At 62.4% G+C, this 55,851-nt stretch carries 52 protein-coding genes, 4 tRNA genes, 2 rRNA genes and 1 pseudogene (1 of these 59 running past the window's edge); 34 read left to right on the top strand and 25 right to left on the bottom strand.

The annotated features are described in order from the left end of the window. The 6 genes from SA496_RS21700 to SA496_RS21675 form a co-directional block, all read left to right on the top strand. A tRNA-Ala gene (locus SA496_RS21700) sits at positions 1-26 on the top strand (it extends 50 nt beyond the left edge of the window). Positions 27-254: 228 nt separating this feature from the next. Continuing rightward, positions 255-3,145 (top strand): 23S ribosomal RNA (locus SA496_RS21695). 136 nt (positions 3,146-3,281) lie between these two features. After that, positions 3,282-3,397 (top strand): 5S ribosomal RNA (rrf, locus tag SA496_RS21690). Between the two features lie 168 nt (positions 3,398-3,565). Further along, a complete protein-coding gene (locus SA496_RS21685; RefSeq protein ID WP_330114449.1) occupies positions 3,566-4,228 on the top strand; it encodes a paraquat-inducible protein A in 663 nt (220 codons plus the stop codon). Further along, positions 4,215-4,838, top strand: coding sequence for a paraquat-inducible protein A (locus tag SA496_RS21680; RefSeq protein ID WP_330114448.1), 624 nt, complete (start codon positions 4,215-4,217; stop codon positions 4,836-4,838). The genes SA496_RS21685 and SA496_RS21680 overlap by 14 nt, the downstream gene beginning before the upstream one ends. After that, positions 4,831-7,122, top strand: coding sequence for a PqiB family protein (locus SA496_RS21675; protein WP_330114447.1), 2,292 nt, complete (start codon positions 4,831-4,833; stop codon positions 7,120-7,122). The genes SA496_RS21680 and SA496_RS21675 overlap by 8 nt, the downstream gene beginning before the upstream one ends. Positions 7,123-7,180: 58 nt before the next feature. Here the strand turns inward: SA496_RS21675 and mksF are convergent, their stop codons facing one another. From mksF to mksB, 3 genes are read right to left on the bottom strand one after another with little or no spacing between them, the layout of a single operon-like run. Beyond that, positions 7,181-10,015, bottom strand: coding sequence for an Mks condensin complex protein MksF (gene mksF / locus SA496_RS21670; protein ID WP_120654563.1), 2,835 nt, complete (start codon positions 10,013-10,015; stop codon positions 7,181-7,183). Continuing rightward, positions 10,012-10,722 carry an Mks condensin complex protein MksE gene (gene mksE, locus SA496_RS21665; RefSeq protein WP_330114446.1) on the bottom strand — a complete coding sequence of 237 codons (711 nt, stop codon included), beginning with the start codon at positions 10,720-10,722 and terminating at the stop codon, positions 10,012-10,014. Before mksE ends, mksF begins: the two co-directional genes overlap by 4 nt. Next, positions 10,722-11,981: an Mks condensin complex protein MksB gene (gene mksB / locus SA496_RS21660; protein WP_120654565.1), complete on the bottom strand. Its 1,260-nt coding sequence runs from the start codon at positions 11,979-11,981 to the stop codon at positions 10,722-10,724. Before mksB ends, mksE begins: the two co-directional genes overlap by 1 nt. Positions 11,982-12,217: 236 nt before the next feature. Between mksB and SA496_RS21655 the strand changes: the two genes are divergently transcribed. The 11 genes from SA496_RS21655 to SA496_RS21605 all read left to right on the top strand — a co-directional run bounded on the left by SA496_RS21655 (position 12,218) and on the right by SA496_RS21605 (position 23,718). Next, positions 12,218-12,826 (top strand): hypothetical protein, encoded by a 609-nt coding sequence (locus SA496_RS21655; protein ID WP_120654566.1) that lies wholly within the window; start codon positions 12,218-12,220, stop codon positions 12,824-12,826. A gap of 174 nt (positions 12,827-13,000) precedes the next feature. Beyond that, the gene (locus tag SA496_RS21650) at positions 13,001-14,047 is read left to right on the top strand and encodes a DUF6160 family protein (RefSeq protein ID WP_280359880.1); all 1,047 of its coding nucleotides are present in this window, start codon (positions 13,001-13,003) and stop codon (positions 14,045-14,047) included. Between the two features lie 2 nt (positions 14,048-14,049). Continuing rightward, a complete protein-coding gene (locus tag SA496_RS21645; protein WP_120654567.1) occupies positions 14,050-15,078 on the top strand; it encodes a hypothetical protein in 1,029 nt (342 codons plus the stop codon). Continuing rightward, positions 15,068-15,676: a DUF6160 family protein gene (locus tag SA496_RS21640; protein WP_120654568.1), complete on the top strand. Its 609-nt coding sequence runs from the start codon at positions 15,068-15,070 to the stop codon at positions 15,674-15,676. Before SA496_RS21645 ends, SA496_RS21640 begins: the two co-directional genes overlap by 11 nt. 10 nt (positions 15,677-15,686) lie before the next feature. Next, positions 15,687-18,011, top strand: a complete 2,325-nt coding sequence (locus SA496_RS21635; RefSeq protein ID WP_330114445.1) for a DUF6160 family protein — start codon at positions 15,687-15,689, stop codon at positions 18,009-18,011. A 273-nt stretch (positions 18,012-18,284) separates the two neighbouring features. Further along, the gene (locus tag SA496_RS21630) at positions 18,285-19,835 is read left to right on the top strand and encodes a 2-isopropylmalate synthase (RefSeq protein WP_120654570.1); all 1,551 of its coding nucleotides are present in this window, start codon (positions 18,285-18,287) and stop codon (positions 19,833-19,835) included. After that, positions 19,832-20,635, top strand: a complete 804-nt coding sequence (locus SA496_RS21625) for an energy transducer TonB (protein ID WP_330114444.1) — start codon at positions 19,832-19,834, stop codon at positions 20,633-20,635. The genes SA496_RS21630 and SA496_RS21625 overlap by 4 nt, the downstream gene beginning before the upstream one ends. Beyond that, entirely contained in the window at positions 20,632-21,084 is a 453-nt protein-coding gene (rimI, locus tag SA496_RS21620; protein ID WP_120654572.1) for a ribosomal protein S18-alanine N-acetyltransferase, read from the top strand. Before SA496_RS21625 ends, rimI begins: the two co-directional genes overlap by 4 nt. Before the next feature lie 71 nt (positions 21,085-21,155). Then, entirely contained in the window at positions 21,156-21,800 is a 645-nt protein-coding gene (gene can, locus SA496_RS21615; RefSeq protein ID WP_120654573.1) for a carbonate dehydratase, read from the top strand. A gap of 3 nt (positions 21,801-21,803) precedes the next feature. Continuing rightward, complete coding sequence (locus SA496_RS21610) at positions 21,804-22,715, top strand: DMT family transporter (RefSeq protein WP_120654574.1); 912 nt, start codon at positions 21,804-21,806, stop codon at positions 22,713-22,715. A gap of 4 nt (positions 22,716-22,719) precedes the next feature. Then, positions 22,720-23,718: an isocitrate/isopropylmalate dehydrogenase family protein gene (locus tag SA496_RS21605; protein ID WP_330114443.1), complete on the top strand. Its 999-nt coding sequence runs from the start codon at positions 22,720-22,722 to the stop codon at positions 23,716-23,718. 117 nt (positions 23,719-23,835) lie between these two features. Here the strand turns inward: SA496_RS21605 and SA496_RS21600 are convergent, their stop codons facing one another. Together SA496_RS21600 and SA496_RS21595 are read right to left on the bottom strand one after the other, a co-directional pair. After that, entirely contained in the window at positions 23,836-24,063 is a 228-nt protein-coding gene (locus tag SA496_RS21600; RefSeq protein WP_120654576.1) for a hypothetical protein, read from the bottom strand. Between the two features lie 130 nt (positions 24,064-24,193). Beyond that, positions 24,194-24,397 (bottom strand): hypothetical protein, encoded by a 204-nt coding sequence (locus SA496_RS21595; RefSeq protein ID WP_120654577.1) that lies wholly within the window; start codon positions 24,395-24,397, stop codon positions 24,194-24,196. A gap of 216 nt (positions 24,398-24,613) precedes the next feature. Here SA496_RS21595 and SA496_RS21590 point away from each other — a divergent pair. From SA496_RS21590 to SA496_RS21580, 3 genes and pseudogenes are all read left to right on the top strand, one after another. Further along, a pseudogene (locus SA496_RS21590) lies at positions 24,614-24,883 on the top strand (tyrosine-type recombinase/integrase); the annotation flags it as partial. A 35-nt stretch (positions 24,884-24,918) separates the two neighbouring features. After that, entirely contained in the window at positions 24,919-25,164 is a 246-nt protein-coding gene (locus SA496_RS21585; protein WP_028629912.1) for a FitA-like ribbon-helix-helix domain-containing protein, read from the top strand. Beyond that, entirely contained in the window at positions 25,161-25,583 is a 423-nt protein-coding gene (locus SA496_RS21580) for a type II toxin-antitoxin system VapC family toxin (RefSeq protein WP_330114442.1), read from the top strand. Before SA496_RS21585 ends, SA496_RS21580 begins: the two co-directional genes overlap by 4 nt. A 77-nt stretch (positions 25,584-25,660) precedes the next feature. Here the strand turns inward: SA496_RS21580 and SA496_RS21575 are convergent. The 10 genes from SA496_RS21575 to SA496_RS21530 all read right to left on the bottom strand — a co-directional run bounded on the left by SA496_RS21575 (position 25,661) and on the right by SA496_RS21530 (position 32,886). After that, positions 25,661-25,737: transfer RNA gene (locus tag SA496_RS21575), tRNA-Met, on the bottom strand. 213 nt (positions 25,738-25,950) lie between these two features. Then, complete coding sequence (gene ychF, locus SA496_RS21570; RefSeq protein WP_120654603.1) at positions 25,951-27,051, bottom strand: redox-regulated ATPase YchF; 1,101 nt, start codon at positions 27,049-27,051, stop codon at positions 25,951-25,953. A gap of 26 nt (positions 27,052-27,077) precedes the next feature. After that, positions 27,078-27,662: an aminoacyl-tRNA hydrolase gene (pth, locus tag SA496_RS21565; RefSeq protein WP_330114441.1), complete on the bottom strand. Its 585-nt coding sequence runs from the start codon at positions 27,660-27,662 to the stop codon at positions 27,078-27,080. A 38-nt stretch (positions 27,663-27,700) separates the two neighbouring features. Further along, the gene (locus SA496_RS21560) at positions 27,701-28,303 is read right to left on the bottom strand and encodes a 50S ribosomal protein L25/general stress protein Ctc (protein ID WP_120654604.1); all 603 of its coding nucleotides are present in this window, start codon (positions 28,301-28,303) and stop codon (positions 27,701-27,703) included. A gap of 108 nt (positions 28,304-28,411) precedes the next feature. Continuing rightward, positions 28,412-29,353, bottom strand: a complete 942-nt coding sequence (locus SA496_RS21555) for a ribose-phosphate pyrophosphokinase (protein WP_028629917.1) — start codon at positions 29,351-29,353, stop codon at positions 28,412-28,414. Positions 29,354-29,439: 86 nt separating this feature from the next. Next, positions 29,440-29,514, bottom strand: a tRNA-Gln gene (locus tag SA496_RS21550). 60 nt (positions 29,515-29,574) lie between these two features. Further along, a tRNA-Gln gene (locus tag SA496_RS21545) sits at positions 29,575-29,649 on the bottom strand. 32 nt (positions 29,650-29,681) lie between these two features. Beyond that, positions 29,682-30,533 (bottom strand): 4-(cytidine 5'-diphospho)-2-C-methyl-D-erythritol kinase, encoded by an 852-nt coding sequence (gene ispE / locus SA496_RS21540; protein WP_120654605.1) that lies wholly within the window; start codon positions 30,531-30,533, stop codon positions 29,682-29,684. 1 nt (position 30,534) lies between these two features. Next, positions 30,535-31,152, bottom strand: a complete 618-nt coding sequence (lolB, locus tag SA496_RS21535) for a lipoprotein insertase outer membrane protein LolB (RefSeq protein ID WP_120654606.1) — start codon at positions 31,150-31,152, stop codon at positions 30,535-30,537. Between the two features lie 3 nt (positions 31,153-31,155). After that, positions 31,156-32,886 carry a tetratricopeptide repeat protein gene (locus SA496_RS21530; protein WP_330114440.1) on the bottom strand — a complete coding sequence of 577 codons (1,731 nt, stop codon included), beginning with the start codon at positions 32,884-32,886 and terminating at the stop codon, positions 31,156-31,158. Between the two features lie 186 nt (positions 32,887-33,072). Between SA496_RS21530 and hemA the strand changes: the two genes are divergently transcribed. The 6 genes from hemA to SA496_RS21500 all read left to right on the top strand — a co-directional run bounded on the left by hemA (position 33,073) and on the right by SA496_RS21500 (position 38,410). Continuing rightward, complete coding sequence (gene hemA, locus SA496_RS21525) at positions 33,073-34,347, top strand: glutamyl-tRNA reductase (RefSeq protein WP_120654608.1); 1,275 nt, start codon at positions 33,073-33,075, stop codon at positions 34,345-34,347. Further along, positions 34,344-35,426, top strand: a complete 1,083-nt coding sequence (prfA, locus tag SA496_RS21520; protein ID WP_120654609.1) for a peptide chain release factor 1 — start codon at positions 34,344-34,346, stop codon at positions 35,424-35,426. Before hemA ends, prfA begins: the two co-directional genes overlap by 4 nt. A 1-nt stretch (position 35,427) precedes the next feature. After that, on the top strand, positions 35,428-36,258 hold the full coding sequence (gene prmC, locus SA496_RS21515) for a peptide chain release factor N(5)-glutamine methyltransferase (protein ID WP_280358261.1): 831 nt from the start codon (positions 35,428-35,430) through the stop codon (positions 36,256-36,258). After that, positions 36,252-37,007, top strand: a complete 756-nt coding sequence (locus tag SA496_RS21510) for a molybdopterin-synthase adenylyltransferase MoeB (RefSeq protein WP_120655353.1) — start codon at positions 36,252-36,254, stop codon at positions 37,005-37,007. The genes prmC and SA496_RS21510 overlap by 7 nt, the downstream gene beginning before the upstream one ends. Then, positions 37,000-37,791, top strand: a complete 792-nt coding sequence (gene murI, locus SA496_RS21505; RefSeq protein WP_330114439.1) for a glutamate racemase — start codon at positions 37,000-37,002, stop codon at positions 37,789-37,791. Before SA496_RS21510 ends, murI begins: the two co-directional genes overlap by 8 nt. A 103-nt stretch (positions 37,792-37,894) precedes the next feature. Further along, positions 37,895-38,410 (top strand): acyloxyacyl hydrolase, encoded by a 516-nt coding sequence (locus tag SA496_RS21500; RefSeq protein WP_120654612.1) that lies wholly within the window; start codon positions 37,895-37,897, stop codon positions 38,408-38,410. A 60-nt stretch (positions 38,411-38,470) separates the two neighbouring features. Here the strand turns inward: SA496_RS21500 and phrB are convergent, their stop codons facing one another. The 5 genes from phrB to SA496_RS21475 form a co-directional block, all read right to left on the bottom strand. Next, a complete protein-coding gene (gene phrB / locus SA496_RS21495; protein ID WP_330114438.1) occupies positions 38,471-39,901 on the bottom strand; it encodes a deoxyribodipyrimidine photo-lyase in 1,431 nt (476 codons plus the stop codon). Between the two features lie 11 nt (positions 39,902-39,912). Beyond that, on the bottom strand, positions 39,913-40,842 hold the full coding sequence (locus tag SA496_RS21490; RefSeq protein WP_153918502.1) for a MerR family transcriptional regulator: 930 nt from the start codon (positions 40,840-40,842) through the stop codon (positions 39,913-39,915). A 2-nt stretch (positions 40,843-40,844) separates the two neighbouring features. Then, positions 40,845-41,813, bottom strand: coding sequence for a YbgA family protein (locus SA496_RS21485; RefSeq protein WP_174235591.1), 969 nt, complete (start codon positions 41,811-41,813; stop codon positions 40,845-40,847). Between the two features lie 115 nt (positions 41,814-41,928). Then, the gene (locus SA496_RS21480; RefSeq protein ID WP_120654615.1) at positions 41,929-42,150 is read right to left on the bottom strand and encodes a TIGR02450 family Trp-rich protein; all 222 of its coding nucleotides are present in this window, start codon (positions 42,148-42,150) and stop codon (positions 41,929-41,931) included. Further along, the gene (locus tag SA496_RS21475; RefSeq protein WP_120654616.1) at positions 42,147-43,130 is read right to left on the bottom strand and encodes an NAD(P)/FAD-dependent oxidoreductase; all 984 of its coding nucleotides are present in this window, start codon (positions 43,128-43,130) and stop codon (positions 42,147-42,149) included. The genes SA496_RS21480 and SA496_RS21475 overlap by 4 nt, the downstream gene beginning before the upstream one ends. Positions 43,131-43,327: 197 nt before the next feature. On the opposite strand from SA496_RS21475, the gene SA496_RS21470 reads away from it, so the two are divergent. The 3 genes from SA496_RS21470 to SA496_RS21460 all read left to right on the top strand — a co-directional run bounded on the left by SA496_RS21470 (position 43,328) and on the right by SA496_RS21460 (position 46,817). After that, entirely contained in the window at positions 43,328-44,236 is a 909-nt protein-coding gene (locus tag SA496_RS21470; RefSeq protein ID WP_330114437.1) for a TIGR01777 family oxidoreductase, read from the top strand. Continuing rightward, positions 44,236-45,264 carry a ferrochelatase gene (hemH, locus tag SA496_RS21465; protein WP_120654618.1) on the top strand — a complete coding sequence of 343 codons (1,029 nt, stop codon included), beginning with the start codon at positions 44,236-44,238 and terminating at the stop codon, positions 45,262-45,264. Before SA496_RS21470 ends, hemH begins: the two co-directional genes overlap by 1 nt. A gap of 185 nt (positions 45,265-45,449) precedes the next feature. After that, complete coding sequence (locus tag SA496_RS21460; RefSeq protein ID WP_330114436.1) at positions 45,450-46,817, top strand: spinster family MFS transporter; 1,368 nt, start codon at positions 45,450-45,452, stop codon at positions 46,815-46,817. Between the two features lie 54 nt (positions 46,818-46,871). Here the strand turns inward: SA496_RS21460 and SA496_RS21455 are convergent, their stop codons facing one another. Both SA496_RS21455 and upp read right to left on the bottom strand, forming a co-directional pair. Further along, positions 46,872-48,149, bottom strand: a complete 1,278-nt coding sequence (locus SA496_RS21455) for a uracil-xanthine permease family protein (RefSeq protein ID WP_120654620.1) — start codon at positions 48,147-48,149, stop codon at positions 46,872-46,874. Positions 48,150-48,152: 3 nt separating this feature from the next. Continuing rightward, a complete protein-coding gene (upp, locus tag SA496_RS21450) occupies positions 48,153-48,791 on the bottom strand; it encodes a uracil phosphoribosyltransferase (RefSeq protein WP_120654621.1) in 639 nt (212 codons plus the stop codon). Between the two features lie 278 nt (positions 48,792-49,069). Here upp and SA496_RS21445 point away from each other — a divergent pair, with 278 nt between their 5' ends. Continuing rightward, a complete protein-coding gene (locus tag SA496_RS21445; protein WP_120654622.1) occupies positions 49,070-49,627 on the top strand; it encodes a hypoxanthine-guanine phosphoribosyltransferase in 558 nt (185 codons plus the stop codon). Positions 49,628-49,630: 3 nt separating this feature from the next. After that, the gene (locus tag SA496_RS21440) at positions 49,631-50,104 is read left to right on the top strand and encodes a WbuC family cupin fold metalloprotein (RefSeq protein ID WP_330114435.1); all 474 of its coding nucleotides are present in this window, start codon (positions 49,631-49,633) and stop codon (positions 50,102-50,104) included. Here the strand turns inward: SA496_RS21440 and dauA are convergent. Further along, positions 50,071-51,825: a C4-dicarboxylic acid transporter DauA gene (dauA, locus tag SA496_RS21435; RefSeq protein ID WP_120654624.1), complete on the bottom strand. Its 1,755-nt coding sequence runs from the start codon at positions 51,823-51,825 to the stop codon at positions 50,071-50,073. The two genes, SA496_RS21440 and dauA, sit on opposite strands and share 34 nt — an antisense overlap. Before the next feature lie 126 nt (positions 51,826-51,951). Between dauA and SA496_RS21430 the strand changes: the two genes are divergently transcribed. After that, positions 51,952-52,440, top strand: coding sequence for a hypothetical protein (locus SA496_RS21430; RefSeq protein ID WP_120654625.1), 489 nt, complete (start codon positions 51,952-51,954; stop codon positions 52,438-52,440). A 63-nt stretch (positions 52,441-52,503) separates the two neighbouring features. Next, a complete protein-coding gene (locus SA496_RS21425; protein WP_120654626.1) occupies positions 52,504-52,791 on the top strand; it encodes a PA4642 family protein in 288 nt (95 codons plus the stop codon). A 120-nt stretch (positions 52,792-52,911) separates the two neighbouring features. Here the strand turns inward: SA496_RS21425 and mqo are convergent, their stop codons facing one another. Further along, positions 52,912-54,429 (bottom strand): malate dehydrogenase (quinone), encoded by a 1,518-nt coding sequence (gene mqo / locus SA496_RS21420; protein ID WP_153918510.1) that lies wholly within the window; start codon positions 54,427-54,429, stop codon positions 52,912-52,914. Between the two features lie 353 nt (positions 54,430-54,782). Beyond that, entirely contained in the window at positions 54,783-55,016 is a 234-nt protein-coding gene (locus SA496_RS21415) for a hypothetical protein (RefSeq protein ID WP_330114434.1), read from the bottom strand. Between the two features lie 176 nt (positions 55,017-55,192). Between SA496_RS21415 and SA496_RS21410 the strand changes: the two genes are divergently transcribed. Further along, positions 55,193-55,777 (top strand): YajG family lipoprotein, encoded by a 585-nt coding sequence (locus SA496_RS21410; protein ID WP_120654629.1) that lies wholly within the window; start codon positions 55,193-55,195, stop codon positions 55,775-55,777. Positions 55,778-55,851 lie beyond the last annotated feature (74 nt).

The following is a 55,851-nucleotide window of genomic DNA, read 5'->3' as shown; positions in this document are numbered from 1 at the left end:
GAGTTCGATCCTCCTTGGCTCCACCATCTCCAGGCTGACCAAGAGTCCAGAATTGAATATCCCGGGTGGGATATTGAATTCTGAACTTTGCTTCAGAATCGTTCTTTAAAAATTCGGGTATGTGATAGAAGTGACTTGTTGAGTGTTTCACTGCACTCAATAATTCAAGGTAAAAATTTGCGAGTTCAAGCGCGAATTTTCGGCGAATGTCGTCTTCACCCCTATGATCACGAGCAGATTGCTTGGGGTTATATGGTCAAGTGAAGAAGCGCATACGGTGGATGCCTTGGCAGTCAGAGGCGATGAAAGACGTGGTAGCCTGCGATAAGCTTCGGGGAGTCGGCAAACAGACTTTGATCCGGAGATCTCTGAATGGGGGAACCCACCTAGGATAACCTAGGTATCTTGTACTGAATCCATAGGTGCAAGAGGCGAACCAGGGGAACTGAAACATCTAAGTACCCTGAGGAACAGAAATCAACCGAGATTCCCTTAGTAGTGGCGAGCGAACGGGGATTAGCCCTTAAGCTTCTTGGATTTTAGCGGAACGCTCTGGAAAGTGCGGCCATAGTGGGTGATAGCCCCGTACGCGAAAGGGTCCAGGAAGTGAAATCGAGTAGGACGGAGCACGTGAAACTTTGTCTGAATATGGGGGGACCATCCTCCAAGGCTAAATACTACTGACTGACCGATAGTGAACCAGTACCGTGAGGGAAAGGCGAAAAGAACCCCGGAGAGGGGAGTGAAATAGAACCTGAAACCGTATGCGTACAAGCAGTGGGAGCCTACTTTGTTAGGTGACTGCGTACCTTTTGTATAATGGGTCAGCGACTTATATTCAGTGGCGAGCTTAACCGAATAGGGGAGGCGTAGCGAAAGCGAGTCTTAATAGGGCGTTTAGTCGCTGGGTATAGACCCGAAACCGGGCGATCTATCCATGGGCAGGTTGAAGGTTAGGTAACACTGACTGGAGGACCGAACCGACTACCGTTGAAAAGTTAGCGGATGACCTGTGGATCGGAGTGAAAGGCTAATCAAGCTCGGAGATAGCTGGTTCTCCTCGAAAGCTATTTAGGTAGCGCCTCACGTATCACTCCAGGGGGTAGAGCACTGTTTCGGCTAGGGGGTCATCCCGACTTACCAAACCGATGCAAACTCCGAATACCTGGAAGTGTCAGCGTGGGAGACACACGGCGGGTGCTAACGTCCGTCGTGAAAAGGGAAACAACCCAGACCGTCAGCTAAGGTCCCAAAGTTCTAGTTAAGTGGGAAACGATGTGGGAAGGCTTAGACAGCTAGGAGGTTGGCTTAGAAGCAGCCACCCTTTAAAGAAAGCGTAATAGCTCACTAGTCGAGTCGGCCTGCGCGGAAGATGTAACGGGGCTCAAACTAGACACCGAAGCTACGGGTTCGTCGTAAGACGAGCGGTAGAGGAGCGTTCTGTAAGCCTGTGAAGGTGAGTTGAGAAGCTTGCTGGAGGTATCAGAAGTGCGAATGCTGACATGAGTAACGACAATGCGAGTGAAAAACTCGCACGCCGAAAGACCAAGGGTTCCTGCGCAACGTTAATCGACGCAGGGTGAGTCGGCCCCTAAGGCGAGGCAGAAATGCGTAGTCGATGGGAAACGGGTTAATATTCCCGTACTTCTAGTTATTGCGATGGGGGGACGGAGAAGGCTAGGCCAGCTTGGCGTTGGTTGTCCAAGTTTAAGGTGGTAGGCCGAACACTTAGGCAAATCCGGGTGTTCAAGGCCGAGAGCTGATGACGAGTGTTCTTTTAGAACACGAAGTGGTTGATGCCATGCTTCCAGGAAAAGCCTCTAAGCTTCAGATAACTAGGAACCGTACCCCAAACCGACACAGGTGGTTGGGTAGAGAATACCAAGGCGCTTGAGAGAACTCGGGTGAAGGAACTAGGCAAAATGGCACCGTAACTTCGGGAGAAGGTGCGCCGGTGAGGGTGAAGCATTTACTGCGTAAGCCCATGCCGGTCGAAGATACCAGGCCGCTGCGACTGTTTATTAAAAACACAGCACTCTGCAAACACGAAAGTGGACGTATAGGGTGTGACGCCTGCCCGGTGCCGGAAGGTTAATTGATGGGGTTAGCGCAAGCGAAGCTCTTGATCGAAGCCCCGGTAAACGGCGGCCGTAACTATAACGGTCCTAAGGTAGCGAAATTCCTTGTCGGGTAAGTTCCGACCTGCACGAATGGCGTAACGATGGCGGCGCTGTCTCCACCCGAGACTCAGTGAAATTGAAATCGCTGTGAAGATGCAGTGTATCCGCGGCTAGACGGAAAGACCCCGTGAACCTTTACTGTAGCTTTGCACTGGACTTTGAGCCTGCTTGTGTAGGATAGGTGGGAGGCTTTGAAGCGAGGACGCCAGTTCTCGTGGAGCCATCCTTGAAATACCACCCTGGCATGCTTGAGGTTCTAACTCTGGTCCGTCATCCGGATCGAGGACAGTGTATGGTGGGCAGTTTGACTGGGGCGGTCTCCTCCTAAAGAGTAACGGAGGAGTACGAAGGTGCGCTCAGACCGGTCGGAAATCGGTCGCAGAGTATAAAGGCAAAAGCGCGCTTGACTGCGAGACAGACACGTCGAGCAGGTACGAAAGTAGGTCTTAGTGATCCGGTGGTTCTGTATGGAAGGGCCATCGCTCAACGGATAAAAGGTACTCCGGGGATAACAGGCTGATACCGCCCAAGAGTTCATATCGACGGCGGTGTTTGGCACCTCGATGTCGGCTCATCACATCCTGGGGCTGAAGCCGGTCCCAAGGGTATGGCTGTTCGCCATTTAAAGTGGTACGCGAGCTGGGTTTAGAACGTCGTGAGACAGTTCGGTCCCTATCTGCCGTGGACGTTTGAGATTTGAGAGGGGCTGCTCCTAGTACGAGAGGACCGGAGTGGACGAACCTCTGGTGTTCCGGTTGTCACGCCAGTGGCATTGCCGGGTAGCTATGTTCGGAAGAGATAACCGCTGAAAGCATCTAAGCGGGAAACTCGCCTCAAGATGAGATCTCACTGGGATCTTGAATCCCCTAAAGGGCCGTCGAAGACTACGACGTTGATAGGTTGGGTGTGTAAGCGCTGTGAGGCGTTGAGCTAACCAATACTAATTGCCCGTGAGGCTTGACCATATAACACCCAAACAATCTGGTGATTGTGGGTGCGACTGGTTGAAGTCGACAGACCGAAAATTGGCCTGAACCGCAAAAACAGACTGTCACATACCTGATTCGGGGTCGCGTCGCAGACGAGATCCCAACCGAATTGCTTGACGACCATAGAGCGTTGGAACCACCTGATCCCATCCCGAACTCAGCAGTGAAACGACGCATCGCCGATGGTAGTGTGGAGCTTCTCCATGTGAGAGTAGGTCATCGTCAAGCTTCTATCCCAAACCCCCGATCCGTGAAAACGGTTCGGGGGTTTGTCTTTGGGCGCGAGAAAGTGTGCGGTACCGCGTCGAAGCCGGTAGCGCCCGGAAACTCTTGAATCGCCACCGCCAGTGCTGCGCTCGTCTAGAATAGCCGCGATACCTAAAGAGCCTTACCACCATGCCCGAACAGGCGGAACAACGCCCCCTTTCCGAACTTCCTCTGCACGACCTGATTGCCTGTCACGAGTGCGATCTATTAATGCGCCACCCACACATCGGCGAAGAGCAAAAGGCCTGTTGCCCGCGCTGTGGCTATGAATTGGTGGTGCACCGCTCGCAGATGGAGCGTCGCGCCCTGGCGTTGGTGCTGACTGCACTGTTCTTGTTCGTACCGGCAAACTTCCTTCCGATCATGAAGCTCAACCTGCTTGGGCAGACCAGCCACGATACGGTTTGGACAGGGGTTTTAGGCCTCTACAACACGGGCATGGAAGGTGTCGCGGTGTTGGTGTTCCTGTGCAGCATGGTTATCCCGCTGATCAAACTGCTCTGCCAGCTGATTGTGTTGGTTTGCATCGAGACTCGGCGCGCCCTTGGCCTGGGGCTGATGCTCTATCGCCTGTATCACCACCTTCGGGAGTGGGGAATGCTCGAGGTTTACCTCATGGGCATCCTGGTTTCCATCGTCAAGTTGATCGATCTTGCAGACCTCCATCTGGGCATCGGTCTGGCCTGTTTCATTGGCTTGCTGCTGGCCCAGGTATGGCTCGAGGTGACCATGTCGCCACACCAGGTGTGGGATGCACTGGACGCCGAAGGAGACGCCCATGCGAGCCATTGATGCCGGCATCATCGTCTGCGACGAATGCCATCAGTTGAACCGCCCTGAGTCCGATGAGGATCACGGTTCCTGCAGCCGCTGCGGTGCACGCCTGCACCCTCGTCGCCCCGACAGCCTGACCCGCACCTGGGCATTGCTGATTACCGCGGCCATTCTCTATGTGCCGGCAAATGTGCTGCCAATCATGACGGTGAACTTCTTAGGCAACGGTGCGCCCTCGACCATCATGGGTGGTGTGCTTGAGCTGATTCACGCCGAGATGGTGCCCATTGCCCTGGTCGTTTTCGTCGCCAGCATCCTTGTGCCCACTTTCAAGTTGGTGGGCATCGCGCTGCTGCTTTACTCAGTACAGCGACGACTGCCCATGTCACCGCGACAGCGCATCCTGATGTACCGCTTCATCGAATGGATAGGTCGCTGGTCCATGCTGGATATCTTCGTCATCGCCATCCTTGTGGCGTTGGTGAACTTCGGCAACCTGGCCAGCATCGAAGCCAACCTGGGAGCGGCTGCCTTTGCTACCGTCGTGGTGATAACCATGATCGCGGCAGTGACTTTCGATCCCAGGCTGATCTGGGACAACACCGATATGGACGACGAGAATGCCTGAGTTGCCAACGCCTAAAACCCGTAAAACCACGAGTTGGTCTGCCATCTGGGTGCTACCTCTGCTGGCGCTCATCATTGGCCTCTGGCTCGCATGGAAGGCCATGAGTGAAGCAGGCATCGAGATCCAGATCCGTTTCGAGAACGGTGATGGCATTCAAGTCGGCAAGACCCAACTGATGTACAAAGGCATCCAGGTCGGCAAGGTGATCGACCTGCATGTCAGCAACGACATCAAGGGCGTGATTGCGACGGTCGAGGTGATGAAGGAGGCCGAGCCCTACCTCAGTAAGGAAACCCGTTTCTGGCTGGTACGCCCGCGGGTATCGCTCGCCGGCGTTACGGGACTGGAAACCCTGGTTTCCGGTATCTACATCGCCATCGATCCGGTCAAAGGCGAGCCCGCGCGACGCTACACGGCGCTCGCTGAGCCCCCACCACTGTCCGATTCGCTTCCCGGCCTTCACCTCACTCTGAAGGCCGAGCGCCTCGGTTCGCTTGAGCAAGGGAGCCCAGTCTACTACCGGCAGATTCAGGTCGGTCAGGTGAAGAGTTACCAGTTGGCGGAAGACCAGCGCACCGTCGAGATCAAGGTGCACATCGAACAGCCCTACGCGCATCTTGTGCGCAAGCACACTCGTTTCTGGAATGCCAGTGGCCTCAGCGTCACTGCGGGTCTGTCGGGCGTGAAGATTCGCACCGAGTCCGCGCTAAGCATCATGGCCGGCGGCATCGCTTTCTCCACGCCAGAGCACCGCCAAGACAGTCCGCCCACTGACCCGAGCATCCCGTTCCGGCTGTATGACGGCTTCGAGTCCGCCGAGGCGGGCCTTCGCGTATTGCTGCGGATGGACGACGTCAGTGGCCTCAGTCCGGGCAACACCCCGGTGATGTACAACGGTGTCCAGGTCGGCACCCTGAAGAAGCTGGACATGGACAAGGACTTCACGGGCGCCACTGCCGAACTGACCATGGAGCCACGTACCGAAGACTTCCTCGTCGAAGGCACCGAGTTCTGGACGGTGAAACCGTCGATCTCGCTGGCGGGCATCACCGGCATCGAAGCCCTTGTGAAGGGGAACTATATTGCTGTGCGCTTCGCCAAGGAAGGTACGCCGACCCGTGAATTCAAGGTGCGCCCCAAGGCGCCTCCACTCAACACCGATGCGCCCGGTCTGCACCTGGTGCTGACCAGCGAGCGACTCGGCTCCCTGGAGGTCGGCAGCCCGGTGCTGTTCCGTCAGATGCGCGTGGGCAGCGTGCAGAGCTACCAGCTCTCGCGTAACCAGCAGCGTGTGGTGATTGGCATTCACATCGAGCCCGAGTTCACCAAGCTGGTCAACGAGTCCACCCGTTTCTGGAACTCCAGCGGTATTACTCTCAAGGGCGGCCTGTCGGGGGTCGAGGTGAAGAGTGAATCCCTGCAGACTTTGCTGGCGGGCGGTATCACCTTCGACACCCCAGATCCGAAAGCCAAGCCGGTCACCCGGCCGCGTCGCTTCACCTTGTATGACGATGAGACTCAAGCCGTCGTCAAGGGCACTCTGGTCGACATCATCATTCCGCAGGCCGAGGGCGTGAAGGCCGGTACGCCGATCCGCTTCAAGGGCATCGATGTGGGCGAAGTGGAAACCGTGACCCTGAACAGTGATCTATCCGGCGTAACGGTCAAGGCACGTCTGACCCAGGCGGCGGATCGCATTGCCAGCGCCGGAACCCAGTTCTGGGTGGTGCGTCCGGAGCTCGGTCTGCTGCGCACGGCCAATCTGGAGACACTGGTCAGCGGCCAATACCTGGAGGTGCTGCCAGCTGCCAAGCCTGGCGCAGCCCAGACCCGATTCACCGCGCTGGATCAGGCGCCGGATGCACTTGCGCGCCAGGAAGGCCTGCGCATCACCCTCAGCGCGCCGCGACGTGGCTCGATCAAACCGGGTGTGATCGTCAGCTATCGCGAGGTTCCCGTTGGTAAGGTGCTCTCCTACGAGCTCGGCAAGACCGCCGACCGCGTCTTCATCCATGTACTCATCGAACCGCGCTACGCGCCCCTGGTGCACAGCGGCAGCCGCTTCTGGCACACCAGTGGTGTCGGGGTGGATGCCAGCCTGTTCGATGGTGTGAAGGTGCGAACTGGCTCCCTGGAGTCCTTGGTGGAGGGCGGGATTTCTTTCGCCACACCGAACGAAGGGCAGATGGGCAACGCCGCGCTCAATGGCCAGACCTTCGCCCTGCATGACGATGCCGAGGACGAGTGGCTGACCTGGGCGCCGAAGATTCCTTTGGCGAAGTAAGCACGTAACAAACAAAAGGGCCGCAATCCGCGGCCCTTTTGCTTTTCTGGCGAACGGATCAGGCGGGTTCGGCCGCCTCGTCCTTCGCATCCTGGGTGGCGGTAGCCACGTCGCGACGCTTGATGAACTTCCAGTCCGCCTCGTCGATGTAGATGCCGTTCGGGCCACTGCCGCCTTCCAGGTCGATGGCGACGTTGGCCGATACCTGCGGCTTAACCGACGCGAGGATGGGGGTGAAGCCCAGTTGCTGGCTGGTTTCGATCAGCGCCTGCTGGTTGCGTTCGTCGATGTCTGCCGCTTCGTCCAGGTAGTAGGGCAGTCGAATTCGCCCGGCTTGCTCGCGGTCCATCAGATGCAACAGCAGGTACATGTTGGTCAGCGCCTTGATGGTCATCGTAGTGCCGTTGGAAGCGGCGCCATCGATGTCCGTGTGGATGACCGGCTGGCCGTGCACCTTGGTGATCTCGAAGGCCAGCTCGAACAGGTCTTTCAGGCCCAGCTGGTTGCCGTTGGCGGCCACCAGGCGCGCCAGGTATTCCTTGGCCTCTTCGTTCTTCGCATCCTGATCGCTCGAGTTGGTCAGGTCGAAGACAGATAGGGTCTCGCCCTCCTCGTACTGGCCGGCGCTGTGGATGATCTGATCGATGTGACGCAGGGCTTCCTTGTTCGGCGCAAGGACGATGCGGAAGCTCGACAGGTTGGAGACCTGGCGCTTGTTGATCTCGCGGTTGAACAGCGCCAGCTGGTGTTCCAGGTTGTCGTAGTCGCTGCGGATATTGCGCAGGGTCCGGGCGATGTCGGTGACTGCGGCGCGGCGCGCCTTGGCCAGGGTCAGGGCTTCGTCCTGGCGGTGTGCGTAAGCGTTGATCAGCAATTGCAGGCGGCGCTCGGCGTCGTCTTCGCTGTCGAACTTGGCCACACCTTTGAGGCGGACCTGCGCGTAGAGCGCTTCGATCTGGCCGTCGATGCGCTGCAGTGCCTGCCACGTATCCTGGTAGTCATTGAGCAGCGGCAGCAGATTGTCGAGGCTGTCGTCCACCGGGTCCATGAACGGCTTGCCGAAGGGCAGGTCGGCGGGCAGCAGCTGGCGACGGCGCAGGGCGTCTTCCAGGGTGCGTTCCTTGGCTTCCAGGTCGGCGAGTTGACGCCCTACCAACTGCAGCTTGGCGGAGAGTTGCTGGACGCGTTCGGTGAAGGCATCGGCGGAGCGCTTGAGCTCATCCTGGGTGGCTTCCAGCTGCGCCAGCTCTTCCAGCTTGGCGGGCTCTTCGGCAGCCAGGGTCTGGCTCTTGCGGAAATCTTCCAGGGCTTTCTGCGCGTCGAGCACGTCCTGGTACAGCTTCTCTGCCTGGGCCTTGCTCGCCGCGCGGTCGGCGGCAACGGACTGCTGGGTCTTGAGCTGCTTCAGCTCGCGTTCCAGGCGGTCTTTCTGGTCGCGCAGGGCTGCACGGTCGGCCAGGGCCTGGAGGGCTGGCGGTTCGATGTGGGAGAGGTCGATGGACAGGCCCGGTACTTCGAACTGGCTGCCTTTGAACTGGTCGAGCACGGTTTCCAGGGTCTTCACCCAGGCTTCGCCGTCGTCCAGCTGAATACCTTTCTCGCCCAGCGGGAGGCTGAACAGCTGGCCGTTGAACAGGCGCATCAGGCGGTCCACGTCGGCCTGGGAGAACTCTTCGCGCAGGCGGGAGTAGCTGTTGTTGTCGGCGTGGTCGAGCTGCTGTTTTACCGCCTTCAGACGCTTCTCCAGATCGCGCAGGCGCTCGTCCAGGTCTTCGGCGGAGAACTGGCGGGACTGCGCGAGGGCGCCGGCCAGTTCGTCGTGGGCATCCTTGGCGGCGAGCAGCTGCTGCTCCAGCACTTTGGCATTTTCCACCAGGGCAAAGCGGTTCTTCAGCACTGCCAGCTCGCCCAGCCAGCGCTGGTTCTCGGTGATGGCACGCTCCAGGCGCATCATTTCCTGGGTGCCGCCACGCTGTTCGCTCTGCAGACCGTCCTGCTCGTTGCGGTAGTGCTCGGCCTGGATCACCAGCTCCTCGCGGCGAGCGCCGGAATAGTCCTGCCAGGTCCCCAGCAGCGAATCCAGCAACGGCGAGATTCGGTGCAGCTTGCCGCGCAGGGTCTCGCGTTGGGCCACGCCGTTGGCCAGGGCCTCGACCAGCGGACCGGCGGAAACCAGCGCCTGGTAGTCCTGCTCCATGCGGCGCACGTCGCGGAAGGCCTCTTCGCAGGCGGCGATGTAGTCCACGCTGCCCGAGCGCAGGCTGTGCTCGAAGGCATCGAGGAACAGCTGCTTGAGCTTGGCCGCGGTGATCTCGCGCATGTGCAGCAGGTTGATGAACAGCGAGCGGAAGGTCTTCAGGCTCTGTTCGCTGGTGGAGCGCAGCGGGATCAGGGTCAGGTCCAGCGGGATGGAGGTATGACCGCCCACCAGCAGGCGGCGAAGTTCATCGGGCTTGAGCTCGTAGGCCTTGATGCCTTCGCGCTCCAGGCTGTTGAACAGCTCGCGCTGACGCAGGCAGGTGCCGTCGCGCTGGTAGTGCTCCAGGTTCAGTTCGCCCCGGTAGGCGAAGAACTGGTGACCGAAACCACCGCCCGGGCCGCGACCTGCAACGCCGATGACGTGCGGGCCATGGGGCAGGGAGACTTCAACCAGGATGTAGCTGGTATCGGTGGCGAAGTAGAACTTGCGCGACTGCTCCAGGCTGTACTTGCCGAAGCTCATGTCCGACATGCGCGCCAGGATCGGGAACTGCAGCGCGTTGATCGAAGCCGATTTACCGAGGTTGTTGGCGCCGTAGATCGACAGCGGGGTTTCCAGCGGGAACAGGCCTAGGCTGTAACCGGCCGTGTTCAGCAGGGCGAAGCGGCGGATGCCGTAGCGTTCCTGGCTCATGCGTCTTCCTCCTGGGCGGCGCGTTCTTCGGCCATGGCACGGGCCAGGGCGTCTTCTTCGGACTCCGCGGGCGCATCGACGGTTTCAGGCTCGTCGATGGGGATGATGGCGTCGCCGCTGTCGTCGTCCAGCAGTACCGGGGCATGCAGCTCCAGGTCAGTGCTGTGCAGGCTGGCAGCCAGGTCGCGGTCATGCTGTACCGCCAGGCACACATCGAGGAAACGGTGCATCGGCGGCAGGAAGCGGTAAACACCGTTGCTGTCTTCGGCAAAGCCGAGTTGGGTGAGCCGGCGGATTACCTTCTCTTCCAGTTCTTCATGGGTGGTCACCTCGGCCTGCATGAACAGGTCGCGGTACTTTTCCAGCAGGGCTGGCAGTTCGTCGCGGCCGATGCTGCCGCCATCGAGTACCGCAAGCGGGTCGCGGCCCTGGTCGGCCAGGTGCTCCACCAGGATGAAGGTGAACAGAGCCAGGCGCTGGGCGGTCTTGTTCACCTGGGCACCCATCTGCTCGGGCACGAAGTAGTAGAAACCACGCGGGTCGCAGACCAGCTCGAAGCCGAGGCCCTTGAACAGGGCGCGGTACTGGTCCTGCATGGTGGACAGCTGGGCGTAGCACTCCGGCTCGCTGCGGGAGAGGTGATAGCCCTTGAACAGCTCGCGGAAGATAGGCGCCAGCTGGGTCATTTCTTTCAGGTCGATATTCATCAGGAAGTCTTCTCGGCCGCGGCGTTGGGGCTCTTGATCAGGGCGTAGGAGCTCAGGCTGACCTGGTGCTCGGCGGTCAGGTAGTCACGACGCTCCAGGCGATCGCGCGAGAAGCGCGAATCGCGGGAAAGACGCGAGAACCAGTAGAGGAGTTCGTCGGTGGCGCCTTCGGGTTCCTGCTCCAGTAGCCAGACCATCAGGTCCGGTAGCGGCAGGGCCTGCTCGCAGCGGTCGAGCATTTCCCGAGCGGTCTTCGGTGAGCGCGGTGCAGTGGCCTTGCGCGCCCCGCCGGATTTCGGGAAGTGCGCCGGTTTCGGCTGGAAGCGTGCCAGGGCGTAGACATAGGCCTCCACCTGCGAGCCACTGCCCAGGAAGGTGGTCTGCGGGCGGGTGAACAGCGGCATCGCGGCCTGGGGCACAGCGTCCAGGCCCTTCTTGCGGATCACCGACAGCGCCAGGGCGGCGCCACGGGTCACGGCATTGTGCCGACGCGCTTCTTCGCGCAGCGGCAGCAGGAGCTCGCGGGCCTTGCGCAGGGTGATCTGGGCACTGGTCTGCATCTCCAGGATGCGTGCATGGGTGCGCAGCAGCAGGTCGTCGTCTACCAACTGGCCAAGGCGTTGCTGTTCGCCCAGGAGGCGCAGCAACACCTGCTCGACGCGTCGCACACCTTGCTCGAAGGCACCGTCGGCGGCCACCAGCTGGATCATCGGCTCGACGTACTCGTCCCAGGTGGCCAGCACTTCAGCGTAGCGCTGGCGCAAGGGAATCTGCCGGTCGCTGGTTTTGGCGCGGTCGGCCACGGCCACCAGGGCCTGCTCGTCGTTGTCGAGCTTCTTCAGGACATCGCGTACACGCATGTCGAGCAGACGCAACTGGCGCGCCAGGTCGTTGCCGTCACGGATTTCGAAGGCTTCCTGGATATAGCCGGCGAGGCGTTCCAGGTGACGCAGGTAGGCTTCGATCTCCAGGCACAGGCCGAGGCGGTGTTCGCGCCGCAGGTAGGCGAGGAAGTCGTGGATCTGCGCGTTCAGCTCGAAGCGGTTCGGACTCTTGGCCACGGGAACCAGGATGTCCAGGCGCACCCAGAGGTCGAGCAGGGCAGTCACGTCGGTGGGCGTGCCCTCCGGCAACTGGCCGGCGAGCTGCACGCGCAGTTCCACCAGGCTCAGGGTGCCGGCATCGAAGCGCTCGCAGAGCGGCTCGAGCAACGTCCAGTGTTCGGCTAGGGCGCGCAATACGCGCTTGGGATCGATCATCGATTGGCCGGGGTTCGCTGAAAAAAGAGGCGATTGTACTTCAGGTTGCTGGCAGCGATTGAGCTTCAACCGATCAGAGGAGCGACACCCGTCGCGGACTGACATTTTTTGGCAGTTTGCGACTGGCATCGTGCTATCAGATAGCCGAAAAAGGCTGGAAAGCCTTGTGCAAGTGATTGAATTCCCTGGCATGTTTTCTGCGTTAGGGAAGCGTCCGCTGTATGACCGCAGGAACCATGAGCCCCGAATCCGCACTTCTCGCCGACGCCCGCTGGGCCGAGCTGGAACGCCAGACCGACCTGGCCTGGGACCTCGACGCCATCACCAACCGGCAAGAGGCCATCGACTTCCTGCTGCACTTCGAAAACCGCCTGTGCGTCTATTCGGGGTACGTGGAAAAGCTCTACAGCCGCTACAGCTTCGTGGTGCCCGAAGAGGAACATGGCAGCATCACCATCCTTCCCGACGAGATGGCCTGGTACGACACCTTCCATGACATTCCTGCAGACGCCGTGTTGCCTACCGGTATCCATGTCCTTCCCGGTGAAGTGCTCGGCTCGACCGGCCTCTACCTGAAGATCCCCGGCGAGCACCGTCTCAGCGCTTCACACGAACTGCCCTTCCTGGACGGCCTCAAATTCCTGATCCAGCGTTACCAGTCCCGTGGCGAGCAGTTCCTGCCAGTGCTGGTCAAGGGTGACCTGCGCGAGTACGAGGCGCGCATGCCTTCGTTGCACCTGCATCGCATCGATGCGAGTCGCCTGGGACGCAATTCCCGGCTGGAGGTCTCGAACATCAAGGGCGCCATCGCCGATCACCTGGTCGGACTGTTCCGCCAGGGCTGACCTCGGCGTTACCCCTTTGTTGCGATGGGTAACAGCCATCCATCGCCGACTTCCTGGCAAGCACCCTCAACTCGACTATGGGTCGGGACGCTTCCCGGCCTGCCTCCCTATAGTGGCTAAAAAGGGGACGAGTCTTCGTCGCTTGCCCATACAAGAACAATCAGGGATGTCGCCATGCGTTCGAATCCGCTGCCCGCCTGGTCGCTGAAGGCCATTCTTCTTGCCGGGGTGTTCTCCTCGTCTATCGCCCAGGCGCGAATGGAGGAGCTGGCCGACAGCGAACTGTCCGACATCACCGGCCAGGCATTCATCAACCTGACCACCGACGCCAATGCCGGGATCAACTACACCCGCGTCAACTTCGGGGTGAACGTCGACACCCAGCTGAACATGAAGAAGCTCCAGCTCGGCCAGTATGACGACTCCGTTACTCGGGCGGGGGAAGTCGCTGGTTCGTCCGACATCCTCATCAACAACTTCGCCCTTGGCACCGTGAATGCGGACGGCTCGGTTAACCCATTCCGTATTGCCGATCCCTTCGTCGAACTGGCCTATTCCGGCAACAAGGTGGTGGGTGTGCGCATCGGCTTCGGCGAGGCCAAGGGCGTGTTGTCGGGGGATATCCAGAGCCTGACCGGGAATATCCCGGTGCACATCACCGGCACCGCCAAGCCCATCATCGACAAGGCTTCGGGGTTCGATCAGTTCCTCCTGGCGCTGGCCGGTATCAGTGACTCGACCAGGCTACAGGCCGACGCCACCCTGGTGAACTCCAGCGGCAACGCCGATCCGGTACGCGGTGGCATGGCCGGCCTCACCAATGGCACGGCGCTGAGTTGCGTCAGCGGTTGTAACCTCGGCGGCCTCTCCGACGCTCTGCTCAGCCTGTTCAAGTCCAGCGGTTGCGGCATCCTCTCCCTTAATACCTGCTTCCCGCTCAGCGACTTCAAATCCCTGCCGGTGGGCAACATCAGCAACATGAACACCATGGAGGGCGCGGCGAAGGGCTTCTTCATCTCCTTCCAGACCCAGGACCTGGCGTGGAAGGACATGGACCAGAACGCCTTCATGACCGCCCTCAAGGGCGCTTTCATGAACATGCCCAAGTACCGCGACGCCAACGGCAACTTGGTGTCGCCGATCAACATCGACTTCGAGCAGGCGTTCAATGGCATCCCGCGGCAGGACACCTGCCTGGGCACAGCCACCGCGGGGTGTTGAGCATGCGCAGAACCATCGTGATCCTGCTGTCGTTGGCCGCCGCCACAGCGCAGGCTGAACTCAAGGCGCTGGATGACGCGGAGCTCTCCAATGTGGACGGTGCCGGAATCGGCTTCGTGCTGGATCAGGTCCTGCTGGACGCCAACAACGCGACCATCACCATCAACGACATCACAAACGCCGCCAAGCAGAACGTGCCGATCTCGGTGAAGGAGTTCTACCTGGGCGCCGCCGGCAGCAACAAAGGGGCGAATCTGAGCCCGGTTACCATCGGCCGGCTCGACCATCCCTTCGCCCTCAATCTCGCCAAGGGCGAAGCCATGCGCACCCTGCGCGACGATGGGCAGTGGGTGCAGACCACCCCGAGCAATGTCACTGTCCTCGAATTCATGTTTCCGGAGCGCCTGACCGGCGCCGCCGGCCAACCCTGCATCGCGGGTTTGGCTGCCGCCGGCAACAACTGCTCCAGCCGCGCCAGCGAGAAGGTCGATCTGGGCATCCGCTTCGATTTCCAGGTGGCCGCCGGACGCACCGATATCCTTAACCTCGACTTCGCCGAGCTGGCGATGGACGGCTCCTACTTGCGTCTGTGGGGGGACAGCAGCCGCAGCCAGATGGTCGGCGAGGCGCGTATCAATCTGTTCACAAAGAGCCTGCAGATCATGAGCTGCGCAGCCGGCACCACCGGTTGCACGACTGCCACCGAGCAGCGCGACCGCACCATCTTCCTCAACAACGCCTTCGCCAACATATCCCTCGGCTACGGCAAGACCCAGCCGCTGCTGTTCGACGTGAGCAGCAACGGCCAGTTCGTGCTCGAACTGCCCAACCCCACGGCGTCCGGTACCTCCCAGGCGCAGAAGGATGCGCTGGCCGCTGACTTCTACGCCAACGCGCCGCGCACCAACATCGTCATCAACAGCCTCCAGACCGGCAGCGGCAGCTTTTCCAGCGGTGGCTACAACTTCGGCTACAACGCGCTCCAGGGGCTCAGCATCAATTACCTGAAGGTGACCAGCCATGACCTTTAGGGCGCTCTACCTGGCGGTATTGCTGGTGCTACCGTCGATGGCGCGAGCCGAGTTGCAAGCGCTGGAGGACGCCGACCTGAGCCAGATGAGTGGGCAGGGCGGGGTGTACCTCTCCGGCGAGTTCAGCATCAACAAGAATGGCGGCGTGCTCTGGAACACACCGGTGTCCAATAATCCGGCCACATGGACGGCCAACGAGCGCAGCTGCGCCATCGCTGGTGCCGCCACTCCGGAAAGTTGCGGCCTGCGCATCGCCATCCGCTCCGAGGCCAATGGCGGCTGGTATGTGCTGGACAACCTCAAGGGCATCTTCAGCTTCGAGGGCCTGACACTGAACACCCGACTGATCAGCAGTGGTTTCGGCGGCGACGGTGCGGCCTTCAACCAGGATGTGCTGGCGCTGGGCCTGCCCAACGAGATGCGCTTCAAGAACGGCAGCTTCGCCTTCGGCGTGGCCAACCAGGGTGGCTGGCAGAACAAGTCCGGCACCGTCGCCAACGGCGGCAATCCCAGCTACCAGCAGACGAATATCTTCTCGGCGAAGATCGACGGCACCATCCGCATGCAGGGCAGCGTGCTGATCTTCCCGAAGAACTGAGGAACCGCCCATGCGCCCAGCCCCCTTGCTGTTCGGCATGCTCCTCGCTTCCCAGGCCCAGGCCATGGAAGCGCTGGACGACTCCACCATGGCTTCGGTCAGCGGCCAGGGCGGTATCAGCCTGGAGGCTTCCAGCAAGGGCTGGTCGGCCAGCAACGTCAGCTACACACAGGACGGCCGCAGCCTGAACCTGCGGGATGTGAGTAATCGCGCCGCCACCGGCACCACCGGCACCTCACAGTCGACCATCGATGTGCAGGACGGCCAGTTGGAGGTCCAGCACAGCTCCACGCCGCAGGTGCTGGCAGTGAACAACATCGAGATGGATGGCAGCAGCAAGAGCTTTGGCTCGTTCCGAGCCTTCTATACCTTGGGCGCCACCTTGAAGCTCAAGGGAGGCGGGGCCAGCGGCGTAAGCGGCATCGCGGTGAACGACAGCCGGCTGTCCCTTAGCGATGTGACCTTCTACTACCGCGACAACGGCTTCGACCTCATTGTCAAAGGCCTGTCCTTCGACACCTACCTGAACAACGCCTACCTGGACATCGTCAGCGGTGGCAGTGGTCAGGAGGTCAAGCTCAACCTCGGTGACGCGCGCTTCATCGGCACTGTCGGCGGTATCAGTCTCGACCTCGCCCACGGCGATCCCACGGTCTCCCCCGTGACGCCCGGCGCGCCGGACCTGCGGGACCCCAACGCCAGCCGCAGCTTCGGCAAGCTGAACATGGACCTGCGCCTGGGCGGCAGCCTCAGCGTCGCAAGTGGCGGTGCGAGCGGCGATGGCATCCGCGTCCGCCCGGACCTGAATATCGGTAGCAGCCTGTTCCAGTACCAGGACGAAGGCATCCTTCGCGCCGAGAACTTCTCCGGCACCCTGCGCAGCCTCGGAGGCCTGACCATCGACTTGGCCCAGGACGCAGGCAGCAGTTATGCACAGGTGGCCTTCCAGGACCTCAAGCTCAACGCCACCCTGGGCGGCTTGATCGTCGGCAACCCGACCAACCAGAAACTGGGCAGCCTGGCCATCGACCTCAACTTCGCCGACGACGGCGCCAAGCAGAACTGGCTCAAGCTACGTCCGGGCGGCGACCCCAACTCCGGGGCGAAGGGCCTGACTGCCGATGTCAGCTGGAACATGGCCAACAGCTCGGTTTCCCTCACCGATAACGGCAACAGCATGTGGTTCAGCGGCCTGCGCACCAACGGCACCGGCCAGCTCACCCTGGACCTGACCAAGAGTTGCGCGGGCGGGGTCAGCACCGGTTGCTACGCCGGCACCCAGAGCGACATGGGCAAGGGCAACTACAACGGTCATTTCGACGGCCTACGCCTGGGGCTTTCCAACATCAAGGGCGGTTACAGCTTCGACGGCCTGCGCGTTGGCTCGGCCGATGCGCCGTTGCAGGGCGGCACCGAACTGCTGGTGCTGATGGAAATCTTCCCTGCCTACGACTTCACCCTGAATGGCCAGATCACCCTGCTGCCGGGGGGGAGCAGTGGCGACGGTGTGCATTACAACGCCGACTTCGTCTTCAGCGATGCCCGTGCCGCCATCACGGTGGATGAAACCGGCAAGGGCCTGTGGCTGGCCGGCACCACCTACGACATGCACTTTCGCGATGGCTCGGTGGACGTGAGCAACAACGGCATCGAACTGCGCAAGGGTACCTACTGGTCGAAGCTGGAGGTCAGCGACCTGCGCTGGGGGGATCGTGCCACCGGCACCAGCCTTGGCAGGTTGGTACTGAAGCGCTTTGAGCTGGGCTCCACGCTGGCGGTGAGCTCCGGTGGTGCGGGCGCCCTATGCGTCGGCGGCAGCGGCGCCAATGCCGGTGCCTGCTCGGCCAGCGGCGGGCGCTGGGAGGATCGGGGCAATGAAGGTGTGTCGGTGAAATTGAAGAACGTCTTCGTCCGTGACACCGCGATCGACAGCACCACCAATGGCGTGGCCACCGACGAGAAGCGTAACCAGATCGTCTGGGAAACCAATCGCGTCAACGGTGCCGCCGGCACCGGCAGCCAGCTGGTTGTGGATAACTTCTCCACCTCGGATGGCAACCCCAGTGACCCGAACGCCAACACCTACGGCTTCAACGCCGACCTCAACCTGGACGTCGCGCCCACCAAGGTCTGCACTAAGAATGGCGGCAGCTGCACCCCGGTCACCCCGGACCCGCTGGGCTTCGCGGTGAACGGCCGCATCCACTTCAAGGAAATCAACGTCGACCGCCTGCAACACGTCCACCCAACCGGCGGCGCCGTCACCTCCATGTATGGCATCAAGGTGCAGAACGCCGACATCAGCGCCAACCTGACAGCGACGCCGATCAATTGAAGCCCCCAGGGGGCTTTCATTGTGGGAGCGAATTCATTCGCGATTGCAGGATGCAGTCCTGCCCAGGAACCCCGGGGGAGCGCTTCGCGCTCCTTTCGCGAATGAATTCGCTCCTACCAGGTTTCCCTGACCCTTCCATCAGCCGCCCGCCGACCTTTCCGCCCACCGCTTTTCACGCCACAATCCTCTGATCGGGTGCCGTCGCCACAAGCAGTCCGGCACCATCAGCCTGAGCCCCGGCCGCACGCACGGTGGGGCCGTGAGGAGCGAGCCATGAGCAGCCAAGATCGCGTCATCATCTTCGATACCACCCTGCGGGACGGCGAGCAGAGCCCCGGCGCTTCCATGACCAAGGAAGAAAAGCTGCGAATCGCCAAGGCCCTGGAGCGCATGCGGGTGGACGTGATCGAGGCCGGCTTCGCCATCGCCAGCCCCGGCGACTTCGAGGCGGTAAAGGCCATTGCCGACAGCATCAAGGACAGCACCGTGTGCAGCCTGTCGCGGGCAGTGGATGCCGATATCGACCGCGCCGCCGAAGCCCTGGCCGGCGCCAACTCCGCGCGCATCCACACCTTCATTGCCACCAGCCCCATCCACATGCAGTACAAGCTGCGCATGCAGCCGGACCAGGTGGTGGAGCAGGCCATTCGGGCGGTGACGCGTGCACGCAACCTCTGCGAAGACGTGGAATTCTCCTGCGAAGACGCCGGCCGCTCGGAAATCGATTTCCTCTGCCGCATCATCGAAGCCGCCATCGATGCCGGTGCTCGCACCATCAACATCCCCGACACTGTTGGCTACGCCATTCCGCACCAGTACGCGGAAACCATGCGCCAGCTGCTGCAGCGCATCCCCAATGCCGACAAAGCGGTGTTCTCGGTGCATTGCCACAACGACCTGGGGCTGGCCGTGGCCAACTCCCTGGCTGCCGTTGCAGTGGGCGCCCGCCAGGTGGAATGCACCATCAACGGCCTGGGCGAGCGCGCCGGCAATGCCGCGCTGGAAGAGATCGTGATGGCCATCAAGACCCGCCAGGACGTGCTCGGTGTCTACACCAACATCGACACACCGCACATCCTCAGCACGTCGCGCATGGTCTCCGGCATCACCGGTTTCCCGGTTCAGCCGAACAAGGCCATCGTCGGTGCCAACGCATTCGCCCACGAGTCCGGTATTCACCAGGACGGCGTGCTCAAGCACCGCGAAACCTACGAGATCATGTCCGCCCAGTCCGTCGGTTGGCACACCAACAAGATGGTGCTGGGCAAGCACTCCGGGCGTAACGCGTTCCGCACCCGCTTGGACGAGCTCGGCATCCAGCTGGGCAGCGAGGCCGACCTGAATGCCGCCTTCACCCGCTTCAAGGAGCTGGCGGACAAGAAGCACGAGATATTCGACGAAGACCTGCAGGCGCTGGTATCCGACACCTTGGGCGAGGAAGCCCCGGAGCACTTCAAACTGGTCTACCTGGAGGTCGCCTCCAAGACTGGAGAAGTGCCCCAGGCCAAGCTGGTGCTGTCCATCGACGGCGTGGAGCAAGGCGCGAGCGCCGACGGTTCCGGTCCGGTGGATGCCACCTTCAAGGCCATCGAAAGCCTGGCGACGTCCGAGTCGAGCCTGCAGCTCTATTCGGTCAACGCCATCACCCAGGGGACCGATTCCCAGGGTGAAGTCACCGTCCGCCTGGAAAAAGCCGGACGAATCGTCAACGGAAACGGTGCGGATACCGATATAGTTGTCGCCTCCGCAAAGGCCTACCTCAACGCGCTGAACCTGATGCAGGCCGGCGTGCGCAAGGCTCACCCACAGGTTGCTGACGTTTGATCACAGAACACCGTCGTCGCGCGTATCTCGATGCCATGCAGGTAGCCACCTGGCTACCCCGCACGGCATTGCCCTTCGCCGCACCTTCCAATCCCGAATTGCTGGCCCTGGTTCCGGATGTCCCCCACGAGGACGCACCGGTGCCGGTTGCTGACGCAACGCCCAAAGCACCCGCAGCGGAAGCCCGCCCGTCGGCGCCCTCCGCGCGCGCCAGGATCGAGATTCCCCGTCCTGGCAGCGCCCCGCGACCGGCCGTACAGCCCGAACCCGAAACGGCTGCCGAACCGGAAACCGCGCCGACCAAGGCGGAAACGCTTCCGCCGCCGCGCTTCTCGCTGCAGCTTCTGCGCGCTGGCAACTGCCTGCTGCTGGTGGAGCTGCCAACTGGCGAGCCGTTCCAGAGCCGAGACCCGGCCTACCTGCTGCTGAAAGACCTGTTGCGCGCTGCCGGCCTGCCGGACAGCCCGCAGATCCTCGGCGAGCCGGTGCGCTGGCCGTTGCTCAGCCGCGGCAACATGGACCAGGGCCCCGATGCCGCACGCGACTTCATCCAGGGCTTCGTTGGCGTGCGCATGGAAGAGCAGGGCGATTGCGCCTGTCTCTGGCTCGTGGGCCTGCCGGCGGTGCGATTTGCCGGTGAGGCCGACGCCACTGCCTTCAACCGAGAACTCCAGGTTGAAGGCCTGGGCGCCGCCTGGGCACTGCCTGGCCTGGAACTGTTGATGGACGAGCCCGAACTCAAGGGCGCACTCTGGCAAGCCATGCGCCGCGTGATGCGCCGCTGGAAGAACACTGAATGACCGATGCCGTTTCCTTCCGCCCGATGACCGAGGCGGACCTCGATACAGTCCTGAAAATCGAATACGCCGCCTTCAGCCATCCCTGGACCCGCGGCATCTTCAACGACAGCCTCAAGTCCTACGATTGCTGGCTGATGTTCGAAGGCAGCCAGCAGGTCGGCCACGGCGTGATCAACGTCATCGTCGGCGAGGCCCACCTGCTGAACATCACCGTCAAACCGGAAAGCCAGGGCCGCGGCCTGGGCCTGCGCCTGCTGGAGCACCTGATGGAGCGCGCCCGTGAACTGGAAGCCGGCGAATGCTTCCTCGAAGTGCGCGCCAGTAACCAGTCCGCCTACCGTCTGTACGAGCGTTATGGCTTCAACGAAATCGGCCGTCGCCGCGACTACTACCCCGCCGTGGGGGGCCGCGAAGACGCCCTGGTCATGGCCTGCACGCTGATCGATTGAGCCCGGCGCAGGCCATTGCCAAAGCTCCCGGTGCTCCGTAAGGTGCCGCCAGCCAGAAGAGGAGAAGAAGCATGAGCGACCTGCAACAGTTGATCGACAACAACGCGCGCTGGGCCGAGAAGATCAAGCAACAAGACCCGGACTTCTTTGCCAAGCTGGCCAAGCAGCAGGTGCCGGAGTACCTCTGGATCGGCTGCTCCGATGCCCGCGTGCCGGCCAACGAAATCGTCGGCATGCTGCCCGGCGACCTCTTCGTCCACCGCAACGTGGCCAACGTGGTACTGCACACCGACCTCAACTGCCTGTCGGTCATCCAGTACGCCGTGGACGTGCTCAAGGTGAGGCATATCCTGGTCACCGGCCACTATGGCTGCGGTGGCGTCCGCGCCGCCATGCGCGATACCCAGTACGGCCTGATCGATGGCTGGCTGCGCACCATTCGCGACCTCTACTACGACCAGCGCGAGCACCTCGCCACCTTCGCCACCGAAGAAGAGCGCGTTGACCGCCTCTGCGAGCTGAACGTCATCCAGCAGGTGGCCAACGTCAGCCACACCACTATCGTCCAGAACGCCTGGCACCGTGGCCAGGAACTCTCCGTCCACGGCTGCATCTATGGCATCAAGGACGGCATCTGGAAAAACCTCAACGTCACCGTCAGCGGCATGGAACAACTGCCGCCGCAGTACCGCCTGCGCCCTATCGGACAGAACTGAACCATGACGCAATACAACAGCCGGGCCGTTGGCCTGGCCTGGCTCGGCCTGCTCGTGGCCAGCGTTTTCTGGGCCGGCAACGCCTTGGTTGCCCGCGCCTTCCACGATGCCATCCCGCCGTTCACTCTGGCCTTCTGGCGCTGGACGCTGGCGCTGGCCATCCTCCTGCCTTTCGTCGCACGACCCATGTGGGAGCATCGCAGCGCGCTGCGTTGCGCCGGCTGGCGCCTGCTGGTGGTGGCAGCCCTGGGGATCAGCACCTACAGCGTGCTGCTCTATTTCGCCGCGCGCACTACGGTGGCCATCAACCTCACTCTGCTCAACACCTGCCTGCCGCTGGCGACCTTCATCGGCGCGGGCGTGCTGCTCAATGAGTGGCCGCCACGACGTGCCTGGCTTGGCATGGCGGTAGCGACCAGCGGACTGCTGGTGCTGATCGCCCAGGGCCGCCTGGCGCAACTGGCAGCGCTGTCGTTTAACCCGGGTGACCTGATCATGTTGCTTGCCGTAGTGGACTGGGCGCTTTACACGCTGCTGCTGCGTCGCTGGAACCACTACTTCAAGCTGCCGCCGCTGGTGCTGCTGGGCGCCTTGGTGGCGAGTGGCGTGCCCATGCTTCTACCGTTCTATCTGCTGGAGTTGGCCAGTGGGCAGCGCTTCGAGCTGTCTGTGGAAAACTTTGCCGCCATTGGCTACACCGGCGTCTGCGCTTCCCTCCTGGCCTACCTGTTGTGGAACCAGGGCATCCGAATTCTGGGTGTGGCCAAAGCCGTGCTCACCAATTACCTGATGCCGGTGTTCACCGCGCTGCTCGGATACCTGCTGTTGGGCGAGGGCTTGCAGGCCTACCATTGGCTGGGTGGGGCGATGATTTTCTCCGGCCTGTTGTTGGCGACGCGCCCCTCGCTGAGGTGAGCCTATGCACAAACTAGTCGTCATCCCAGGAGACGGTATCGGACGCGAAGTGGTGCCGGTTGCGGTCGAAGTGCTGGAGAAACTCCTTCCCGACCTGCAAATCGTGGAAGCCGAGGCCGGCTGGAGCTGCTTCCAGCGCGGCGGCAATGCCGTTCCCGAGGCGACCTACCAAGCGATTCGAGACTGTAGCGCAGGCATTTTCGGCGCGGTCTCCTCTCCCACTGGCCAGCGTGTGCCCGGTTACCGCAGCGCCATCCTGCAACTGCGCCAGGGTCTCAAGCTCAACACCAGCCTGCGCCCGGTACGCAGCTGGCCAGGCGTCTCGCCTCGGCCGGGCGTCGACCTCATGATCCTCCGCGAGAACAGCGAAGGCCTCTACAGTGGCCGCGAGCACTGGGAATCCGAAGGCGTCGCCATCGCCGAACGGGTCATCAGCCGCGTTGCCTGCGAAGCGCTGGCGCGCTGTGCCCTGGACGTAGCCAAGGCGCGCAAGGCCCGGCGCATCACCCTGGTCCACAAGGCCAACGTCCTGCCCGTGACCTGCGGCCTTTTCCGTGACACCTGCCGCGAGGTCCTGGAAGGCGAGGGCTGGGCTGCAGAACTCGACGAACGTCTGGTCGACCTCGCCGCCCTGCAACTGGTGGAACAGCCCGAAGCCTTCGACCTGATCGTCACCAGCAACCTCTTTGGAGATATCCTCTCCGACCTTGCCTGCCACTGGAGCGGCGGCCTCGGCCTTGCGCCTTCCCTCAACTGGGACAATGGCATCGCCTTGGCCGAACCCGTCCACGGCAGCGCTCCCGACATCGCTGGCAGCGGCCGCGCCAACCCCATCGCCGCCATCCTCAGTATGGCGCTGTTGCTGCGCTACCACTGGCAGAAACCCGCCCTGGCCATACGGCTGGAAGCCGCTGTGGAAAACTTCCTGCGCGAAGAAGGCAAAGCCGACTTCGGCTTCGAAACCACTCGGGTAGTGGGGCAGGGCATCCTGGCTGTGCTCTAAGGCTTTTGCTCCCCTCTCCCTTCAGGGAGAGGGGGCGGGGGAGAGGGTCTCCAGCCTAAGCACCGACCTCCCAACCTCCACAAAAAAGAAAACCCCGCCAAAGCGGGGTCTCAAATCTCAACCAGAATCTATCTCCGGCGGCCCCGGAGGAGCCTTCTCCACCAGAACCAGCATCCGTTTAGGCGCCCGAACCTCGAGCCGCGCCGAGCCATTCACAATTGGCCCAACCACAATCTCGATCCCCTCCGCCTTCAACATCTCCATCAACACTGATTCGCTGATTCCTTCCAGCACCCTCAGCGTAAGCACGTCACCTTCCCTGCGTTCGCCAACATGAATATGCATGTGGATTGCCTCGCATGGATGACCGTGGGAGGGGAACACGGCACGGAGAGAGGGGCTATGGGGGAAGCGTTAGTTCAGATACTTCCTATAGGCGGTTCGGATTTTCGGAAGGTAGCCCGTATTTCCCGGCTCAGGGAATCGCGATCTGCAAGCTGCCCATGCTGAGCTTAAGGAAGATGAACCAGCCAATAGTGCTCATGATGCCAAGCACGGTGTAACCAACGATGATGCCCAGCGCGATCTGCTTCCAGAGTCCTGCGTAGTTCTTGGTTGGTGCCACGCGGTGGGGCGGCGTTTCGCGTTCTGCTCGGATGCTTTCGAAGTCGTCTTTCACTTTCTCATCTGTCCGTATGGGCGAATTGTGTGACCTGGGAACGGTGCCTGCTCTACAGGTTGCCATCTCCTGCGCCATTGAAAAAGGCGCGGTGTGACTGGCAAAGGTCGGGGCTTCGATGCCCGTGTTCAGGCTTGATTCTTCCTGAAATCAACCTGAGGGAACAGTGACGGTATGCGATTGCCGGCATGGGATTTCGTCATCGCCTTCGTCTGCAGCGGATCTATGTTCATGTCTCGCAGGGCCGCATTTCGAAGTGCCTACCAACGCTGTGGTTTCCACACGCCAGGGCAGATGCCCCATATCCTCCGGCATACCTTCGCTAGCCACTACATGATGGGTGGAGGGGACATCCTCAGCCTGCAGCGGATCCTCGGGCACTCGTCGATCGCCATGACCATGCGCTATGCGCACCTGTCGCCGGATCATCTGGAATCTGCATTACGTCTGTCGCCATTGGCGCAAAGCAGGTACGTTCCAGTATGATTTCAGTGATTGCAATGATTCCACTGGAGGTCCCTATGGCTAGCATCACGATTCGCAACCTGGACGATGAGCTGAAAGCTCGGCTTCGTGTCGTCGCCGCCAGCCATGGTCGCTCGATGGAGGAAGAAGTGAGGGTGATCCTTGCTGAAGCGCTTGCGAAGCAGAACAAGCCCAGCGGAATGGGCACTCGGATTCACGAACTTTTTGCCGCTGCGGGCGGTGTGGACTTGGAATTGCCTCCCCGCAACACAAAGGCACGTGCAGCGGACTTTGATGAATGATCCTGTTAGACACCAATGTCCTTTCGGAGATGATGAAAACCAGGCCTGACCCAAACGTCGTTGCATGGCTGGATGCTCAGCCAGGTAGCGAACTGGTGATCTGTTCCATCTCAGTGGCTGAGATCCTTTATGGGATCGCCAGGATGCCAAACGGTAAGCGGAAGGATTTGTTGGCGATGGGCGCCGACACGCTTTTCAACAAGCTCTTTGCCGGTTGCATTCTGTCTTTTGATGCGGATGCAGCTGTGCACTACGCGGCCCTGGTTTCGGCCAGTCAGGCCAAGGGAAGGGCGACGGATATGGCGGATGCACAGATTGCGGCGATAGCCCGACTCTACAGCGCCCAGGTCGCTACACGAAACACCCGTGACTTCGAAGAGTTGGGGGTGGCCCTCGTGAATCCTTGGGAAGGTGCCTAGCAAAGGCTCGGTAGTCGGGATGTAGTCTGTCGCCCAAAACAAAAAAGGGTTAGCTTGCGCTAACCCTTTGATTTGTATGGTGGCTACACCGGGACTTGAACCTGGGACATCAGCATTATGAATGCTGCGCTCTAACCGACTGAGCTATGTAGCCGAGTGGCGCGCATTTTCCGTGTCCGGTGGCAGGCTGTCAACCCCTTTGCTTAGATAATTTTGTGATCTTTCAAGCGTTTAGGCGGCGCGAGGGTTTTCAGGAGCGTGAAGCGGCATTCGACGAGGGAGGGGAGAGGCAAGTGGCGGTTTTCGCTTCGTCCTTCGCCATCCCGCGGAAGCAAAAAGCCCCGGAGGACCGGGGCTTTTTAGGAGATCAGACGTTGAAGCGGAAGTGCATCACGTCGCCGTCCTTGACGATGTATTCCTTGCCTTCCAGGCGCCATTTTCCGGCCTCCTTGGCACCGTTTTCACCCTTGTATTGGATGAAGTCGTCGTAGGCGACTACTTCGGCGCGGATGAAGCCTTTTTCGAAGTCGGTGTGGATAACTGCGGCAGCCTGCGGGGCGGTGGCGCCAATGCGAACGGTCCAGGCGCGGACTTCCTTCACGCCGGCGGTGAAGTAGGTCTGCAGGTTGAGCAGGTCGTAGCCGGCGCGGATCACACGGTTCAGGCCAGGCTCTTCGAGGCCGAGAGCCTCGAGGAACATATCCTTTTCCTCGCCGTCATCGAGTTCGGCGATTTCGGCTTCGATCTTGTTGCACACCGGAACCACGATGGCGCCTTCTTCCTCGGCGATGGCTCGAACCACGTCCAGGTGAGGGTTGTTGTCGAAGCCGTCTTCGGCAACGTTGGCGATGTACATCACCGGCTTGCTGGTAAGCAGGTGGAAGCCACGAACCAGGCGCTTTTCCTCGTCGCCCAGGTTCTTCAGCAGGGAACGCGCCGGCTTGCCTTCGCTGAAGTGGGGGATGAGTTTTTCCAGCAGGGCTTTCTGCGCCAGGGCGTCCTTGTCACCGCCCTTGGCGTTGCGAGCAACCTTCTGCAGTTGCTTTTCGCAGCTATCGAGGTCGGCAAAGATCAGTTCGAGGTCGATGATCTCGATGTCGCGCTTGGGGTCGACACTGTTGGAGACGTGGATGACGTTCTCGTCTTCGAAGCAGCGCACCACGTGGGCGATGGCGTCTGTCTCACGGATGTTGGCGAGGAACTTGTTACCCAGGCCTTCACCTTTGGAGGCGCCCGCTACCAGGCCGGCGATGTCGACGAACTCCATAGTGGTGGGGATCACGCGCTCGGGCTTGACGATGTCGGCCAGTGCGTTGAGGCGCATGTCGGGCATCGGCACGATGCCGCTGTTCGGCTCAATGGTGCAGAAGGGGAAGTTCTCCGCTGCGATGCCGGACTTGGTCAAGGCGTTGAACAGGGTGGACTTGCCGACGTTGGGTAGGCCGACGATGCCGCAATTGAATCCCATGGTATGTGCCTCTGCGCGGAGTGGGTTCAGGCCTTGCGACTGTGCAGCTTCTGCATGGCGCGGGTGAGGTCACCGGCGAGCAGTTCTGGCATCACGTCGAGGGCGAAATCGATGCTGGTGTCGAGTAGTTCCTGTTCGCTGCGCGGGGCGCGGCTGAGTACGAAACCGGATACCAGGCTGCTGTGCCCCGGATGGCCAATGCCAAGCCGCAGGCGATGGAACGAATTCTGGTTGCCGAGCTGGGCGATGATGTCGCGCAACCCGTTGTGGCCGCCGTGGCCGCCGCCGGTTTTGAGTTTGGCGACTCCTGGGGGCATGTCGAGTTCGTCGTGGGCCACCAGGATGGCTTCGGGGGGAATGCGGAAGAACCCTGCCAACGCCGCCACGGACTGGCCGCTGCGGTTCATGTAGGTGGTGGGGATCAGCAGACGAACGTCGCGACCTTGGTGGGAGAATTTTCCGACCAGGCCGAAGTATTTCTTGTCGAGGCTCAGGTTGACGCGTTCGCGATCGGCCAGGCGCTCAATGAAAAGGGCCCCTGCGTTATGCCGGGTCTGGTCGTATTCGGGGCCTGGATTACCCAGGCCGACGATCAGTTGAATGGCAGTCACTACAGGGGCCCTTTATCAGGCTGACGCAGAGTAAGAAATTACTCGGCTTCGCCTTCTTCCTTCACCACGCGGGAAGCATGGATGTTGGCAACTGCCAGGTCGTTGCCGTGGGCCAGGGCCACCAGCTCGACGCCTTTCGGCAGGGTCAGGTCGGACAGGTGAACGGTCTGACCTACTTCGACCTTGGCCAGGTCAACTTCGATGAACTCCGGCAGGTCTTTCGGCAGGCAGGAGACTTCGACTTCAGCGATGGTGTGGGAAACTTCGCCGCCGCCTTGCTTCACGCCAACGGAGGTAGCTTCGTTGATGAAGTGCAGGGGTACGTGGGCGGTCAGTTTCTGGCCGGCAACTACGCGCTGGAAGTCAGCGTGCAGTACGAAGCCTTTGGCCGGGTGACGTTGCAGAGCCTTGATCAGAACGGTTTCGGTAGCACCGGAAACGTTCAGGGCGATCACGTGGCTGAAGGCAGCTTCGTTTTCCAGCAGCTTGGCCAGGTCTTTGGCCAGCAGGCTTACGGATTGCGGGGCTTTCTCGCCGCCGTAGATTACAGCGGGAACCAGGTTGGCATTACGACGCAGGCGGCGGCTCGCACCTTTCCCCAGGTCGGAACGCGCATCGGCATTCAGGGCGAAATCAGTCATTACAGTTCTCCAAAATAACCAAAACGCCCGTAATGCTTGCGACCAGCATCCGGGCGATTGGTCTATAAGCCCCGCCTGAGCGGGGCGCGTTTCGTCAGGGATGGCCGCTTAGCGGAACATCGCGCTGATCGATTCTTCATTGCTGATGCGGCGGACCGCTTCAGCCACAACCGGCGCGATATCCAGTTGACGGATACGCGAGCAGGCTTGTGCCGCGGCGGACAGGGGGATGGTGTTGGTCACCACCAGCTCGTCCAGCACGGAGTTTTCAATGTTCTCGATGGCACGGCCGGACAGCACCGGGTGGGTGCAGTAGGCGTAGACCTTGGCAGCACCATGGTCCTTCAGGGCCTTGGCCGCGTGGCCCAGGGTGCCGGCGGTGTCGACCATGTCGTCGACCAGCACGCAGGTGCGGCCTTCGACATCGCCGATGATGTGCATGACTTCGGACTGGTTGGCCTTCGGACGACGCTTGTCGATGATCGCAAGGTCAACGCCGAGGGACTTGGCCACGGCACGTGCGCGAACCACGCCGCCGATGTCCGGGGAAACGATCATCAGGTTCTCGAAGCGCTGGTCTTCGATGTCATCGACCAGGACCGGGGAACCGTAGATGTTGTCCACCGGAATGTCGAAGAAGCCCTGGATCTGGTCGGCATGCAGGTCGACGGTGAGTACACGGTCGATACCGACTACGGTCAGCATGTCAGCCACTACCTTGGCGCTGATAGCCACGCGGGCGGAACGCGGGCGGCGATCCTGGCGGGCGTAGCCGAAGTAGGGGATGACCGCGGTGATGCGGGAAGCCGAGGAACGGCGGAAGGCGTCAGCCATCACTACCAGTTCCATCAGGTTATCGTTGGTCGGTGCGCAAGTCGGCTGGATCAGGAAAACGTCCTTGCCGCGAACGTTTTCATTGATTTCAGCACTGATTTCACCGTCGGAGAACTTGCCTACGGAGGCATCACCGAGGGGAATATGCAGTTGACGTACGACGCGACGCGCCAGATCGGGGTTGGCGTTCCCCGTGAAGACCATCATCTTGGACACGCGCAGTACCTGCCGGCTGAGGGTAGACCTGATGAATCAAAAAGCCGTTCAAAGGCCGTGGGCTTTTGAACAGCTTTTCAAGTGTATGGCAGGGGCGGCTGGATTCGAACCAACGCATGGCAGGATCAAAACCTGCTGCCTTACCGCTTGGCGACGCCCCTATGTGTGCAACTCGCTATGCAGGATATTCGTTTCGCTGTACGCATGACCCAGTGGGTTAATGGCAGGGGCGGCTGGATTCGAACCAACGCATGGCAGGATCAAAACCTGCTGCCTTACCGCTTGGCGACGCCCCTGTATCGTACAACCGAATGCCTTGCATTCCTTCTCAAGCCAGACCTTGAAGCTTGCGGTGCAACATGGAGATGTTGCGGCCCTGGGCGACAAAGCTCGGCAGAGTGGCCGGAAGTTGGCGGCGAACTTTATCAGCATCGCCTTTGTTTGGGAAGCTCCCAAACACACAAGCTCCAGTGCCGGTCAATCTAGCTGAAGTGAATTTATTCAACAAGATCAGAGCGTTACGTACATCCGGGTAACGCTTCTCGACCACCGGCTGGCAGTCGTTACGACCGCCCCCCTCAAGAAGGCTGCGAACTTTAATGGGCGGCGAATTCCGTGTCAACTCAGGATCGGAGAAAACTTCTGCTGTGCTGACAAAGACTTGCGGCACGGCGACAAGGAACCACGGCTCAGGGAGTTCGACGGGGGTCAGCTGCTCGCCAACACCCTCCGCGAAGGCCGCGCGGCCGCGCACGAAGACCGGCACATCGGCGCCCAAGGTAAGCCCTAGAGCTGCCAGACGGTCTTCGCTCCAGCCGAGGTTCCACAGTCGGTCGAGCGCGAGCAGGGTGGTCGCGGCGTCGGAACTCCCGCCACCGATCCCGCCTCCCATGGGCAGGCGCTTCTCCAGCCACATGTCCGCGCCGAGGCGGCTGCCTGATTCGGCTTGGAGCTTGCGCGCCGCGCGGACGATCAGGTTGCTGTCGTGGGGAACGCCGGGCACGTCGGTTCGCAGGTGGATTTCACCATCGTCGCGCGGGGCGAAACCCAGTTCGTCGCCGTGGTCGAGGAACTGGAAGAGGGTCTGTAGCTCGTGATATCCGTCGGCCCGTCGGCCGAGGATGTGCAGCATCAGGTTGAGCTTGGCCGGTGCCGGCAGGACGAGTTGCGCATCCTGCATGTCACTGGCCGAGCTGGCGCGGTTGCCAGTCCTTGATCACCAGGGTGACGTCGAGGTTTTCGCCGCTTAGCTTGATGCGTTCGGGCAGGGTGTAGCCGTTCTGCTCGACGTAGCTCAGGTATTGCACCTGCCAGCCATCTTGCTCCAGGCGGGAAAGGCGGCTTTCGCCGTCGAGGGTGAGGCGGCTGCGGCTGTCAGGTGCGGGCAGGCCGCGCACCCACCAGAGCAGATGGGAGACCGGCAGACGCCAGCCGAGTTGCTCTTCCAGCAGCGCCTCGGGGGATTCGGCCTGGTAGCGGCCCTGGTTGGCTACTTCCAGCTCGATGTTGCCCGGGCGACCAGTGAGTCGCGCCGCGCCGCGACCCAGGGGGCCGGAAAGGCGGATGTCGTAGTAGTCCTGGCGCTGCAGCCAGAACAGGGTGCCACTACCGGAGTCCTTGGGCGCTCGGATGCCTACCTTTCCGCTTATCTGCCAGCCATCGAGGGTGCTGACCTGCTCTTTGTGAGCTTTCCAGATGGCCTGGTTACCCTGGCCTTCGAGGGTTTCGCGCGGGGCAAGGGCGGAGCAGCCGGCGAGCAGGACAAGTGCGCCGGCGGCCAGGAGATTTCGTACACGCATGGATCAGAGGTTTCCGGAGCCAGTCAGGCGTTGCAGGGTGTCACGGAGGATGGCGCTGTCGGGCTGCTTCTGCAGGGCGTCCGCCCAGACCTTGCGGGCTTCGACCTGCTTGCCCTGGGCCCAGAGGACTTCGCCCAGGTGAGCGGCTACTTCGTGGTCGGGGAACTCTTGCAGTGCCAGGCGCAGAAGGCGTTCGGCCTCCGACAGATTGCCCATGCGGTAATTCACCCACCCGAGGCTGTCGAGGATTGCCGGGTCGTCCGGGTTGAGCTTGTGCGCCTGTTCCACCAGTTTCCTGGCTTCGTCGTAGCGCGTGGTACGGTCGGCGAGTGTATAGCCTAGGGCGTTCAGGGCCATGGCGTTTTCCGGCTCGCGTTCGATGATGAAGCGCAGGTCCTTTTCCAGTTGGGCGAGGTCGTTGCGCTTCTCCGCCAGCATGGCGCGTGTGTAGAGCAGGTTGAGGTCGTCCGGGAACTGCTGCAAGCCCTGATGGATGACCTTCCAGGCACGTTCCGGATGCTGGCGCTCCGCCAGGCTCTCGGTTTCGATCAGGTAGAGCTGGATGGCGTAATCCGGTTGGGCATCGCGGGCCTTGGCCAGACGGGTTTCGGCTTCGTCGGCGCGACCGCTTTCCAGGAGGATTTCCACCTGGCGCATCTGCGCCGGCAGGTAGTCGTTGCCCGGGCCAACCAGTGCGTACTCGATCAGCGCGCTCTCTTTGTCGCCGCGCTTTTCGTAGACCTGGCCAAGGTTGAAGTGGGCAGAGTCGACATGGCTACCGCGTTCCACTAGTTCTTCCAGGTACACCTGGGCTTCGTCCCAGGCTTCGCCTTCCAAGCAGACCAGCGCCAGGGAGTAGCGGAGGTCGTCGTCGTCGGGGAATTGCTGGACGAGGCCGGCAAACTCGGACTTCGCCTCGTCCAGGCGGTCCTGCTCCACCAGCATGCGGGCGTAGGTCAGGCGCAGACGCTTGTCGTCCGGGTGCTGCTTGATGGCTTTCTGCAGAAGCGGCAGGGCTTCATCGCCACGCTTGAGGCTCTGCAGCAGGCGAGCACGGAGCAGGATCGGGGCGATTTCCTTGTCGTTGGCGGGCACGCCTTCGAGCAGAGTGAGCGCTTCTTCGGTGCGGCCGTCCTGTTGCAGCAGCACAGCCTTGCCGAACACCAGCTGGCTATTGTCGGGGTGCTTGGCCAGCAGGCGGTCGAAGCTTTGCAGCAGGCCGGCGCGGGTGTCTGCGTCAGTTTCTGCGGCAGAGAGCGCGAGGAAGTCGAAATGGGTGTCGCCCTGGCCCTGCAGCACTTTCTCCATATAGGCCATGGCTTCGTCGTGGCGGCCGGCACGGGCCAGCTGAACGGCGGCGGCGCGCTGGGCGTCGAGATTGTCTGGAGCGTTCTTGGCCCAGATCAGCGCAGTGTCCAGGGCTGCCTGGTCGGCGCCCAGGTACTCGGCGATGCGGAAGGCGCGCTCGGCCACAGCTGGATCCTGAGTGGCGTTGGCCTGTTGCACGTAGTTGCCGAGGGCGATGTCGAAGCGATTGCGTTGCCCGGCCAGTTCGGCCGCGAGCAGGGCGTAGAGGGTTTCGCGGTTGAACGAGCCATAGACCTCTGGCTTTGCGGGCGTGGAGGCCTGGTTGCCTTCCTCGACCGGTGGAGTGCCGTCCGGGGACTTGTGGGTCAAGCTCTGACAGCCGCCGAGAAACAGCAGGGCGGTCAGCAACGCGAGGGATCTATTCATATAGGAAGGAAGGGGCTAACCAGCGAGTGGCCCATCATGACACAAGCCGTCAGGCTAGCACATGGGGCGGGGGCCAACCCGCGGACGAGCAAAACCTGTACGGGCAGACAATTATCGGCGGTGGTTGTCGTCGTTCGGGTGAAGTAGGACAATTGCGCGCCCTCCCGATTCAGTTAGCGACCCTGCATGGCCTTCATTGCTCTTGGTATCAACCACAAGACCGCCTCGGTGGATGTCCGCGAACGCGTGGCTTTCACCCCCGAGCAGCTCGTGGAGGCCCTGCAGCAGCTGTGTCGCATCACGCCCAGCCGTGAGGCGGCCATCCTATCTACCTGCAACCGCAGCGAGCTCTACCTGGAGCAGGATCACCCGAGCACCGATGAAGTACTCGCGTGGCTGGCCGGTTATCACAACCTCAGCCTTGAAGAGCTGCGCGCGTGCGCCTATGTGCACCAGGACGATGACGCTGTTCGCCACATGATGCGTGTCGCCTCCGGGCTGGACTCCATGGTCCTCGGCGAACCCCAGATCCTCGGCCAGATGAAGTCTGCCTACGCGGTTGCGCGTGAGGCAGGCACCGTCGGCCCGCTGCTCGGTCGTCTTTTCCAGGCGACCTTCAGCACCGCCAAGACGGTGCGTACCGACACCGCTATCGGCGAGAACCCGGTTTCCGTGGCCTTCGCTGCCGTCAGCCTGGCCAAGCAGATCTTCTCCGACCTGCACCGCAGCCAGGCGCTGCTGATCGGTGCTGGCGAAACCATCACCCTGGTAGCCCGCCATCTGCACGAGCAGGGAGTGAAGCGCATCGTCGTCGCCAACCGGACCCTGGAACGCGCCAGCATCCTTGCCGAGGAGTTCGGTGCCCATGCGGTGTTGCTCGCCGACATGCCCCAGGAGCTGGTCAACAGCGACATCGTCATCAGCTCGACCGCCAGCCAGTTGCCCATTCTCGGCAAGGGGGCGGTGGAGCGCGCACTGAAACAGCGCCGGCACAAGCCGATCTTCATGGTGGACATCGCCGTCCCGCGTGACATCGAGCCCGAAGTCGGCGAGCTGGACGATGTCTACCTCTATACCGTGGACGACCTGCACGAGGTGGTCGCGGAAAACCTCAAGAGTCGCCAGGGGGCGGCTCAGGCAGCCGAAGAGCTGGTCGGCGCTGGCGTCGAGGAGTTCATGCAGCGCCTGCGCGAGCTGGCCGCGGTCGACGTGCTGCGTGCCTATCGCCAACAGGCCGAGCGTCTGCGGGATGAGGAAGTGGCCAAGGCGCAGCGCATGCTGCAGAACGGCACATCGGCCGAGGAAGTGCTGGCGCAACTTGCCCGCGGCCTCACCAACAAGCTGCTGCACGCACCCAGCGTGCAGCTGAAGAAACTCTCCGCCGATGGCCGCTTCGACGCGCTGGTCGTGGCCCAGGAACTCTTCGCCCTCGACGAGGGCCCGGATAAACGTTCGCAATGAAAGCTTCCCTGCTGAACAAGCTTGACCTCCTCCAGGACCGCTACGAGGAACTTACCGCCCTGCTCGGAGATGCCGAAGTCATCAGTGACCAGGCCAAGTTCCGCGCTTACTCCAAGGAGTTCGCCGAGGTCGAGCCGGTGATCCTCGCTTTCCGCGAATTCCGTAAGGTTCAGGGAGACCTCGAGGGCGCTCAGGCGCTACTCAAGGACAGCGACCCGGACTTACGGGAGATGGCCGAGGAAGAAGTGGCCCAGGCCCGTGAGCAGCTCGTGGGGCTGGAGGACCGTCTGCAGCGCATGCTGCTGCCGAAGGACCCCAACGACGGCCGCAACGTCTTCCTGGAAATCCGCGCTGGCACGGGCGGCGACGAGGCGGCGATCTTCTCCGGCGACCTGTTCCGCATGTATTCCCGTTATGCCGAGCGCCAGGGTTGGCGTGTCGAGATCCTCTCCGAGAACGAAGGGGAGCACGGCGGATACAAGGAAGTGATTGCCCGCGTCGAGGGTGACAACGTTTACGCCAAGCTCAAGTTCGAGTCCGGCGCGCACCGTGTACAGCGGGTGCCGGAGACTGAGTCCCAGGGCCGTATCCACACCTCCGCCTGCACCGTGGCGGTATTGCCTGAGCCTGACGAGCAGGCCGCCATCGAAATCAACGCCGCCGATTTGCGTGTCGATACCTATCGCGCTTCCGGCGCAGGTGGCCAGCACGTTAACAAGACCGATTCTGCGGTGCGTATCACCCACATCCCGTCGGGCATCGTCGTCGAGTGCCAGGAAGAACGTTCCCAGCACAAGAACCGCGCCAAGGCCATGGCGTGGCTGGCGGCCAAGCTGAACGACCAGCAGGAAGCCGCCGCCCACAAGGAAATGTCCGATACCCGTCGCCTGCTGGTGGGTTCCGGTGACCGCTCCGAGCGCATCCGCACCTACAACTATCCGCAGGGCCGGGTGACTGACCACCGCATCAACCTCACCCTTTATGCGCTGGACGACGTGATGGCCGGCAGCGTCGAGGCCGTGATCGAGCCGCTGCTCGCCGAATACCAGGCCGACCAGTTGGCAGCCCTGGGGGACTGACGTGACCATCATCGCCAGTCTCCTCGGCGAAGCCCGCCTACCGGACTCGCCCACCCCGCGCCTGGACGCCGAACTGCTGCTGGCCGCCGCCCTCGGCAAGCCCCGCAGCTTCCTGCACACCTGGCCGGAGCGAGTGGTTTCCAGCGAAGTGGCCGAGCGTTATGCCAGCTTCCTGGAGCGCCGCCGCACCGGCGAACCGGTGGCCTACATCCTTGGCCACCAGGGCTTCTGGAGCCTGGACCTGGAAGTGGCGCCGGATACCCTGATTCCGCGCCCGGACACCGAATTGCTGGTGGAAACCGCCCTGGCACTGCTGCCGGCGAGCCCGGCCGAGGTACTCGACCTGGGCACCGGCACCGGCGCCATCGCCTTGGCGTTGGCATGCGAGCGTCTGGCCTGGAAGGTCACCGGCGTCGATCGGATTTCCACGGCCGTGGAGTTGGCCGAGCGCAACCGCGCGCGGCTGCGCCTGGCCAATGCCCGGTTCGTCGAGAGCCACTGGTTCTCTGCCCTGGGGAAGCAACGATTCGCACTGATCGTCAGCAATCCGCCCTACATACCGGCCCAGGATCCGCACCTCGCCCAGGGCGACGTACGCTTCGAGCCTTCCAGCGCCCTGGTGGCCGGCGCCGATGGCCTCGACGACATCCGCAAGATCATCCAGGACGCGCCCGATCACCTGCTGCCGGGCGGCTGGCTATTGCTGGAGCATGGTTTTGACCAGGCACCGGCCGTGCGCGATCTGCTCGATCAGCAAGGCTTCCAGCAAGTGGAAAGCCGTCGCGACCTGGGCGGCCATGAGCGCATCTCTCTGGGGCAATGGCCATGCTGAATGATCAGGAACTCCTTCGTTACAGTCGGCAGATTCTCCTGCCGCAGATCGACATCGACGGTCAGCTGCGCCTGAAGCAGGGACGCGTCCTGATCATCGGCCTCGGCGGCTTGGGCTCGCCGGTTTCTCTCTATCTGGCTGCCGCCGGTGTGGGCGAGTTGCATCTGGCGGACTTCGACAGTGTCGACCTCACCAACCTGCAACGACAGATCGTCCACGACAGCAACAGCGTCGGGCAGAGCAAGGTCGATTCGGCCATGACCCGCCTTGCCGCGCTGAACCCTGAGGTACGTCTGGTGCCGCACGACCGCGCGCTGGACGAGGATTCCCTGGCCGCCGCCGTTGCAGCGGTCGACCTGGTCCTGGACTGCACCGACAACTTTGGTACCCGCGAAGCGGTCAACGCGGCATGCGTCGCCGCCGGCAAACCATTGGTGTCCGGCGCCGCCATTCGTCTTGAAGGCCAGCTTTCGGTCTTCGACCCGCGCCGTGACGACAGCCCTTGCTACCACTGTCTCTACGGCCATGGCAGCGAAGCCGAACTGACCTGCAGCGAGGCCGGCGTGGTTGGCCCGCTGGTTGGACTGGTGGGCAGCTTGCAGGCACTCGAAGCGCTCAAGTTGATCGCCGGTTTCGGCGAGCCCATGGTCGGCCGCCTCTTGTTGGTGGACGCCTTGGGAAGTCGCTTCCGCGAACTGCGGGTAAAGCGCGACCCGGCCTGCGAAGTCTGCGGAGCACGGCGTGCCTGAAGCTGCGGTCGGAGTCTTCGACTCAGGCGTCGGCGGCCTTTCCGTCCTGCGGGAAATTCGCACGTTGCTGCCTCGCGAATCGCTGCTCTATGTGGCGGATAGCGGCCACGTGCCCTACGGCGAGAAGAGCGCCGACTTCATTCGCGAGCGCAGTCACCAAATCGCCGAGTTCCTGCTCGACCAGGGCGCCAAGGCGTTGGTGCTGGCCTGCAACACGGCCACTGTGGCCGCCGTAGCCGACCTGCGTGAGCGTTATCCACAGCTGCCTATCGTTGGCATGGAGCCGGCGGTGAAGCCGGCTGCAGCCGCAACGCGCAGTGGCGTGGTCGGGGTGCTGGCGACTACTGGCACGCTGAAGAGTGCGAAGTTCGCGGCACTGCTGGATCGCTTTGCCGGAGATGTACGGGTCATCACCCAGCCCTGTCCCGGACTGGTGGAGCGCATCGAGGCAGGGGACCTGCTGGGGCCGGAAACGCGCACCCTGCTGACGGCCTATGTCGAGCCGCTACTGGCCGAGGGCTGCGATACCTTGATCCTCGGCTGCACCCACTATCCGTTCTTGCGTCCTTTGCTGCGTCAGCTGGTGCCGGACTCGGTCAGCCTGATCGATACCGGTGCGGCGGTTGCCCGTCAGTTGCAGCGGCTACTGGATGCGCGCGGTCTATTGGCGGAAGGGGCGGCCGAAAACTGCCGCTTCTGGTCGAGCGGCGATCCGCTGGCGATGCAGGAAATCCTGCCGATTCTCTGGGGCGAATCCGCCTGTGTGGACAGGTTTCCGGATTGATACAAAAGTCCGCCAGAGTTCTTTCCCCGATTAAAAAGCTATCTATAATCGCTGCCAGGTATTAAGACTTTTTTGTCTGCACTTCAGAAAAAGGATTGGTTTCATGAAGAAGCTTTTCTGCTGGGCCGCAGCTGCAGCGATCACCGTCGGCCATGTTGTTTCCGCCCAGGCTGCGGACGTTTCTCTGGACATTGGCCAGACTGGCGATTCCACCATGGTTTATCGTCTGGGAACTCAGTTCGACTTCTCCAGCAGTTGGTTCCAGACCGATGTAGGGCGCCTGACCGGCTACTGGGATGCCGCATACACCTATTGGGAAGGCGATGAGACCGCCAGCAACCACAGCCTGTCTTTCACTCCGGTATTCGTCTACGAGTTCGCAGGTGAATCCGTGAAGCCCTACGTCGAAGCAGGTATCGGCGTCGCCGTGTTCTCGGACACCGACCTGGAAGACAACGATCTGGGTTCCTCCTTCCAGTTCGAGGATCGCATCGGCCTGGGCCTGCGTTTCGCCAATCAGGAAGTCGGCGTGCGCGCCATGCACTACTCCAACGCCGGCATCAAGCAGCCGAACGATGGCGTGGAGGCTTACACCTTGCACTATCGCCTGTCCTTCTGAGGCGAACCTGCAACACCGGAAACCGGGCCAAGCGCCCGGTTTTTTATTGTGCCTGCATCTTCAAACGGTACGTTCCGAAAGATTCCTGAAGGCCGCCAGTGCCCTATCGCGGCTGGCAGACAGGTCTACCAGCGGCGGCGGATACCCGGTGACGCCGAACAGGCCACCCAGTCCGGCCGGGTTGTGGATATCGCGTTTGTCCAGATGAGCGAGTTCCGGTAGCCAGTGGCGCAGGAAGCGTCCGTCCGGGTCGAACTTCTGCGACTGGTTTATGGGGTTGAAGATGCGGAAGTACGGGGCCGCATCGGTGCCGGTGGAGGCGCTCCACTGCCAGCCGCCATTGTTCGCCGCGAGGTCGCCGTCGATCAGGTTGCGCATGAACCAGCGCTCGCCTTCGCGCCAGTCGATCAGCAGGTTCTTGGTTAGGAACATCGCTACTATCATGCGAAGGCGGTTGTGCATCCAGCCCGTGGCGAGCAATTGGCGCATCGCCGCGTCGACGATGGGGATGCCGGTTCGCCCTTGCTGCCAGGCCTCCAGATCCTCTGGCGCACGGCGCCAGGCCAGCGCTTCGGTTTCGCGACGGAAGGGGCGGTGGCGGGAAACGCGCGGGAAGGCCACCAGGATGTGCTTGTAGAACTCGCGCCAGAGCAGCTCGTTGATCCAGCAGACGGCGCCGGGATTGCCACTGTCGAACTCCCCGAGGTTGTTGCGTAGCGCCGCGTGCAGGCATTGGCGGGGCGAGAGCACGCCAGCAGCGAGGTACGGCGAGATCTGGCTGGTGCCGGGGACGGCGGGGAAGTCGCGGCGTTCCTCGTAGCACCAGAGCTCTTCCAGGGCGAAGGTGTCCAGCCGCTCGCGGGCGGCTTCTTCCCCGGCGGGCCAGAGTTGGCGCAGGCTTTCCGGAGGTATCGGGAAGCCTTCTACCGACATGGGGGGCGTGTCGCTGGGGATATCCAGTTCTTCCTGCGGTCGCGGTGGTAGCAGGCAACTCGGCAGGGCTGTGTGCAGGCGCTGGTAGCAGACTTTGCGGAACTGACTGAAGACCTGGAAGCAGGTGCCGGACTGGGTCAGAACGCTACCGGGACGGAACAGCAACTGATCGAGATGGCTCTGCAAGACGATACTGTCTGCCGCAAGCAGCTCGGCCACCTGGTGGTCGCGCTGGGCCTCATTGATGCCGTATTCCTCATTGACCTGAACCGAACCGATGTCGAAATCGTGGCAAAGCTGGCGTACCACCTGTGGCGCCTCGGCCCAGGTGTCGGCGTGGCGAATCAGTAGAGGCACGTTCAGCCGGTCCAGCGCCCAGGCCAGCTCGGACAGGTTGCGCATCCAGAAATCCACTTTGGCAGGCGCGTCGTCGTGGGTTTGCCATTGGCCCGGGGTGATGAGGTACAGGGCCAGAGTCGGGCCGGCGGTGAGTGCAGCCTGCAGGGCCGTGTTGTCCTGCACGCGCAGGTCGGTGCGGAACCAGATGAGCTGGCGCATGGAGCATTCCTTTATCGGTTGTGCAGCAGGCCGAGGTCTGACAGGGCCTGAAAGGCGTCGAGCGGGCTTTCGGCCAGGATGACGCCGGGGACGGAATCGGCCTGGTGGATGGCCGCTGCGGGTCCCCCCAGCAGACACGGGCATCGATGGCCGTTGAGCAGCCTTGGCAGTTGCCCGGGACTGATCGGCTGGCTTGAGTAGAGCATTAGGGCACGAGGCTGGATGCGCGCCACGACCAGGGGTAGTTCGGTAGCGGGTACCGGCCAGTCGAAGACTTCTACTGCGCAATCGGCGCTGCTGGTGAGCCAGGCCGCGAGCCAGAGGCCGGGCTCCATTGGCAGGTCCGAAACATTCATCATCAGGATCGGCGCCCCGCTGAACTGGCGGTTGTTGTGGTAGAGCCGCGCGCCTAGCTTGGTGCGCAGCCAGGAGTGCAGGAACACGCGCTCCGCCTGGCGGCCGAACTGGCCGCGCCAACGTTGTTCCAGCTCTTCCAGCACGGGCTGCAACAACTGGCGATAGAGAGTCTGAGGAGGGTAGAGCGCCATTGAGGCATTGAAGCGCTCGTCCAGTTGGCGCTCATTGAGGCTGCCAATGGCTTCCAGCAGATGCTGGCGCTGTTCTTCCCAGGGGGAGGCCGACGTAGGTTCAGGGGCTGCCGGCGGCTGTTGCTCCTTGAGCAGCCCCTTGACCTGGCCAACGGCGACGCCCCGGTCCAGCCAGGTGAGGATCAGGCGTATGCGCACCACATCGTCCTCGGTGTAGAGGCGGTGACCCTTGCTGGTGCGCAGCGGTGCGACGAGCCCGTAGCGGCGTTCCCAGGCTCGCAGGGTCACCGGTATGACACCGGTCTGGCGTGCCACTTCGCGAATGGGCAGCAGCCCCCGCGACAGTGCGGTCTGGTAGTCGATGTCCATCGAGGTTTCGCCGGGCGTGTCCATGGCTAGAGGGCGTTGCGCAGGCTGAGTTCTTCCGGATGCGGCTGCAGGTAGGCCTGCTGGGTGATGTAGCGATCCGGGTGACTGTTGAAGTGATGCTTGAGCAGGGTGATGGGCACGACCAGTGGGATGATGCCACCTCGGTATTGCTCGATCAGGCGCTGGAGCTCCGCCTTTTCCGGGCGGCTGAGGTGCGTCTTGAGATAACCGCTGAGGTGCTGCAGCACATTGCTGTGAGTGCCGCGAGTGGCGCATTTGCCGAGGGCTGTCATGAGTGCCGAAAAATAGCGCGGGCCGATCTCGGCTGCCGGGTGCTCACCGATGTCGCCGAGCAGTCGGCCAAGGACCTTGTACTGCACCGGGTCGTGGGCCATCAGTTGGTACTTGTAGCGGGAGTGGAACGCGATGATTGCCTTGTGCGTCAGCCCTTCGCGGCACAGCGCCTGCCACTGCGCGTAGGCGTAAACGCGGGTGAAGAAGTTTTCCCGCAGCACCGGATCGTTGAGGCGACCTTCTTCTTCTACCGGTAGGTCCGGGCGCAGGGCGCAGAAGGCTCTGGCGAAGATTCCCCGGCCATCTCCTGCGGCTGCTTGGCCGTTGGCCCGATACACCTTCACCCGTGCGAGCCCGCAAGAGGGCGACTTCTGCATGAAGATGTAGCCACTGATGTCGTCGAGTTGCTCCGCCATTAGCTCGCCGAACTCGGTCAGGGCCTCGGTGTGATCGAGTTGCGGCTGTCGCGTGCCGACCGCACGCGGTGCAGCGAGGTCGCCAACCAGTCGGATGGGCGCGCGGGGAATGCCAAGGCCGATGGCCACTTCCGGGCACAGCGGCACGAAGTCGAAATGCGCTGCCAGGCTGCGGCTGCACAACCGTGACTCCTTGTGCCCACCATTGAAGCGCACGGGGTCGCCGAGGAGGCAGGCGCTGATGCCCAGTTTGGGGCGCTGCGACAGATCGAAGGGCATGACCATGGGCTATTACCTGGACGCGTGTTATGCAAAGTAGATTGCTTGTATAGGTTTATGGAAATCATAGAGATGGTCTTGTACAAGTCAAATGACTTGTACAAGTTCTTGACGGGTGGGATCAGCGCCAGCCGATCTGCCAGCAGCGGGTATCGGTCAGGTCGCGCCAGGGCAACTGCCGGCAGCGGTGGCTGTGCACAGCTTCGAGTTCCACGGTTTGCAGGACGCCGCCTTCATCGAAGATCAAGCGGCTGACGAGGAAGTGTCGTTCGCGTCTGGACGGCCGTACGGCCGTCCACTTCGAGAGCAGTAATTTGCGCGGATTGAGCCGCGGAGCGGTCACAAGTGCTCAAGCAGGCGGCGAGCGGCTTCCTGGCCGCTTAGCCAGGCACCTTCCACACGGCCTGACAAGCACCAGTCGCCGCAGGCGTAAAGGCCCAAGTCGGCATCGGCGAGGGCGCCCCACTGGTGCGCCTGGCTCGGCCTTGCGTAGAGCCAACGGTGGGCCAGGCTGAAGCTCGGAGCCGGAACGGCACAGCCGATCATTTCGGCGAAGGCACCATGCAAGTGTTCGATAACCGCATCCTTGGGCATGTCCAGGTGTTGCTTGCTCCAACTGCTGGTGGCGTGCAGCACCCAGGTGTCCAGGCTGGCTTCGCGACCTGGCTTGGAGCGATTGCGGGCAAGCCAGTCCAGCGGGCTGTCTTGCAGGAAGCAACCTTCAACACGGGTATCCAGCGGTTCGCTGAAGCCCAGTGCCACGGCCCAGGTCGGCTCCATGGCGACGCTTGCGGCGGCACCGGCGAGTTTCGGTGCAGCGGCCAGCAGGGCCGCAGCGTGGGGCGCCGGGGTGGCGACTATCACGTGGCTGAACGGGCCGTGACTGAGGCCTTCGGCATCTTGAAGGCCCCAGTGGCGTTCGCCACGGAAGACCTCGGTGATGCGGCAGGCGAAATTCACGGGCAGGGCACCGAGCAGGGCGCGGGTGATGGCGCTCATGCGTGGCGTGCCGACCCAGCGAATCTGCTCGTCGGGGGAGGGCAGCAGCTGGCCTTCGCTGAAGTGATAGAGACTGGGTGACCATTCGGCGACCCAGCCACGATCGCGCCATTGCTGCACCACTTCGGCGAAGCGACGGTCGCGGGCGGTGAAATATTGAGCGCCAAGGTCCACGGAGCCGGCGTCGCTTCGCTTGCTGGCCATGCGTCCACCGCTGCCGCGGCTCTTGTCGAAGAGCTCCACGGCCTGCCCGGCTGCATGCAGCGCCTGGGCGGCGGAGAGGCCGGATATACCGGTGCCGATGATGGCGATAGGTGCACTCATGGTCTACCTCGTTACCTATGGCTACAGGCTACGCTTTAGACAACACCTGTACAAAATTCAAGCTTTGTACAGGTTGATCGTTTCCAATCGCGGACTACTGCATTTCTGACGATACGTGGCCCAATCCGGGGCACGTTGAGGCGTCATAGACCAGACTAGGGCGATATCCGCACTTAGCGCCATGCGAGGAGGATGCCATGCACATATTGCTGACCGGCGGTACTGGTCTGATCGGCCGGGCGCTCTGCCAGCGTTGGCTGGCGGAGGGGCATCAGCTCACTGTGCTGAGTCGGCGGCCGCAGAGCGTTGCAAGCCTTTGCGGCCGCACGGTGCGTGGTATCAGCCAGTTTCCCGATTATGGCGACGAGCCGCTGGACGCCATCGTCAACCTGGCGGGAGAACCCATTGCAGATCGGCCCTGGAGCAATAAGCGCAAGGCACAGCTTTGGGGCAGTCGCATCACGCTCACCGAGCAGATCCTGGAGTGGCTGGAGAAGCGCGGCCAGATGCCGCAGGTGCTGCTCAATGGCTCGGCGGTAGGCTGGTACGGTGATGGCGGCGAACGGGAGCTGACCGAGGAATCGCCACCGGTGACCGATGATTTCGCCAGCCAGCTTTGTGTGGCCTGGGAGGAGACGGCGCAACGCGCCGAGGCATTCGGCATCCGCGTGGTGCTGGTGCGCACCGGTTTGGTGCTGGCGCGCGACGGAGGGTTTCTCAAGCGCCTCGTGCCACCCTTTCGCCTGGGATTGGGCGGTCCCCTGGGCAATGGTCGGCAATGGATGCCCTGGGTGCACCTGGACGATCAAATTGCACTGATGGATTTTCTCTTGAAGCAGATCGATGCGCGCGGTCCTTATAATGCGTGCTCGCCGCAGCCCGTGCGCAACCGCGATTTCGCCCGCAGCCTGGGTCGCGCACTGGGCCGGCCGGCCTTCATGCCGGCACCGGCCTTCGTCCTGCGTCTGCTGCTGGGTGAGCTGGCCGGGCTGTTGCTCGGTGGCCAGCGTGCGGTACCGGCCCGATTGCGGGCAGCGGGTTTTACCTTTGCATTCACCGATCTGGACATGGCACTCGGCGATCTGCTGAAGCCTAAGGATGTTTGATGACTGATCACGCGCTGCTGCTGGTCAACCTGGGATCGCCGGCTTCCACCAAGGTGGAGGACGTGCGGAGTTACCTTGATCAGTTCCTGATGGACCCCTACGTCGTCGACCTGCCGTGGCCGCTGCGGCGCCTGCTGGTTTCGCTGATCCTGATCAAGCGTCCGGCACAGTCGGCCCATGCTTACTCGTCGATCTGGTGGCCGAACGGTTCGCCGCTGATCGTCCTCAGTCGTGAATTGCAGGACGCCATCGTTCCCCTCTGGCGGCATGGCCCGGTGGAACTGGCGATGCGCTATGGAGAACCTTCCATCGAAAATGCGCTGCGCAAGTTGGCTGAGCAGGGTGTCAAGCGCGTGACCCTGGCGCCGCTCTATCCGCAGTTCGCCGACAGCACCACTACAACCGCCATCGAGGAGGCTCGCCGTGTAATCCGCGAGCGAGGCCTGACGCTGAATGTTTCGGTGCTGCCACCCTTCTTTGCCGAGCCGGACTACCTGGACGCCCTGGTGGCCAGCGCCAGGCCCTACCTTGAGCAGGACTTCGACCACCTGCTGCTGAGCTTCCACGGTTTACCCGAGCGGCATATCCGCAAACTGGTCAAGAGCATCGATCCACAGCATGACCTGACTGCCCCCGATAGCCGTGACGTCAGCGACGAGGTCCTGGCGGTCTGCTACCGCAGTCAGTGCCAACGCACTGCCGAAGCCTTCGCTGAACGTGCGGGGCTTGCGCCCGGAAAATGGTCGGTGTCCTTCCAGTCGCGCTTGGGCAAGGACAAATGGATCGAGCCTTACACCGAGGCGCGGCTTGATGAGCTGGCCAAGCAGGGGGTGAAGAAGCTGCTGGTGATGTGCCCGGCTTTCGTGGCCGACTGCATCGAGACGCTGGAAGAAATCGGCCAGCGCGGCAGCGAGCAGTTCCAGGAAGCCGGAGGCCAGGAGTTGGTGCTGGTGCCGTGTATGAATAGCCATCCGCAATGGGTTTCTGCGCTCGCCCGGCTTTGCGAAACGGCGGTGCGCCCTCTCTGATCTCGTCCACGTACTTCACGCAGGGGCGAATTCGCTCCTGCGGCGCCCTTATCAACCAGAGGTCATGGCGCGCATTCAGCGTGCCTATATGACGACCGTTCTCGTATTCAGGCCGCCCATGGCCACCTAAGCTGGGTTCTTCTTCAACCGTCGTGCGCCGCACCGGCGGCGCCGAGGAGAGCCCAGTGCAGAACAAGAACAATGGCTATCCCTCGGGCCTGAGAGCCTGGACCACCGTCGCGATCCTGATGGTGGCCTACGTGCTGTCCTTCATCGACCGGCAGATTCTCAACCTGCTGGTGGAGCCCATCCGCCGTGACCTGGTCATCAGCGATACGCAGATGAGCCTGCTGATGGGCCTGTCCTTTGCGCTCTTCTATACCGTCTGTGGCATTCCACTGGGTCGCCTGGCCGACAGCCGCAGCCGGCGCGGGCTGATCGCCATTGGCGTGCTGTTCTGGAGCGCCGCCACCGCCGCATGCGGCATGGCAAAACTCTATTGGCAATTCCTGCTCTGCCGCATCGGCGTAGGCGTGGGCGAGGCGGCCTTGTCGCCGGCGGCCTACTCGCTGATCGCCGACAGTTTCCCCAAGGAGCGGCGCGCCACTGCCATCAGCGTCTACTCCATGGGGGTCTATCTCGGTTCCGGGCTGGCCTTTCTGCTAGGCGGGCTGGTTATCAAGTTCGCGTCGGCCCAGGGCGACGTGCACTTGCCGTTGCTGGGCGAAGTGCGGCCATGGCAATTGATCTTCCTCGCCCTTGGCGCGGCCGGTGCGCTCTTCACTCTGCTGATGCTGGCGGTGCGTGAGCCGCAGCGGCGCGGCATTGGTGCCGGCGTAGTGGTGCCCCTTGCGGATGTCGGCCGTTATCTACGCAGCAATCGACGCACCGTCATCTGCCACAACTTCGGTTTCGCCGGCCTGGCCTTCGCCGGCTACGGCAGCGCGGCCTGGATTCCCACTTTCTACATCCGTACCCATGGCTGGGACGCCGGCCAGGTCGGCGTGATCTACGGCAGCCTGGTGGCCGTGTTCGGCTGCCTGGGCATCGTCTTCGGTGGGCGGCTGGCGGACTGGATGGCCAAGCACGGGCGGGCGGATGCCAACATGCGCGTCGGTCTGTTCGCCGCCATTGGCGCCCTGCCGCTGGTGGTGCTGTTTCCCCTGCTGGATGACGCTTTCTGGGTCACGGTGCTGATGGCGCCTACCGTGTTTTGCCTCAGCATGCCCTTTGGCGTTGCGCCGGCCGCCATCCAGGAAATCATGCCCAACGCCATGCGCGGCCAGGCTTCGGCCATCTACCTGTTCGTGATCACCCTGATCGGTCTTGGCTTCGGTCCTACCGCCGTGGCCCTGGTGACCGACTATGTGTTCGCCGACGACAAGGCCCTGCGCTACTCGTTGCTGATCGTCACCACCATCGCGGTGGCGAGCTCGGTGGTGTTGTTGTGGGCTGGGCTAAAGCCTTATCGCGAAAGCCTGCAGCGACTGCAGCAATGGGGCGTGGAGCCACAGGGTGAAACCATGCTCCGCGAGGCACAGCCTTCCACGTAGAACAGGCAGAAGACAAAAAAGCCCCGCGATTGCGGGGCTTTTTCATTTTGCGCCTCAGATATGCGGCGCGTCGTCCGGGCTCTGATGCTTCCAGGTCTGGTGGCCCGGCAGGATCAGGTTGAGGGCGATGGCGACGATGGCGCAGAGGGCGATGCCTTTAAGGCCGAAGTCGTCCTGGCCGGTACCGGTGCCCACCAGCATGCCGCCGATGCCGAATACCAGGGTGACAGACACGATCACCAGATTGCGCGCTTCGGCCAGGTCCACCTGGTGGCGGATCATGGTGTTCAGGCCAACCGCGGCGATGGAGCCGAACAGCAGGCAGAGGATGCCGCCCATTACTGGCACCGGGATGCTCTGCAGTACGGCGCCGAACTTGCCGATGAAGGCCAGGCCGACGGCGAAGACGGCTGCCCAGGTCATGATCTTCGGGTTGTAGTTCTTGGTCAGCATCACCGCGCCGGTCACTTCCGCATACGTGGTGTTCGGCGGACCACCGAACAGGCCGGCTGCCGAAGTGGCCAGGCCGTCGCCGAGCAGCGTGCGGTGCAGGCCGGGCGTCTTCAGGTAGTTGCGACCGGTCACGCTGCCCACCGCGATCACGCCACCGATGTGTTCAATGGCCGGGGCCAGGGCAACCGGGACAATGAACAGGATGGCCTGCAGGTTGAACTCGGGGGCGGTGAAGTTCGGCAGTTCCAGCCAGGGCGCGGCGGCGATCCTGGCGGTGTCGACCACACCGAACCAGAACGACAGGGCGAAGCCGACGATCACGCCGGAGATGATCGGCACCAGGCGGAAGATGCCTTTGCCAAACACGGCGACGATCAATGTGGTCAGCAGTGCCGGCATGGAAATCCACATGGCGGTGGCGTAGGGAATCAGCTCAGCGCCGTCACCACCCTTGCCCATGGCCATGTTGGCTGCGATGGGGGCCATGGCCAGGCCGATGGAGATCACCACGGGACCGATCACCACTGGCGGCAGCAGGCGGTCGATGAAGCCCGTGCCTTTGATCTTCACTGCGAGGCCGAGGAAGGTGTAGACGAAGCCTGCCGCCACCACACCGCCCATGGTCGCGGCCAGGCCGAACTGGCCCTTGGCGAGGATGATCGGAGTGATGAAGGCGAAGCTGGATGCCAGGAACACCGGCACCTGACGCCCGGTGACCAACTGGAACAGCAGGGTGCCGAGGCCGGCGGTGAAGAGCGCTACGTTCGGGTCCAGTCCGGTGATCAGTGGCATCAGCACCAGGGCGCCGAAGGCCACGAAGAGCATCTGGGCGCCGGAAATGACCTGGCGCCAGAGCGGGTCCTTGAATTCGTCGCTCATCGATCAGTTTTCCTTCTGCTTGGTGCCGAAGATCTTGTCTCCCGCATCACCGAGGCCCGGGATGATGTAGCCGTGTTCGTTGAGTCTCTGATCGATTGAGGCGGTGAAGATCATCACGTCCGGGTGGGCATCGTTGACCACCTTGATGCCTTCGGGGGCGGCGACCAACACCATCGCGCGGATTTCCTTGCAGCCCGCGCGCTTGAGGAGGTCGATGGTGGCGACCATGGAGCCGCCAGTGGCGAGCATCGGATCGATGATCAGCGCCAGGCGCTCGTCGATCTCCGGTGCCAGCTTTTCCAGGTAGGTGTGGGCTTCCAGGGTTTCTTCGTTGCGGGCCACGCCCACGGCGCTGACCTTGGCGCCCGGAATCAGGCTGAGCACACCGTCGAGCATGCCGATGCCGGCGCGCAGGATGGGTACCACGGTGATCTTCTTGCCGGCGATCTTCTCGACCTGCACGGTGCCGGCCCAACCCTGGATTTCGTAGTTTTCCAGGGGCAGGTCGTTGGTCGCTTCGTAAGTCAGCAGGGCGCCGACTTCCTGTGCCAGTTCGCGGAAGTTCTTGGTGCTGATGTCGGCGCGGCGCATCAGGCCGAGCTTGTGGCGGATCAGCGGATGGCGGATCTCACGGATGGGCATGGGAGGGTTCTCCGGCGGGCTGGCAAAAAATTGCGTTAGCTTAATCCATTGATCACAGGCTGTGCTGCACTGACTGGTGGGTCCCGGGCACTGATGTCGCGGTCAAGCAAGGAACTGTCACACGCGGCGGCAACCTGCTGCAGTATGGTCGACACTCGTCCGTCGGGACTTGCTCCGGGGCAGGCGGATGGGTACCTTTGCCGACTTTTATCTTGACGCCCCGTTCAAGTTTTCACCGGGAACCCTGCCTGTTCCCCGCAGAACCCAGAGGAATTGCCATGTCCGCCGATCTCGCACACATCCGCCAGGTAAGGGCCGAAGCCGACTGCCTGTACACCGACGCCCAGGTCGAGGCGGCCATCTCCCAGGTCGCCATCGCCATCAACGGCGAACTGGCGGAGCGCAATCCGGTGGTGTTCTGCGTCATGAACGGTGGTCTGATCTTCGCTGGCAAGCTGCTGCCCAAGCTGGACTTCCCGCTGGAGCTGTCCTACCTGCACGCCACCCGCTACCGCAATGAAACCAGCGGCGGTGAGCTGTTCTGGAAGGCCAAGCCGGAAATCTCCTTCATCGACCGTGACGTGTTGATCATCGACGACATCCTCGACGAAGGTCACACCCTGGCGGCCATCATCGATTTCTGCAAACACGCCGGCGCTGCCAACGTGCATACCGCCGTGCTGATCGACAAGACCCACGACCGCAAGGCCCGTCCGGACCTGAAGGCCAACTACGTGGGCCTGCCCTGCGAAGACCGTTACATCTTCGGCTACGGCATGGACTACAAGGGCTACTGGCGCAACGCCGCCGGCATCTTCGCGGTCAAGGGGCTCTGAGTCATGAGATCGCCGCGCTTCCTTGATCAGGCCCTCTTCGCCGAACTGGCCGACAAATCCGCGGCGAATCCGCGCAAGCGCCAGCACCATAACTTCCATGCCATGGAAGAACCTTGCCATCGCATGGCGGTGGGGCTGCAGCCGGGAACCTACATCCCGCCGCACCGTCACCTCAGCGCTGACAAGGCGGAAAGCCTGTTGGTGCTCAAGGGGCGCCTGGGCCTGCTGATCTTCGACGAGGACGGCCAGGTCGTCGACAAACGCGAGCTGGCGGCGGGCGGCGAATGCGTCGGTGTCGACCTGCCGCCGGGCGTGTTCCACGCGCTGGTGGTGCTGGAGCCGGACAGCCTGCTGTTCGAGTGCAAGGCCGGCCCCTATCGCCCAGTGGGCGAAGGCGAGCTGCCCGCATGGGCGCCCCGTGAGGGCGAGCCAGGGGTGGCCGATTACTCGGCCTGGATGCGCTCGTTGTTCTCCTGAGGCGCATCGCCCTGCAGCCACTGCATCGCCTTGGCCCGTGCTTGTTCCAACGATTGTACGTAGGCCAGGCGACCACTCTCCCGATGTACACCGGCGCGGCGTAGTTTCAGCCGCACACGGGGTGAAGTGCCCACAAGCACCAATCCCACGCCCTGGCGAGCGTAGTCGTGCAGCAGGTTTTCAAGGGCCGCCAGCGCGGTCATGTCCAGCATCGGTACCGCGGCCATCTCGACGATCACCACCTTCACCTCGGGATTGAAGCGGCGCAGCACGCTCAACGCCTTTTCCGCAGCGCCGAAGAACAGCGGACCACGGATGGCGTAGACCAACACCTGTTCAGGGAGATCGCGCAGGGCTTCGTGGAAGTGGCGGGGCAAGGGCGCAGCGTCGGTGAGGTCGCTCATGCGTTTGATGAACAGGCCGGCAGCCAGCAGCAGGCCGACACCCACTGCCAGCACCATGTCGAACAGGACCGTCAGCACCAGGCAGGTGAGCAGGACCAGTACGTCGTTGCGCGGGGCGATGCGCAGGGTGTGCACCACGTGTCGCGCTTCGCTCATGTTCCACGCAACCATCAACAGCAGTGCCGCCAGCGCGGCCATGGGCAGGTAGCTGAACAACGGCGCTAGCAGCAGCATGGCCAGCAATACCACGCCGGCGTGGATGATGGCCGCGATGGGGGAACGGGCACCTGCGCGCACGTTGGCGGCGCTCCGGGCGATTGCCGCAGTGGCGGTGATGCCGCCGAACAGCGGAGCAACCAGGTTGCCGAGACCCTGGCCGACCAATTCTGCATTGGGGTCGTGGCGCGTGCCTGCCATACCGTCAGCCACCACGGCACAAAGCAGAGACTCGATGGCACCGAGCATGGCGATTGCGAAGGCCGGTGCGAGCAACTGGCGAATCAATTCGAACGAGAGGCCCAGGGGCTGGCCATCAGGGCCGGGCAGCATCCATGGCCAGGCGAAGGTTGGCAGGAACGGTGGAATGCCAGGGTGGTTGATGCCATCCACTGCGTAACTGAAGCGTTCGCCCAGGGTTGCGACTGGAATACCTATCGCTTCCATCAGCAGCCCGAGCAGGGCACCCAGCGCCAGCGCTACCAGATGACCCGGCACCTTGGGCACCAGGCGCGGCCAGATCACCAGCACCGCGAAACAGACCATGGCCACCAGGGCATCGCCCAGGTGTGCGGTTGGCAGGGCGCCGGCCAGCAGGTGCAATTGATCCACGTAGTTCTGCGGCGACTCGGCCAACTGCAGACCGAGCAGGTCCTTGATCTGCAGGGTGGCGATGACGATTCCAATGCCGGCGGTAAAACCCAGGGTCACCGGGTAGGGGATGAACTGGATCAGCCGGCCAAAGCGTGCCAGGCCCATGGCGATAAGAATCAGTCCGGCCATCAACGTACAGAGCAGCAGGCCGCCAAGGCCGAATTTCTGGGTGATGGGCAACAGGATCACCACGAAGGCAGCAGTAGGCCCGGAAATGTTGAAACGTGATCCGCCGGTGAGGGCGATCAGCGGCGCCGCGAGCAGTACCGTATAGAGGCCATGTTGCGGCGCCACGCCGACTGCTATGGCCAGTGCCATGGCCAGGGGGATGGCGATGATGCCGACCGTGGTCCCGGCTGCGAGATCGCCACGCAGGTCGGCGAGCGAATAGCCATCGCGCAGCGTTTGGCGCAAGGCCGCGAATAGGGGAGGCAGATATCGGGACATGGTCGCTCCTGTGGCAGAGGCCCCGAGTATAGGAGGCAGGCTCGGGAAGTTAAGTCGGCGAGGGTCGAATGCCGCTGTCCGAAAGCCCCGTGCTAGAGTGTTCGCCCGCTGAATCCGGAGTTGTCGATGTCCCTTCCCCTGCGTATCGGGGCCTGCCTGGCCCTAGTGCTGAGCCTGCCTCTCTCCGCCGCCGAAAACACCCCCATGCACGCCCAGTTCCTGCCGCCAGACGACCTCTCGCTGCGCCAGGAACAGCCCGATCAGCAGCAACTGATCCAGATCACCGAGTACTCGGTTGTGCTGGGTAGCCAGCGTCAGTCCAACCAGCAGCCGATCCCCATCACGTCGCCTGCCGTGCTGCGCCTAAAGGGGAAGCCGCTCAGCAAGGGCGCCGATGTGCGTCAGGTGGTGATCCAGTTCGACGTCGAGGGCAAGAGCCTGAAGAAACCCGGATACGACCCGCAAACCCGTATTCTCAGCCTGAATTACCCGATGGCGCAGTACGCGGCTGTGCTCGATCTGCTGCGCAACGGACCGGTGTACTGCCAGTTCCTCAGCTACCCCAACGGCCATGTCTGGGCCGACCTGCACAGCGGTGCAGTACGCCTGCGTTGAGCGCGCAGGCCCGCCGGGGGTAAACTGCCCGCCCCGTGATACCCGGCCCGAGAGATGTGAGCGATGCGTAAAGACAAGAAGCAGGTGATTGGCGAAGAAATCTCCGAAGACTCGATCAAGCTGTTCCTCGCGGTCGAGCCAGCCGACTCCACTCCGCCTTCGCTGCACAAACTGATCAAGGCATACCGTGGCCTGCGCATCGACGACTTCGAGCGTTTCGTCGGCTTTTTCGTCGAGGCCGGCTACGACCTCGACGCCAAGGATGAGAAGGGCAACGACTTCATCGCGCTGATCCAGGACCAGCGCCAGGCCGAGCCCTACATCGAAGTGATCAAGGCCGCTCGTGGCTAATCCCATGCGCAGACGAGAGAGCCCGCCATCGAGCGGGCTTTTTTGTGGGCGAGAAGTGCACAACGCACATAAAAAAACCGCCCCGAAGGGCGGTTTTTTCTTTCAGCGTACTGCCGAGGCTCAGGCGATGCTCTGGGTCGCGGTGTTGACGTTTGTCAGGCCAAGTGCCGCATCGGAACGGGCGCTGATCTCGCGGTACAGATCTGCGTCGCTTTCCAGGACCTTCTCGCGAGCCGGGAAGATTTCCTTCAGCTTGGCTGTCCACTGCTCGGAACGTGCCTGCTCGGCGAAGCAGCGCTCGATCAGGTTGAGCATGATGGAAACGGTCACCGAAGCGCCCGGGGAGGCGCCCAGCAGTGCCGCGATGCTGCCGTCTTCGGCCGAGACCAGCTCGGTACCGAATTGCAGGATGCCGCCTTTGCCTGCGTCCTTCTTGATGATCTGCACGCGCTGGCCGGCCACTTCCAGGCGCCAGTCGGCCGGGTTCAGGTCCGGATAGAACTTGCGCAGGGCATCCAGACGCTGCTCCTGGGATTGCATCACTTCCTTGACCAGGTAACGGGTCAGGTCGAAGTTGTCGCGAGCCACGGCCAGCATCGGGCCGAGGTTGCTCGGACGTACCGAGAGCGGCAGGTCCATGAAGGAGCCGTGCTTGAGGAACTTGGTGGTGAAGCCGGCGTAGGGTCCGAACAGCAGGGATTTCTTGCCGTCGACCACGCGGGTGTCCAGATGCGGCACGGACATCGGCGGGGCGCCGACTTCGGCCTGGCTGTAGACCTTGGCCTGGTGCTGCTTGACCACTTCGGGGTTATCGCAGCGCAGCCACTGGCCGCTGACCGGGAAGCCGCCGAAACCCTTGCCTTCGGGGATACCGGAGAGCTGCAGCAGCGGCAGTGCGCCGCCGCCGGCACCGAGGAACACGAAGCGCGCGGACACTTCACGATTGGCGCCGGTCTGGGTGTTCTTGATGCTGACTTTCCAGCCTTCGTCGGTGCGACTGAGGTTGGTGACCTTCTGGAAATAGCTGACGCGAGTGTCCTGCAGGCTGGAGAGGTACTGCAGCAGCTGATTGGTGACCGCGCCGAAATTGACGTCGGTGCCGTTCATGGCGCGGGTCGCGGCGATTTTCTCGGACGCATCGCGTCCCTTCATCATCAGCGGCGTCCATTTGGCCATGGTGGCGCGGTCTTCGGTGTACTCCATCTCGCTGAAGGCGTGGTGCTGGCGGAGCAGCTCGAAACGCTTCTTGAGGAAGGCCGTGTCCTTTTCTCCGCGCACGAACGAGAGGTGCGGGACGGCGTTGATGAAAGTCTTGGGCGAACCGAACGCGGTCTTGCCGCTCATGTAGGCCCAGAACTGCTTGGACACCTCGAACTGGGCGTTGATGTTGACGGCCTTCTTGATGTCGATGGAGCCATCGGCCGCCTGGGGCGTGTAGTTCAGCTCGCAGAGGCCTGCATGGCCGGTACCTGCGTTGTTCCAGGGATTGGAGCTCTCGATGGCTCCCGATTCCCGGAGTTCGGCGATCTCCAGCTTGATGCCGGGATCGAGCTCTTTAAGCAGTACCGCCAACGTAGCGCTCATGATGCCGGCCCCGACCAGCAACACGTCCACTGCTTCGTAATCGTTTTGCGCCATTTGCTCGCCACTCTCTTGTGAAGTAGTGAAAAACCGTCATCTCACGCTCTTTTGGAGACGTGAACCTCAAAAGGATCGGCTACCCCCAGGCAGGCCGCTTCCGTCTGCATACGTGTTGCTACGCATGCGTCCCTGCAAAAAAGCGTTTGCAATTCGGGCGGAAGGATGCGGCAAGCCAACAAGTGGCAGCGCGAAAAGTGGACGGCTCTCTGTGGGGCTGTGCGGATGCCCAAGCTGGCGCGAGGTGCGGTGTTGCGAGGCCCGATCAGGAGACGACCTTATAATCGGGGGGCGATTATAACGATGAAATGGACGGAATAGGGCGCTCGGTGTGACTTTTATTCATCCACCGGTCAGGCTGCCAACGCGTTGCGGCGCGAAGGCTGTCTGACGACCGGTGCGACGCGGGCGCTGGCGGGCAGGGGCTGGTCGAGCCAGGCGAGACTGGTTTCGCTCACTTCCACCCAGTTGCCGCTGGTCGGACGGTCGACTCCGTGGTGCAGGCCACGGCAGATCCCCGCGTTATCCACAAGGGCGAAACTGCGGTGTTGCGGGCGGCGGGCGAGCATGGACCAGAGAAGGAACATCCTGACTACTCCTGTGGGACTGACGCCTTTATGCCAGGGGGGCGTGACAGGGGAATGACAGGAACCGCACCCGAGGATGGCGGTCTGACATTGCATGGGGACTGGCGCTCTGTCAGTACCTCGGTCGGGTGGTTATACTGCCGGCCGTTTTGCCTTCACTCCTGGAGAGATAAAGCATGCTGAAACGCCCGTTGCTTGGCCTGCTGGCCGCCCTCAGCCTGACCCTGGTCGGCTGTGCCCTCAGTCCGCAACAACTCAGCCCGCAACCCAAGCTGACCGGCCCGTTGACTCCTGTAGGCCAGGGCCAGCCGGTGGTGGTGCGTGTTGCTGACGGTCGTCCTTCTCCGGTTCTCGGCACCCGTGGCGGTATCTATGCCGATACCAGTGCCATCAGCGTGCAGGGCCAGGACATCCTGCCGCGTCTGCAAGCCGAGGCCGAGGCCGCTGTGCGCTTGTTGGGCTTCACCCCGTCGCCGAACGCCTACAACGCTCCGCAACTGACCCTGACCCTGGCTGACCTGAAGTACCAGTCTCCCAAGGAGACCTACGTCACCGAGGCGAACATCAGTGCCAGTTTCCGCGTCGACGTGCAGAACAGCAGCCGCCGCTACAGCGGCAAGTACGGCGCCTCGCTGAACCAGCGCTTCGGTACCGCGCCGAACCAGCAGACCAACACCAAGTTGGTAACCGATGTGCTGAGCGATGCGATGACCCGAGCTTTCAAGGACCCGACCATCGGTCAGGTTCTGTCTCAGCAGTAAGCGGACCTTGTCCGAGAGAGCCCGGCCACGCGCCGGGCTTTTTCTTGCCTCCGGACTCGCGTGAGGTCTTCCGC

Origin of the sequence: Pseudomonas sp. JS3066 (genome assembly GCF_036328175.1) — a bacterium.
GTDB lineage: Bacteria > Pseudomonadota > Gammaproteobacteria > Pseudomonadales > Pseudomonadaceae > Metapseudomonas.
Note: the sequence above shows the minus strand (reverse complement) of the source record. Positions and strands in the feature narration are given on the sequence as shown.

Coding starts and splice junctions, on each gene's coding strand:
- SA496_RS21685 (WP_330114449.1), top strand. CDS start 3,566: ATGCCCGAACAGGCGGAACAACGCCCCCTTTCCGAACTTCCTCTGCAC.
- SA496_RS21680 (WP_330114448.1), top strand. CDS start 4,215: ATGCGAGCCATTGATGCCGGCATCATCGTCTGCGACGAATGCCATCAG.
- SA496_RS21675 (WP_330114447.1), top strand. CDS start 4,831: ATGCCTGAGTTGCCAACGCCTAAAACCCGTAAAACCACGAGTTGGTCT.
- mksF (WP_120654563.1), bottom strand. CDS start 10,015: ATGAGCCAGGAACGCTACGGCATCCGCCGCTTCGCCCTGCTGAACACG.
- mksE (WP_330114446.1), bottom strand. CDS start 10,722: ATGAATATCGACCTGAAAGAAATGACCCAGCTGGCGCCTATCTTCCGC.
- mksB (WP_120654565.1), bottom strand. CDS start 11,981: ATGATCGATCCCAAGCGCGTATTGCGCGCCCTAGCCGAACACTGGACG.
- SA496_RS21655 (WP_120654566.1), top strand. CDS start 12,218: ATGAGCCCCGAATCCGCACTTCTCGCCGACGCCCGCTGGGCCGAGCTG.
- SA496_RS21650 (WP_280359880.1), top strand. CDS start 13,001: ATGCGTTCGAATCCGCTGCCCGCCTGGTCGCTGAAGGCCATTCTTCTT.
- SA496_RS21645 (WP_120654567.1), top strand. CDS start 14,050: ATGCGCAGAACCATCGTGATCCTGCTGTCGTTGGCCGCCGCCACAGCG.
- SA496_RS21640 (WP_120654568.1), top strand. CDS start 15,068: ATGACCTTTAGGGCGCTCTACCTGGCGGTATTGCTGGTGCTACCGTCG.
- SA496_RS21635 (WP_330114445.1), top strand. CDS start 15,687: ATGCGCCCAGCCCCCTTGCTGTTCGGCATGCTCCTCGCTTCCCAGGCC.
- SA496_RS21630 (WP_120654570.1), top strand. CDS start 18,285: ATGAGCAGCCAAGATCGCGTCATCATCTTCGATACCACCCTGCGGGAC.
- rimI (WP_120654572.1), top strand. CDS start 20,632: ATGACCGATGCCGTTTCCTTCCGCCCGATGACCGAGGCGGACCTCGAT.
- can (WP_120654573.1), top strand. CDS start 21,156: ATGAGCGACCTGCAACAGTTGATCGACAACAACGCGCGCTGGGCCGAG.
- SA496_RS21610 (WP_120654574.1), top strand. CDS start 21,804: ATGACGCAATACAACAGCCGGGCCGTTGGCCTGGCCTGGCTCGGCCTG.
- SA496_RS21605 (WP_330114443.1), top strand. CDS start 22,720: ATGCACAAACTAGTCGTCATCCCAGGAGACGGTATCGGACGCGAAGTG.
- SA496_RS21600 (WP_120654576.1), bottom strand. CDS start 24,063: ATGCATATTCATGTTGGCGAACGCAGGGAAGGTGACGTGCTTACGCTG.
- SA496_RS21585 (WP_028629912.1), top strand. CDS start 24,919: ATGGCTAGCATCACGATTCGCAACCTGGACGATGAGCTGAAAGCTCGG.
- SA496_RS21580 (WP_330114442.1), top strand. CDS start 25,161: ATGATCCTGTTAGACACCAATGTCCTTTCGGAGATGATGAAAACCAGG.
- ychF (WP_120654603.1), bottom strand. CDS start 27,051: ATGGGATTCAATTGCGGCATCGTCGGCCTACCCAACGTCGGCAAGTCC.
- SA496_RS21560 (WP_120654604.1), bottom strand. CDS start 28,303: ATGACTGATTTCGCCCTGAATGCCGATGCGCGTTCCGACCTGGGGAAA.
- ispE (WP_120654605.1), bottom strand. CDS start 30,533: ATGCAGGATGCGCAACTCGTCCTGCCGGCACCGGCCAAGCTCAACCTG.
- lolB (WP_120654606.1), bottom strand. CDS start 31,152: ATGCGTGTACGAAATCTCCTGGCCGCCGGCGCACTTGTCCTGCTCGCC.
- SA496_RS21530 (WP_330114440.1), bottom strand. CDS start 32,886: ATGAATAGATCCCTCGCGTTGCTGACCGCCCTGCTGTTTCTCGGCGGC.
- hemA (WP_120654608.1), top strand. CDS start 33,073: ATGGCCTTCATTGCTCTTGGTATCAACCACAAGACCGCCTCGGTGGAT.
- prfA (WP_120654609.1), top strand. CDS start 34,344: ATGAAAGCTTCCCTGCTGAACAAGCTTGACCTCCTCCAGGACCGCTAC.
- SA496_RS21510 (WP_120655353.1), top strand. CDS start 36,252: ATGCTGAATGATCAGGAACTCCTTCGTTACAGTCGGCAGATTCTCCTG.
- SA496_RS21500 (WP_120654612.1), top strand. CDS start 37,895: ATGAAGAAGCTTTTCTGCTGGGCCGCAGCTGCAGCGATCACCGTCGGC.
- phrB (WP_330114438.1), bottom strand. CDS start 39,901: ATGCGCCAGCTCATCTGGTTCCGCACCGACCTGCGCGTGCAGGACAAC.
- SA496_RS21490 (WP_153918502.1), bottom strand. CDS start 40,842: ATGGACACGCCCGGCGAAACCTCGATGGACATCGACTACCAGACCGCA.
- SA496_RS21485 (WP_174235591.1), bottom strand. CDS start 41,813: ATGGTCATGCCCTTCGATCTGTCGCAGCGCCCCAAACTGGGCATCAGC.
- SA496_RS21475 (WP_120654616.1), bottom strand. CDS start 43,130: ATGAGTGCACCTATCGCCATCATCGGCACCGGTATATCCGGCCTCTCC.
- SA496_RS21470 (WP_330114437.1), top strand. CDS start 43,328: ATGCACATATTGCTGACCGGCGGTACTGGTCTGATCGGCCGGGCGCTC.
- hemH (WP_120654618.1), top strand. CDS start 44,236: ATGACTGATCACGCGCTGCTGCTGGTCAACCTGGGATCGCCGGCTTCC.
- SA496_RS21455 (WP_120654620.1), bottom strand. CDS start 48,149: ATGAGCGACGAATTCAAGGACCCGCTCTGGCGCCAGGTCATTTCCGGC.
- upp (WP_120654621.1), bottom strand. CDS start 48,791: ATGCCCATCCGTGAGATCCGCCATCCGCTGATCCGCCACAAGCTCGGC.
- SA496_RS21445 (WP_120654622.1), top strand. CDS start 49,070: ATGTCCGCCGATCTCGCACACATCCGCCAGGTAAGGGCCGAAGCCGAC.
- SA496_RS21440 (WP_330114435.1), top strand. CDS start 49,631: ATGAGATCGCCGCGCTTCCTTGATCAGGCCCTCTTCGCCGAACTGGCC.
- dauA (WP_120654624.1), bottom strand. CDS start 51,825: ATGTCCCGATATCTGCCTCCCCTATTCGCGGCCTTGCGCCAAACGCTG.
- SA496_RS21430 (WP_120654625.1), top strand. CDS start 51,952: ATGTCCCTTCCCCTGCGTATCGGGGCCTGCCTGGCCCTAGTGCTGAGC.
- SA496_RS21425 (WP_120654626.1), top strand. CDS start 52,504: ATGCGTAAAGACAAGAAGCAGGTGATTGGCGAAGAAATCTCCGAAGAC.
- mqo (WP_153918510.1), bottom strand. CDS start 54,429: ATGGCGCAAAACGATTACGAAGCAGTGGACGTGTTGCTGGTCGGGGCC.
- SA496_RS21415 (WP_330114434.1), bottom strand. CDS start 55,016: ATGTTCCTTCTCTGGTCCATGCTCGCCCGCCGCCCGCAACACCGCAGT.
- SA496_RS21410 (WP_120654629.1), top strand. CDS start 55,193: ATGCTGAAACGCCCGTTGCTTGGCCTGCTGGCCGCCCTCAGCCTGACC.